We start from the raw sequence: 55,536 nt of genomic DNA, 5'->3' as shown, positions 1-55,536 counted from the left end.
GCGGCAGGGTGACGAACCAGTTCTCGGCCTGCGCGGCGTTGGCCTGCAGGTAGTCCACCGCGCGCTGCGCGGCGACGTCTATGCTGACGTTGCTGGACGGCAGCTCCGGGCGCATCCAGCGGCTGATTTCTTCGCGGTAGTAGCTGGCCGTGCCGGCCATGAAAATCAGCAGCAGCAACCAGCCGACCAGCAGGCCGGTCCAGGTGTGCAGCCAGGCCATCGACTGGCGGAATCCGTTCTTCATGCCCAGGCCCCCAGCATGCGCGCGATGGCAGCCATCAGCAGGGCGGGAGCGAGAATGCCGACCCACGCACGCAGCGCGCTGCGGGTGGCGAACGCCCACAACGCCGCGCAGGCGGCGACCAGAATGGCCAGCAGCATGCCGGTCAGCACGGTCTGCCCGCGTGCGCCGGGCAGCGCCACCGCGCAGAACACGCTGGTGGCCGAAGCCAGCGCATAGCCGCCGAAGATCGCAGCCAACGAGCGTGACAGCACGCCCCAGCGCGGGTTGGAGAAGAAGGTGCGGGGGCTGGCGGTTGCGGGCGAGCGGTCCACGGCGTTCCTGCAGGTAGGGGAGGGGATGGAACGCGTCCGCGGCCCCCTTGCGCCCTGCGCATGTCGCCCAGCGTGTCCCATCGACGAAGCACCGCCCGCGCAGACGGGCAGCCCAGAGGTCGGGGATGTACACGGGCGATGGGCGCGTCTTCCGCGCCTGTTTGGCTAAGCGTACAACCGATCAGTAATGATAGGCATTCGCATTTTATGAATCAAGCATGATGAGCGCGAGGAGGGGCGACGCCTAGAACCTGAACACCACGGTTGCCGCATGCAGCAGCAGGCCGATCAGGCCGCCGACCAGGGTGCCGTTGAAGCGGATGAACTGCAGGTCGCGACCCACACTCAGTTCCAGCTGCTCGACCAGGTGTCGCTCGTCCCAGCCCTTCACGGTCTGCGCGATATGCGTGGTCACGCCCTCGCGCAGGCGGCCGGTCAGGCGCTGCGCACCTTCCAGCAGGTGCTGGTTGAGGGCCTCGCGCAGGGCCGGGTCAGCCTGCAGGCTGGCGCCCAGCGACGCGAGGCTGCGCTGCAGGTGGCCGACCAGCGCCGAATCCTCGCGCTGCAGGTCGGCGCGCAGGCTGGCATGGATGCGTGCCCACAGGCCCTGCACGTAGTCCTGCAGGGCGGGGTGGTCGATCATGTCCTGCTTGAGCTGCTCGATGCGCTCGGCCAGGGCCGGGTCCTCGCGCAGGCGCTGCACGTAATTCTGCAGCCAGCTCTCGTAGTCCTGGCGCAGCGGATGCTGTGGCTCGGCCAGCACCTGCTGCAGTTCTTCCAGCACCGCCCGCGCCAGGCGCTCGGCCAGGCTGTCGCCGATCTCGTCGATCGGCTTGACCCAGTTCACCGTGCTCGACAGGGTGGGCCACTCGCGCTGGATGTAACGCACGATCAGCTGCGAAGCACGCTCCTTCACTTCCGGTTGCTCCAGCCAGCGCCCCAGGCGCTGCAGGCCCTCGTCCAGCACGCGCTGGTGGCGCCCATCGGCGGTCAGCAGGGCCAGCAGCTCACCGGCGGTGGCGGCGGCATTCCACTGCCGCAGCTGCTGCACCACAAAGGTGTGCAGCTGGCGGCGTACGGCGGTTTCGTCGAAGAAATCCAGCGCCTGCAGGGCCCAGCCGCGGGCCATGTCGGCCAGCATCCGCGAGCGCGCCGGATCGGCCAGCCAGCTGCCGAGGCGGCTGGCTGGATCGAACACCTGCAGCTTGGCCAGCAGCACGCCCGGCTCCAGGAACTGGTCACGCACGAACAGGGCGAGACTGTCGCCGATGCGTTCCTTGCTGCGCGGGATGATTGCGGTATGCGGGATCGGCAGGCCCATCGGCCGCCGGAACAGCGCGACGACCGCGAACCAGTCGGCCAGCGCGCCCACGGCCGCTGCTTCGCAGAAGGCCGAGACCCAGGCCCAGATGCCGCGCTCGCCCTGCCAGTGGCTGATTGCGAAACCGGCCAGCATCAACAGCAACAGGCCCAGCGCGAGGGCTTTCAGGCGCCGCAGCTGAGCGCGGCGCGGATCGTGGGCAGGCGTCATGCGGAAAGTCTAACCGCAGCTTGGTGACGCCTGTCTGTAGAGCCGAGCCCATGCTCGGCTGCCTTGCGCGTGGAAAAGAGCAGCCGAGCATGGGCTCGGCTCTACAGAAGCGCGTCGAGAGCGCTTAGAGCGCTTCCAGCTGCTTGCGCAGCGCGGCCAGCTGCGCGCGCAGGGTGTCGTTCTCGCGGGTCAGCGCGACCACGCGACGGCGCAGGGCCGGTGCATCCTCGCCCAGCTGTTCCAGTGCCGACAGAACCTCGGCATCGCGGCTGGCCACCTCGTCCTCGCTGGGTTCTTCGAAATCCATCTCGGCTGGTTCAGGCTTCGGTGCACGCGGCTTGCGCTTGGACTCGCGCACGCGCTTGGCGGCCTGCTTCAGCTCGTCCTTGCCGCCGGCGGCGGCAGCGCGCTGCTCGTCTTCCGGCAGGTCGGCCACGGCCGCAGCGGCGCTGATCGAGATCACGCCGGCCTTCACCGCTTCCACCACCTCGGCCGCGGCCTGGGCGTGGATGCGCTCGATCATGCCGACCTGGCTTGTGCTCAGCTTGGCCTCGCGGGCCAGCTCGGCGCGGCTGATCTTCGGCGCCGGTTCCCACGGCGGGCTGTCCTCGCCCGCGTCTACGACGACGTCGGCGGTGCCGTCGCTCTCGCGCTGCAGCTGGGCCTGCTCGACCTGCTTGCGGGCGGCCAGGATGTCGCGCTTGCGCAGCGCCAGCACACCGCGCTGGAAATCGGACACGCTGCGGCGGCCCAGGTGCTGCTCGATCATCCACAGGTGCACGTCTTCCATGCTCTGGAAACGGGTGTTCTGCACGGTGTTGAAGGGCAGGCCGTGCTTCTGGCAGATGCCGAAACGGTTGTGGCCATCGACCAGCACATCACCCCACAGCACCAGCGCATCGCGGCAGCCTTCGGCCAGGATGCTGCGCTCCAGCGCGTCATGTTCGTCCGCGGTCAGCGGGTCGATGTAGGCCTTGAGTTCTTCTTTGACGACGATATCCATGGGCACGGCAGCGAGCAGGAGCGGAACCGCCCATTGTACCCGCTCGCCACCGCTGGCCCGGGCTCAGGCGGTGGCCCGGATCATCTCGCCCAGGGTGCCGGTGATCTGGTCGATCTGTGCCTTGTCCACGATCAGTGGCGGCGACAGCGCGATGATGTCGCCGGTGCAGCGCACCAGCAACCGGCCGTCGTGGAAGCAGCGCCGGAACACCTCGTAGCCACGGCTGCCGGGAGCATCGCGGCGCGGTGCCAGCTCGACCGCGCCGACCAGCCCGAAGTTGCGGATGTCGATCACGTTGGGCAGGCCCTGCAGCGCATGCAGCCGTTCCTGCCAGTACTCGCCCAGCTCGATGGCACGCTCGAACAGGCGCTCCTCGGCATAGATGTCCAGCGTCGCCAGCGCTGCGGCGCAGGCCAGCGGGTGGCCGGAATGGGTATAGCCATGGAACAGCTCGATGGCCTGCGGCGGGGCCTGCATCAGCGTGGTATGCACGGCGTCGCTGGCCAGCACGCCGCCCAGTGGCACCGCGCCGTTGCTGACCGCCTTGGCAAAGGTCAGCAGGTCAGGGGTGACCCCGAAGCGCTGCGCGGCGAACGGCATGCCGACCCGGCCGAAACCGGTGATGACCTCATCGAACACCAGCAGGATGCCGTGGTGGTCGCACAGCTCGCGCAGGCGCTGCAGGTAGCCGGGCGCAGGCAGGATGACCCCGGCGGAGCCGGCGATGGGCTCGACGAAGACGGCGGCAATCGTCGAGGCGTCGTGCAGCGTGATCAGTCTTCCCAGGTCGTCGGCCAGTTCCGCGCCCTGGCGCGGCAGGCCCTTGCTGAACGCATTGCGCGGCAGGTCCAGGGTGTGGCGCAGGTAGTCCACGCCACCCAGTTGCAGGCCGAACGCCCTGCGGTTGTTGGGCAGCCCGCCAAGTGCCATGCCGCCGAAACCGACGCCGTGATAGGCCTTCTCGCGGCTGATGAAGCGGGTGCGCTGGCCCTCGCCACGCTGGCGGTGGTAGGCCAGCACGATCTTCATCGCGGTATCCACCGCCTCGGAGCCGGAGCTGGTGAAGAACACATGGTTGAGCGGGCCCGGAGCCAGTGCGGCCAGTCGCTGCGCCAGCGCGAAGGCCGGCGGCGAGCCCATCTGGAAGGCCGGCGAGTAGTCGAGCGTGCGTGCCTGCTCGGCGATGGCATCGACAATGCGTGGGCGGGCATGGCCGGCGTTGCAGCACCACAGGCCGGCAGTGCCATCGAGGATCTGGCGGCCGTCGACATCCTCATAGTGCATGCCTTCGGCGCGCACCAGCATGCGGGGTGCCGCCTTGTACTGGCGGTTGGCGGTGAACGGCATCCAGTACGCGTCCAGTGACTCGGGGCGCTGGGTGGCCAGGTCGTGCAGGTCGCTTTCGGGACGCTTCATGCCAGCTCCGTCGGGTCCGATGCGACGAATGTAGCGCAGCCGCGTCACGGCGGAGTCGCGGCGGTCCCGGTATAACCAAGGCTCGTTGAATGTTGGAGCTTTCCATGGCTGATTTCCCCGACCGTAGCCATTGGCAGGCGCTGGCCCTCCAGCTGTCGATGCCGGGCCAGGCCTTCATCGACGGCCGCTATGTCGATGCCGCCAGTGGCGCCCGCTTCGACTGCATCAGCCCGATCGACGGTCGCGTGCTGGGCGCGGTTGCCGACTGCGACGCGCAGGATGTCGAGCGCGCGGTCCTGGCCGCGCGACGCAGCTTCGAGGCGGGCCACTGGTCGCAGGCCACTCCGGCCCATCGCAAGCGCGTGCTGCTGGCGATGGCGGCATTGGTGGAAGCGCACGCCGATGAACTGGCCCTGCTGGAAACCCTGGACATGGGCAAGCCGGTGCGTGACGCTCGCCGTATCGACCTGCCCGGCGTGGTGCGCTGCCTGCGCTGGACCGCTGAAGCGGTGGACAAGCTGTACGGCGAGGTCGCGCCCACCGGCCCGCACGAGCTGGGGCTGGTCACGCGTGAGGCCGCTGGCGTAGTGGCGGCCATCGTGCCATGGAACTTCCCGCTGTTGATGGCGTGCTGGAAGATCGCACCGGCCTTGGCCATGGGCAACTCGGTGGTGCTCAAGCCTTCCGAGCGGTCACCGCTGAGTGCGCTGCGGCTGGCCGCACTGGCCGCCGAGGCGGGCCTGCCGGAGGGCGTACTGAACGTGTTGCCGGGCCACGGCGCGCGCGTTGGTGAACCGTTGGCCCTGCACATGGACGTGGACGTGCTGGCCTTCACCGGTTCCACTGCCACCGGCGCGAAGCTGCTGGAGCATTCCGGGCGATCCAACCTCAAGCGGGTCTGGCTGGAATGCGGTGGCAAGAGCCCGCATGTGGTGTTTGCCGACGCCCCCGATCTGGACGTCGCCGCCAAGGCGGTGGCACAGGGCATCTTCTTCAACCAGGGCGAAGTCTGTACTGCCGGCTCCCGGCTGCTGGTCCAGCGCTCGATCCGCGAGGATTTCGTGCATCAGGTGATCGCCCATGGCCAGCACATGCAGCCGCAGCATCCGCTGGAGGCCGATGCACCGATGGGCGCGCTGGTGGATGCCGCGCATCTGCACAAGGTGATGGACGATATTGCACGCGCAGAAGGCGAGGGCGCGCGGCTGCTGCTGGGTGGGCGACGGGCCGAGGTCGAGGCCGGCGGCAGCTATGTGCAGCCGACAGTGTTCGACCAGGTGCGCCCGGAGCAGGCCTTGGCGCGTGAGGAAGTATTCGGGCCGGTGCTGGCCGTACTCGGCTTCGACGACGAGGCCGAAGCGGTGCACCTGGCCAATGACAGTCGCTACGGCCTGGCCGCGGGCCTGTGGACGCGTGATCTCAGCCGCGCCCATCGGGTCGCGCGGCAGTTGCGCGCGGGTAGTGTCTGGGTGAACGGCTGGGATGGTGGCGACATGACCGCCCCGTTTGGTGGTTACAAGCAGTCCGGCAATGGGCGGGACAAGTCACTGCATGCGTTCGACAAGTACAGCGAGATCAAGGCTACCTGGATCCAGTTGTAACGACGCGATTGCTGGACGGCTGTTCGCTCTTTGTAGAGTCGAGCCATGCTCGACTCTACAAAGGCGTGCCCTCTACCGGCAGCGGGTGCTCACCTGCAGCACGGCCGCACGCAGCATGTCGCGGTCGGCTTCTTCGACGGCGTTCTGGAAATAGTCCATGTCCTGCTTGCCCAGCTCGCACGGGTCGACGATGTACCCCGGTGGCCACAACCCCAGCAGCTGCGCCACGCCATGCACGATCTGCTCGGGGGTCATCTGCCGACGGATCCGGAAGTAATTGCGGCGCGGCCCGACGCGGGATGGACCTCGCGCCGACCGATCAGGCGTGGCGCCACGCCCGCCGCGCTGATACCGTCACCGCCATCGATGCTGCCCGCAGGCAGGTCCAGCATCAGTGGCGCCGGTGCAGGCGGTTCCTCGGACGCGGGCGTGTTGACATCCGTGGGTGCCGACGGGGTCGGGCGTGGCGCTGTCGAGGGGGCCGGACGCGCCGCCGATGTGGTGGGGGGCGCCGGATGTGGTTGAACCGCCGGGGGTTGCTCCGGCGGTATCCAGCGCAATGAAATCCTGGCACCTTCGTCGCTGCGCAGCGTCATCCTGCCACTGCCCAGCAGCCACACTGCCATCAACCCATGCACCAGCAGCACCGCCAGCCATGCCGCCATGCGCGGCAGCTTCGGCGAATCGGACCACGACAGCGCGACTGCAGTCATCGGCAAAGCATCCATGCAGGGACCGGTGGCGCAGACTAGCGGGCGGCCCGAAAAATTCCGTTGGCATCGGTGTCGGCTGAAACCATCGCCCCGTGTGGCCATCGGCGCGTGGCAGAATCGGGCGATCCGCCGTTACCCGTGTTGCCGATGTCGACGATCACCGCTGCCGCGCCACCCGTGAATTCCCCCAGTCGAGTCCTGCTGGCCAGCCTGATCGGCACCACCATCGAGTTCTTCGATTTCTACATCTACGCCACGGCTGCAGTGCTGGTGTTTCCGCACCTGTTCTTCCCGGACAGCAGCGAACAGGCCGCGCTGCTGCAGTCACTGGCAACGTTTGCGGTCGCGTTCATCGCGCGCCCGGTGGGCTCGGCGGTGTTCGGCCACTTCGGTGACCGCATCGGCCGCAAGGCCACACTGGTGGCCGCGCTGCTGACCATGGGCCTGTCCACGGTGCTGATCGGCCTGCTGCCCACCCATGCCCAGATCGGCCTGTGGGCCCCGGCGCTGCTGGCGCTGTGCCGCTTCGGCCAGGGTCTGGGCCTGGGCGGGGAATGGGGCGGGGCGGTGCTGCTGGCCACCGAGAACGCACCGCCGGGCAAGCGCGCCTGGTACGGCATGTTCCCGCAGCTGGGCGCACCGCTCGGCTTTCTGCTGTCGGCCGGCATCTTCCTCGTGCTTGGCCGCTGCCTGAGCCAGGACGACTTCCTGCAATGGGGCTGGCGTATTCCGTTCGTGGCCAGCGCGCTGCTGGTCGGCCTTGGCCTGTGGGTGCGCCTGAACATCCACGAGACACCCGATTTCAAGAAGGCACTGGAGCGCAAGGCGCCGGTGCGGCTGCCGATGTGGACGGTGCTGCGTGACCATCCGGTGCCGATGCTGCTGGGCACCCTGGGCGCGTTCGCCACCTTCGTGCTGTTCTACCTGATGACGGTGTTCAGTCTCGGCCATGGCACTGCAGTGTTGGGCTACAGCCGCGAGCAGTTCCTGCTGATGCAGATGGCTGGCATGCTGTTCTTCGCGCTGGGCATCCCGCTGTCGGCGCGCTATGGCGACCGTTGGGGCACGCGGCGCACGATGATCGTTGCCAGCGTACTGATCGTCGGCTTCGGTGTGCTGTTCGCACCGCTGTTCCAGCCGCACAGCCCGTGGCTGGTCACTGGCTTCCTGTGCCTGGGCCTGTTCCTGATGGGCCTGACCTACGGCCCCTGCGGCACTTTCCTGGCCGAGATCTACCCGGTGGAGGTGCGCTATACCGGCGCGTCGCTGTCATTCAACCTGGCCGGCATCCTCGGCGCGGCGCCAGCGCCGTACCTGGCCACCTGGCTGGCCGAACGCTTCGGCCTGGTCGCGGTGGGCTACTACCTGTGCCTGACCGCGGTGGCGACCCTGTGCGCGCTGGTGGCACTGCACCGGCGCGCGCTGCGGCTCAACCAAAGAAGCGCTTGAGCGTGCGCCCCAGCCAACCGCCGCCCTGGTGTTCGCGGGCGAACTGGTTCAGGTGCGCCTTGACCTGTTCGGCATAGGCCTGGTCATCACCGCGGATGTGGTTGAACAGCCAGCGCGAGAGCATGGTGCGCAGTTCATCGCTGATGTCCTCGCCGGCCTGGAAGCGCATGCGGTATTCCGATACCCGCTTGATGAAGACCTCATGCACGCGCTTGTGCGCGGCACAGAACGGATAGCCCGCTTCCTCCATCAGCTCTTCCTCGAACGCGAAGTGCGACATGGTGTAGTCCACCACCTCATCGATCACTTCACCCACCGCCGCACGCTGCATGCTGGCCTGGGCCACGTGCAGGTGGTTGAGCATCTCGATGATGCGGCGGTGTTGTTGGTCGATCACATCGATGCCGATGTTCAGATCGTCCTGCCAGACCAGTAGTGCCATCCCCGGCTCCCCTTCATGCGTATGTCGGGGCCGACTGTAGAACTGCCGCGCGGGTGCGGCGTTGATCTGGATCAAAGCGGGCCGGTCAGGGCAGGGCAGGCTCGCGTGGGCGCAGCGGGCTGGCCACCGTGGTGCAGCTGACCCGGTTGCGGCCACCGGCCTTGGCCAGGTACAGCTGGCGGTCGGCCTCGGAGATCAACCGGTGCAGTGCATCACGCTGCGGGCGCAGGCAGCACAGGCCGATGCTCACGGTCATGCGCAGGGTGGCGGTGCCGATGTCCACTTCCAGCGCGGCGATGCGGTGGCGCAGTTCCTCGAAGTACAGCAGCGCCTCGTCCTGTTCCATGTCCGGCACCAGCAGGCAGAACTCCTCGCCACCGAAACGTGCGATCAGGTCCTGGCTGCGCGCATGTGCGGCCACCGCGCCGGCCACCGCACGCAGTGCATCGTCGCCGGCTTCATGGCCATGGGTGTCATTGATGTGCTTGAAGTGGTCGATGTCGATCATCGCCACCGCCACGCACTGGCCATGCAGCTGCAGCTGCGGCAGCTGGCGCTGGCTCTGCTCCAGGAAGCAGCGGCGGTTGGGCAGGCCGGTCAGGAAGTCGCGGGTGGCCAGATCCTGCAGGGTGCCGATCAGTTCCAGCTGGTCCACGTTCTGCGAGACACGGCAGAAGAATTCCTCGCGCGAAAAGGGTTTTCGCAGGAAATCGTTGGCGCCGTTCTTCAGGAAGCGCGGGATCAGCGAGGCATCGGTATTGCCGGAGATGCCGATCACCGCCACCTTGTCGCGCGAGCGCAGGGTGCGCAGGCGACGGGTGAACTCCACGCCCTGCATGCCGGGCATTTCCTGGTCGACCACCGCCAGGCGGATCGCCGGGTGCGCCTCGATTGCAGCCAGGCCCTCGTTGCCGTCGGCGGCTTCATGCACCTCATGGCCGTACATGCGCAGCAGGGCCGCAGCATAGCCACGCGCGGACGGCGAATCGTCCACCACCAGCGCAGCGATGCGGCGGTTGCGTTCCAGCCGCTGCACCAGCCACACCAGGTAGTCGATGCTGCCGGGGGTGTTCTTCAGCACGTAGTCGATGATCTGCTGCTGCAGCACGCGCTTGCGCAGGTCCTCGTCGTACACGCCGCTGACCACCACCGTTGGCAGGTCGCGCTTCAGGAAGAACTCGACCACTGCATCACGGTCGCCGTCGGCCAGCACCAGCCCGGTCAGCACCAGGAACCAGCCGCCACCTTCGCCGAGCAGGCGATCGGCCTCGGCGAGGGTGGAAGCGATCACCACCGGCAGTTCCAGGCGCTGTTCGATGGCTTCGCGCAGCATGCCGGTGAACGCACGGGAATTTTCGACCAGCAGGATCCGCTGTGGCAGGGGATCGGCCAGGTCGCCATCGACGGCGGCCTGCGGCAGGACGGGCATGATGCGGTGGCTCACGAAGGAGGGCTCGGCACGGATAGCGGCGGTTTCGGGCGTAACTTTAGCGGCGAACCTTGCGCGCTGGGCCAGATTCCGTGTCAGGCCGCCGCTGGCGCCGCGTGGGGGATCGATTCATGCAGGACCAGTCGTAGCCGATTGCCCCGGCAGTGAACCTTGCCGCCGTAAGCAAGCATTCGACCGGCCAGGCGCTCGACGGCCTGGTCGGTGGTGCGGGCTGACAGCGTGCAACCACGGTCCAGCAGACTCACGACAGCAACGATGCCGCGACGTCCGCCCGCCCGGCCACTTCGGGCACGCACGCAGACCTGCCCCGTCTCCAGTTCCAACAGCAGTGACACCGACTCGATCAAGGAGCGGTAGATGGCCAATTGCAGATCCACAGTCAGCAGGCAGGGGTTACCTGCCAGCCTGGGCGGAATGACGCGATGCGTGTTGTTCCAGATCTCGCATGCGCCGCCTGCTTGCAGCGCGATGTACAACCCGACCTGCTCCAGCCCAGTAGGGTAGACCATGCTGGCCTGCTCGCGGAACAGACGTGAGTGCACGGATGACGCGTGTTGCAGGCTGTTCGCCACGGCATGATGGCCCTGAGCCTTCAGCCAGCTGACCATCTCGCTGAGCGAACTGTCCATGCCCTCACCCAGATGCTTCAGATGGGCGGCGCGTTCACGCAGCTCACGCTCGCTGGTCTGGTGGGAACTGCGTGCCAGGCGCAGGGCGTTCCGTTCAGCCTGCCAACGGGCCTGTGCGCGTTGATGGTGATAGCTGATGCTGGATCCGAGTGCGAGCAATGCGACGCTGATCACAGCCATGTTCTGTTGGGTGGCGAACGTACCGAGGTCGAAAGAAGAGGGCAGGCCGGTGCTGGGCGTAGCGCCGTGAAGTGGGAGATTCAACAGCGGAATCGCGATGGCAGCGCCGCGCCAGCCATGCATGAAGGTCAGGGCGATGGCAGGCAGAGCCGCCAGCAGGACAAGGTGTGTGCGGGTGGTATGGGCGCTGCTGTCTGTCAGTTGCATGCCCAACCCCAGTATCAGCATCGCCAGGATCGCCGCAGCTGTAGGCGCAACAAAGCGGGTGCTCCAGCTGGGATCCGCATGCCGCTGCGCCCAAAGGAAGGCCAGCGGGAGCAGGGTAATGATGGCCGCGAAGTGACCAAAGAGCGTTCGATCGATCGCGTCCAGCAGGTTGCTCGGCGGAGGGTTCGACCAGAGGACATATGAAATGCTCAGATTGAGACCCGGAACGAACAGTGCCGTGCAGATCGACAACGACAGCAGCCAGAGACCGGTGGCTGCCTCGGACGGCATTCTTCTGAGGTGAAGGTGGACCACCAGCATCGCCATCGGCATCAACAGTGTTGACGCCAGGATGACCCACGCCAAGCCATAGGCATCAATCATGGGGATGCGCAGCGTCGCGAAGTAGATGTATTCGCCCAGCAACAGGTAGGACCACAAGCGGGGCGGGACGATCAGCAGTGCCGCTGCCCGGATGCCTGCGGGCAGGAAGAACTGGTCGAGCGAGAACTGACGCGATATGAGGCAGCTGGCCGCATAGGCGGCGGCCAGCACAAGACCGACCGGACGGATCCGGAAGTTCAGTTCAATTGCCTTCTTGAATCGGTCCAAGCCCGAGCCTCCCATGCTCTGGGGCATCACGCCAAGCCCGATGTGGACACTATCTGTAGACGAAAGGACGTGCAATCTCTACGGGGCATAGGGCGCCCACGGGGTGCTGGTAGGTGGTTCCTGATCTTCAGCGGCGGACGCAGTTTTCCACATTGCATTCCGATGCGTGCTGCTATGTATCAAGAGAGCCCGTAGACATATAGTGGTCCTTGCATGCCCGGGTGAGGCATGGGTGCCGTGCGGCGGAGCATTGACGGCGGTGCCCGGCTCAACTGGGTGGGAATTTCATCGTGCTCTTCGTTTTCTTTGCCAAGGAAAAAAAATGCGAATAACTAATGCTGGGGTGGTGTTGGGAGTGGTCATCGCCGCTGGCCTGCCGATGGCGGTTTGGGCGCAATCCGACGATCACGGTATCCGTTTGAGCCGGCAAGGACTGGGGGAAGCATTCCCTGCGACGGTCAATCTGAGCCAGGATCCTGCTTGGCAGGTCTACGGTTTCCAGCGTGATGGTATTTCCTATTTCCAGGTAAATGACCTCGCTGGTCGCGTCCAGGTCATCATAGGCAACGCCGGTGGAGTTTTCTGGGCGCTCCCGGCCGGCAAGGCGCAGATACCTGTGTCGTTGCCAGGCCAGCCGTTGCCAGTACCAGACAATGCAATCCGCTCGTTGGTCTATCGCGGAAATGGTTTCGTGTTGGTGCGCTACAGCGCCGGTACGAGTGCGGTCTGGGCCATCGAAACGCAGTAGTCATTGGTCAGCCATGTGTCCGCTCACCGGCACGCCGGTGAGACTGTGGTTAGGCGTTCGCCCGATGTTGGACCTAGGCGGAAGATGCAACTCGGGCGCCAAATGAACTCCCTTCTTGCCACTCACGCAGTGTTGTGGTGCAAGGCTCCACCAACACCATGACGATGCGGCTTTGGCGACAGTGAACGGACCCACCAAAGGCCAGCGCACGTCCGGCCAACCGCTCCCTGACGAGGCTGACGGTTGTTGGAGACAATGCGCGATGCCGATCCAGCAGCGAGGCTGTCATGACGATTCCTCGCTGTTGTCCCGCGTTGATGCAGCGCGCCCGGACGATGACCTGCCCGGATTCGCTCTTCAGCAACAAAGAAACGGCATCGATGAGAGTCCGGTATGCCGTCAGCTGCAGGTCCAGGCTGAGACGGCAGGGATCACCGGCCAAGCGCGGTTCGGCTACGCGGTGCGTATTGACCCATGCCGAGCGCACGCCTCCGGCCTGCAGTGCAACATACAGACCCAACTGCTCAAGCGCAGTGGGATACACCAGGCTTGCCTGTTCGCGGAACAGCCGGGAGTGCACATTGGCCGTGTGGGTCAGGCTGTTGGCAATTGCGGAATGACCGTGGCTGTTGAGCCAGTTGATGACTTCCGAAAGCGACAGGTCGATGCCGTCACCCAACTTGCGCAGGTGAATCGCGCGTTCGCGAAGATCTGACTCGCTCGCCAAGTGCGAGCTGCGCGCAAGGTTGATGGCGTTCTTCTCGCCAACCTCACGCAACTGATAGCGCCGACGATAGTGGCTTATACGGGAGCCAAGCAGCAGTAGTGCTACCCCTGCGATGGCCATGATTTGCTGTGTGGTGAACGTTGCGGCATCAAAGGCTGCTGCATAGGGCTTTGGCGTTGTCAGGCCGATAATCAGATTCAGCATCGGTACGCCGACGGCCGCACCGCGCCAGCCATGCAGGCACGTTAGTGCGATCACCGGCAGCCCCATCAGTAACTGCAGGGACGTCCGGAGTGTACCGGCTTCGGTGGGAATCAACGATGCGGTAACGCCGAGCAATGTCATCAACAACAGGGCCACGGCGGTGGGGCCTGTGAAAATGGTCTTCCAGTGTGGTTCGGTGTTTCTCATTGCCCAAAGCAATGCGAGGGGAGTCACCGTAAGGATGGCAATGAAATCACCTACGCTGAAACGTGCTGCACGGGAAAGGAACGCAAGCGCCGAATCTGCGGGTGGCGTTGGCCAAAGCAGTTGGGAAAGGCTCACATTCAGGAGAGTGACCACGACGGAGGAAAGGAATGCGATGGCCAGAAGACGGGAGGTGACCGAGTTCGCAAAAAAGCTGCGGGCCCAGCGGGTGATGAGCATTACTGCAGGCATCAGCACGCCTGACGCGAGTACGACCCAGGCCGCGCCGTACTTTTCAACCATCGGCAATCGCATCTGCGCAAAGTAGGCGTACTCACCCAGCAGCAGATAAGGCCAGAACCGCGGCGGGCATAGCAGCACTGCAGCCACGCGAACGCCGGCAGGTAGGTAGAACTGGTCAAGCGACAGCTGGCGGGTGGCCCAACAGGCAATGGCATACAGCACAGCCAAGGCAAGTCCTGCCGGATGGATGCGCAACTTCAGCTGCAGGCCTTCATTCCACCAATTCAATCGCACTACCCCTTCACAGTACGTTCCCTGTCAGCATCCATTCGCCGCGGGACCCGGTTCGTACCGACGGTATCGACACGCGTTCGATTATGCAATCTCCGCAGCGCAGCGCCGGGCAAGTGAGAAAATCATCACATGAATTTCCGTGGCGACGGGTTTCACAGTTTCCGAGGGAGCCAATTCAGGGTGATCCCTGATCAACTCACCACAACGCATCCCGCAGCTTGTACCACGACATCGCCGCCACCAGCAGCGGCGTGCGCAGCAGCCGGCCGCCAGGGAAGGGGGCATGCCGCAGGCGCTGGAACACGTCCAGGCGCTCACTCTGGCCTGCAATGGCGGCGGCGATCACCTCGCCGGCCAGCCCGGCGGCGGCCACCCCATGGCCGGAGAACCCCTGCGCGAAGTACAGGTTGCCGTCCAGCCGGCCCCAATGCGGGGCGCGGTTGCGGGTAATGTCCACATAACCGCCCCAGACCTGCTCCAGTGGCACGTCGGCCAGCTGCGGGAACACCTGGTGCATGCGCCGCTGCATCACCCCGCGCAGGCCGGGTGGGGGCAGTGCTGAATAGCTGGCACGGCCACCAAACAGCAGGCGATGGTCGTGGCTGAGACGGAAGTAATCCAGTGCCCAGGCGGTGTCGGCCACGGCCATGTTGTTGCCGATCAGGGCACGGGCGCGCTCGGCACCCAGCGGAGCGCTGGCGCCGATATAGGTGCCGACCGGCATGATCCGCCGTTCCAGCTCGGGCAGCAGGCCCTGCAACCAGGCGTTGCCGGCCACCACCAGATGCGCAGCGCGCACGCTTCCCTGCGCAGTATGCAGGGTGGGCTGCGGTCCGCGCTGCACGCGGGTCACTGCGGAGTTCTCATGGATCACCGCGCCGGCCGCACGCGCCGCATCGGCCAGTCCGCGGGCATAGGCCAGGGGCTGCAGATGCGCGCTGAGCGGATCGAACATCGCGGCGCGGTAGCGCGGGCTGTCCAGCTGTGCGCGCAAGGCATCACGGTCCCACCACTGCATGGGGTAGTCGTAGTGGCGTTGCAGGTGTTCGCAGTTGGCCCGCAGGTCGTGCTCATGGCGTTCGCGGATGGCGACGCTGGCGTGGCCTTCCACCCAATGACAGTCGATGCCGTGGCGATCGATGCGTGCGCGCATCGCCTGCACCGCGTCGCGTGACCAGTCGAACAGGTGGCGCGCATCATCACGACCGAGCTGACGCTCCAGTTCGTCCACCTCGCAGCCATAGCCGACCAGCGCCTGGCCACCATTGCGGCCGGACGCGCCCCAACCGATCCGCTGCGCCTCCAGCACCACCACGCGCTGGCCACGTGAGGCCAGTTCCAGGGCCGCGGTCAGGCCGGTGTAGCCCGCACCAAGCACTGCGACATCGGCCTGAACCTCGCCCTGCAGCGGGGGCAGCGCGGGTGGTTCGGGCAGGCTGGCGGCATACCAGCTGGGCGGGAACGCGGCACTCACCGCAGGCCTCGCGGGCGCAGTGCGGGAGAGGAGAGCGGGGGAGGACGATCAGCATTCACCCAAGTAGTTTCGCCGATGCGTGAGGGCTGTGGTGTGACGGCACCGACTTGCCGCCTTCGCCGGGCGACGGGTAACGTGTCGGCACGTCAAGGAGTTTTTCCATGCGCCGCCTGCCCTGGGTGGGCCTGCCCACCGACAGTACCGTGCTCGGCCATCACCGCTTCGCGGTGGCCGGCGAGAAGTACGTGCGCGCGCTGGCCGAGTCCGCCGAAGTGACCCCGGTGGTACTGCCGAGCCTGCAGCCTCCTTTGCCGGCCGGCGACTGGCTGCAGGGGCTTGATGGCCTGCTGTTGACCGGCGCGGTCAGCAACATCGAACCGCAGCACTACGAGGGCGGCCGCAGCTGGCCGGGCAATCCGCATGACCCGGCGCGTGATGCCAATGCCTTCGCACTGCTGCGCGAGGCGCTGGCGCTGGACCTGCCAGTACTGGCGATCTGCCGCGGCTTCCAGGAACTGAACGTCGCGCTGGGTGGCAGCCTGCATCCGCAGGTGCATGCGGTGCCGGGCCTTGCTGACCATCGCGAAGACCCGCAGGCGCCGGTGGAGGTGCAGTACGGGCCGGCCCACGCGGTTACCCTGGTTGCCGATGGCTGGCTGGCGCAGTGGCACGGCAGTGACCGGGCGCAGGTCAATTCGGTGCACGGGCAGGGCATTGCCCGCCTCGCGCAGGGCCTGCAGGTCGAGGCCGTGGCTGATGATGGACTGGTCGAGGCGGCGCGCAGCCTGCGCCATGGTTTCGTGCTCGGCGTACAGTGGCACCCGGAGTGGCGTGTCATGCAGGCGCCGTTCTATCACGCTATTTTCCGTGCGTTCGGCCAAGCTTGCCGGCAGCACCAACAGAACCGACTGGATTCCCGATGAGTTCCCGAACGCGCCCGCGCAAGACGGCCACGCCCCCCGCACCGCAGGAAAGCAGCCTGCTGCGCTGGCTGAAGGAGCGGCGCATCACCGAGGTCGAGTGCCTGGTGCCGGACATCACCGGCAACGCGCGCGGCAAGATCATTCCCGCCGACAAGTTCTCGCACGACTACGGTACGCGGCTGCCCGAAGGCATCTTCGCCACCACCGTCACCGGCGAGTTCCCTGATGACTACTACGAGCTGACCTCGCCGTCGGACTCGGACATGATGCTGCGCCCCGATCCGGACACGGTGCGCATGGTGCCGTGGGCGGCCGATGCCACCGCGCAGGTCATCCACGATTGCTACACGAAGAACGGTGAGCCCCACGAACTGGCACCGCGCAATGTGCTGCGCCGGGTGCTGGCAGCCTACGCCGAGCTGGGCCTGCGCCCGGTGGTGGCGCCGGAGCTGGAGTTCTTCCTGGTGCAGAAGAACACCGACCCGGACTTCCCACTGCTGCCACCGGCCGGCCGCTCCGGGCGCCCGGAAACCGCGCGGCAGTCGTACTCGATCGACGCGGTCAACGAATTCGACCCGATCCTCGACCTGATGTACGACTACGCCGACGCGATGAAGCTGGACGTGGACACGCTGATCCACGAATCCGGCGCAGCGCAGCTGGAGGTGAACTTCACCCACGCCGATGCGATGGACCTGGCCGACCAGGTGTTCCTGTTCAAGCGCACCATGCGCGAGGCAGCGATGCGCCACGGGGTGTATGCCACCTTCCTGGCCAAGCCGATGGAGAACGAGCCGGGCAGCGCCATGCACATCCACCAGAGCCTGGTGCGGGTGAGCGATGGCAGCAATGTGTTCGCCGGCGAGACCCATGCCGAAGGCGAGTTCAGCCCGGTGTTCGGCCACTACCTGGGCGGCCTGCAGAAGTACGTGCCGCAGGCAATGGCGTTCTTCGCGCCGAATGTGAATTCCTATCGGCGACTGGTGTTCGGCGAGGTCTCGCCGAGCAACGTGCACTGGGGCTATGACAACCGCACCTGCGGGCTGCGCGTGCCGCTGGATACGCCTGAGAACATGCGCGTGGAAAGCCGCTTCGCCGGCTCCGACGCCAACCCCTACCTGGCGATGGCCGCGACCCTGGCCTGCGGCCTGCTGGGCATCCGTGAGCGGCTGGCACCGGACGCACCGGTCACCGGCAGTGCCAAGGAATTGGGCTACAACCTGCCGCGCTCGCTGGGCGAAGCGCTGGACGGGCTGGAGCAGTGCAGCGAGCTGCAGGCGCTGCTGGGCGAGCGCTTCTGCCGCGCCTACATCTCGGTCAAGCGCAAGGAATACGAGACCTTCTTCCGCGTCATCAGCTCGTGGGAGCGCGAGTTCCTGCTGCTGAACGTCTGAGCATCTGGAATAGAAAAATCCGCCGCCGGGGGGTAGGCTGGCACCCGTTGCCGGCCCCGCCGGCCCCCCTTTCCGCATTCTGGAGCACCCGATGAAGCTGCGTATCCTCACGCTCGGCCTGGCCTCCGCCATGCTTGCCGCCTGCAGCGGTGGCAACGGCGGCGCGCAGGACAGCCAGGTCCTGAACGTCTACAACTACAGCGATTACATCGCCGAGGACACCATCCCGACCTTCGAGAAGGAGAGCGGCATCAAGGTGACCTACGATGTGTTCGACAGTGATGAGATGGTCGAGACCAAGCTGCTGGCCGGCAACAGTGGCTACGACGTGGTGGTGCCGACGCTGAACTTCTTCGGCCGCCAGATCCAGGCCGGCGTGTTCCTGCCGCTGGACAAGAGCAAGATCCCGAACCTGGCCAACCTCGATCCGGCGGTGATGAAGCGCATCGCCACCCAGGACCCGGGCAACCAGTACGGCGTGCCGTACATGATCGGTACGACCGGCATCGGCTACAACGTGGACATGCTGAAGCAGCGCTTCGGCGGCAGCACCGACATCGCCAACAGCTGGGATCTGGTGTTCAAGCCGGAGAACATCAGCAAGATGAAGGACTGCGGCGTGACCATCCTGGACACGCCGGCGGACATGATTCCGATCGCGCTGCATTACCTGGGCCTGGACCCGCACAGCGGTGACCCGGCCGAGCTGCAGAAGGCGGCCGACCTGCTGAAGTCGATCCGCCCGTACGTGCAGAATTTCCACTCCTCGCAGTACGTGGGGTCGCTGGCCAACGGTGGTACCTGCCTGGTGGTCGGCTGGTCGGGTGACATCATCCAGGCCCGCGACCGCGCCGAGGAAGCCAGCAACGGCGTGCACGTGGCCTATTCGATCCCGAAGGAAGGCGCCCCGCAGTGGTTCGACATGCTGGCGATCCCGAAGGATGCCAAGCACCCGGACGCCGCGTACGCGTTCATCAACTATCTGCTGCAGCCGAAGGTTGCCGCGGCCAACACCAACTTCATCCACTACGCCAACCCGGTGCCGACTGCGACCCCGCTGGTGGATGAGGCGATCCGTACCGACCCGACCATCTACCCGCCGGCCGATGTGGCCGAGAAAATGTTCACGTACTCGATCAACACGCCGGAGACCGACAAGCTCTACACCCGGCTGTGGACCGAGGTGAAGACCGGCCGTTAAGCCGGTCTGGCGCCGCCGGGTCATGCCCGGCGGCTCCCTTGCCCTGCGCCGGAACCGGTACTCCCGCTTCGGCCCAGGTGCCGCAGGATGGCCGGCAGCAGGTCGCGTGCGTCGCGGCCGCCGTTGCACAGGAACGATGAACTCATCCGCTGCAGGTTGTGCATGCCGATGAAGAACAGCCCCGGCTGCGGGGAAACGCCGAAGTCGCCAAGCGGATAGCCGTGTGCATCCAGCGCGCCCTGCACGTCGAGCCAGGGCCATTCGGCGACGAAGCCGGTGGCCAGCACCACCGAACGAATGCCTGCGGCCTGCAGATCCAGCGCGCATGGCGACGGTTCCGGCTCCCAGTGCAGATAGACCTCTTCGGGAATGTAACGGGCATCGTCGGTGCGCGGTTCGGGCCGCGTGGCGTAGTACGCGCTGGCCAGCGAATCGAGATAGGCATACTCGGCCCGAGTGGCCTCGATCGCGGTGCGCAGCTGCGGGCGGACATCGGCAAAGCGGGCGGTGTTTCCACTGAATTCCTGCAACCGGCCCAGCAACCTGATACCTGCGCGGTGCATCGCCAGCAGGCTGATCGAGCTGCCCCGGCCGCCGCTTCCCTTGCCCGAGATCAGCGGAAACTCCGCGGTGCGGGCCCTGCGCAGCGCATCCGGTTCTCCGGCCAGTACGGCGGCCGCTTCACTCACATGCTGGTGGATGCGCCCGGCCATGTCCCACCAGGTCATCGAGTCCTTGCCGCGCAGCCGGCGGGTGTGCGAGTGACGCTGGGCCAGTGACCAGTACACGCTGCGACCGCTGTCGCGCAGGTCCTGGGCGATCTGCGCGCCGGACTGGCCGCCGCCGATAACCAACACCGCGCCCTCGGGTAGCAGGCCGGGACTGCGGTAGTCGCTGGAGTGCAGCACGGTGAGGCCTGGTGCGGGCGCGAATGGGACCCGGGGCATCCGCGCGCGGCGGTATTCACCGGTGGCGACCACCACTGCGCGGGCACGGATCGGCCCCTGGCTGCTGTCGATGGCATAGCCACTGGACTCGGGCCCGACCCGGTGGACCACGCACCCCTCGCTGATCGGCAGGGAACGCTCGTGGGCATACCCGCGGAGGTGCCGGATCACCTCCGGGGCGCCCATGAAGCCTTCCGGGTCATCGCCGGCATAGGCATGACCGTGCAGGGCCATCGTCGCGTTGGCGGTGTTGGTCTGGAACGACTCCCAGCGCCGTTGCCAGCTGGCGCCCACGGTTTCGGCCTCCAGCACGCGATGCTCGACGCCGGCCTCCTGCAGGAGCGCGCTGAGCGACAACCCGGCCTGGCCGGCGCCGATGATGACCAGTGGCAGCCTTGCGGGCAGGGAGCCCGGCAGGCGGGGCGGGAAGGGGGAGGGGGAGGGGCTGTCCGGGGGAATCACCAGTGTGGGTCCATGCAAGGCCTTGATCCGAGGCATTGCGCGGGGAATGTCCTTGGCTTTCAATGGATCCCGTTCTGAAAAATGTTGCAGATCGGGCTGCCGCCCGTGGTGTCTGGTCGGGACGGCCGCCCGGGCGTCGAAGAGAGCCCGGGCCTTCCGGCGGACAGGCCAGCATGGCGGGGGAAAACCGACACCCCTCGAGGCCCCGAGGCCGCTTACCGGCCGGTTCCACCTGCTGCCGTCATATCCCCTGCGGCCCCCGGCCGGTAGAATGGCGGCCGCTGTCCACCGCCCGCTCCCGGAGCCCCCATGCCCGTTGAAGCCCAGCCGGTAGCCGCCGTCGTCGACACGACCGGTGCGCCCGGCTATCTCTCCATTCGTGATTTGCGCAAGGAATTCGACGGTTTCGTCGCCGTCGACGACGTCAATCTGGACGTGCGCAAGGGCGAGATCTTCGCCCTGCTCGGTGGCTCCGGCAGTGGCAAATCGACCCTGCTGCGCTGCCTCGGCGGCTTCGAGACGCCCACCAAAGGCAGCATCACCCTCGATGGCCAGCGCCTGGACGCGCTGCCGCCGTACCAGCGGCCGGTCAACATGATGTTCCAGTCCTACGCCCTGTTCCCGCACATGACGGTCGAGCAGAACATCGCCTTCGGCCTGAAACAGGATGGCTTGGGCAAGGACGCGATCAGCAAGCGCGTCGGCGAGATGCTCGATCTGGTGCAGATGGGCCACCTGGGCAAGCGCAAGCCGCACCAGCTCTCCGGCGGCCAGCAGCAGCGCGTGGCGCTGGCGCGGTCACTGGCCAAGGGGCCGAAGCTGCTGCTGCTGGACGAGCCGATGGGCGCGCTGGACAAGAAGCTGCGCTCGCAGATGCAGCTGGAACTGGTCAGCATCATCGAATCGTCGGGGGTGACCTGCGTGATGGTCACCCACGACCAGGAAGAAGCGATGACCATGGCCACCCGCATCGCGGTGATGGATGCCGGCTGGATCCAGCAGGTCGGCAAGCCGGACGAGGTCTACGAGCAGCCGGCCAACCGCTTTGTCGCCGAGTTCATCGGTTCGGTCAACCTGTTCGACGGGGTGATCGACGAGGACCTGCCCGAGTACGTCACCGTGCGCTCGCCGCTGTTCCCGGCGCCGATCTACATCGCCCATGGCATCACCGGCTATGAAGGGCAGCCGGTCGCGTTCGCGCTGCGCCCGGAGAAGGTGATGATCGGCAAGGACGAGCCGGAAGGGCACACCAACAAGGCCCAGGGTGTGATCGAGGACATCGCCTACTTCGGCAGCCATTCGGTCTACCACGTGCGCCTGCCCAGCGGCGCCAAGGTACTGGCCAACTTCGCCAACTCGCAGCGCTGGGCCAGCGATGGCCTGACCTGGGGCGACAGTGTGTGGGTGCACTGGCGCGACAACGACGGCGTGGTGCTGACCTCATGAGCACGGCCGGCCTGAAGCGCTGGCTGCCGGGGCTGCGTGCCACGGTGATCGGCATTCCGTACCTGTGGCTGCTGCTGTTCTTCGCAGTGCCGTTCCTGATCGTGCTGATGATCAGCTTCTCGCTCAGCCGGGTCGGCTCGCCGCCGTACACCTGGCTGCTGCAGTACGTGGATGGCGGCTTCTCGCTGAAGCTGAACCTGGAAAACTACCTGGCGCTGTTCCGCGATTCGATCTATGCGCAGGCCTTCCTGAGCTCGATCAAGATCGCGGCGATCTCCACCTTCCTGACCCTGCTGATCGGCTACCCGATGGCCTACGCCATCGCCCGCCTGTCACCGGCTGCACGCAACGTGGCGATGATGCTGGTGGTGCTGCCGTCGTGGACCTCGTTCCTGATCCGCGTGTACGCGTGGAAGGCGATCCTGGACCGCAACGGCCTGCTCGACCAGTTCCTGCAGTTCACCGGCCTGCAGTCGCTGATGACCAGCCTCGGCCTGCCCAAGCTGCAGCTGATCGATACGCTGACTGCCGCCTACATCGGCATCGTCTACTGCTACCTGCCGTTCATGGTGCTGCCGTTGTACGCCAACCTGGTCAAGCATGACCACCGGCTGCTGGAAGCGGCCTACGACCTGGGTGCCAAGCCGTGGCAGGCGTTCCTGCGCATCACCCTGCCGTTGTCGAAGGCGGGCATCATCGCTGGCTGCATGCTGGTGATGATTCCGGCGATCGGTGAATTCGTGATCCCGGAAATGCTGGGCGGCTCGGAGACGCTGATGGTCGGCCGCCAGCTGTGGAACGAGTTCTTCAACAACCGTAACTGGCCGGGCGCCTCGGCGATGGCGGTGGCAATGATCCTGTTGCTGCTGGTCCCGATCCTGCTGTTCAACCGTTCCCAGCAGCGCCTGCTGGAAGGGAAGCAGGCATGAGCCCGCGTACCGCCAAGGGCCTGGGGCTGGGCGTGCTGCTGCTCGGCTTCGCTTTCCTGTACCTGCCGATCCTGCTGTTGATGTTCTATTCGTTCAACAGCTCGCGGCTGGCGATGGTCTGGGCCGGGTTCTCCACCCGCGCCTACAGTGACCTGTTCGCCGACCGCGCGCTGATGGATGCGATGTGGACCAGCCTTGTGGTCGCGTTCTGGACCGCCTGCACGGCTACCGTGCTGGGCACGCTGGCGGCGATGGTCATGACCCGCTTCAAGCGCTTCCGCGGCAAGCCGCTGTTCGGTGCACTGGTGACCGCACCGCTGGTGATGCCGGATGTGATCCTGGGCTTCTCGCTGATGGCGCTGTTGGCCTCGATGGGCGCGATTCCCGGTTTTCCCGCACGCGGCCTGACCACGATCTGGATCGCGCACGTCACCTTCACCCTGTGCTTCGTCACCGTGGTGGTGTCCTCGCGCCTGCAGGAAATGGACCTGTCGCTGGAAGAAGCGGCGATGGATCTGGGTGCCAGCCGGCTGACCGTGTTCGGCCGCATCACCCTGCCGATCATCGCGCCGGCGCTGGTGGCAGGCTGGCTGCTGGCCTTCACCCTGTCGCTGGATGACGTGGTGGTGGCCAGTTTCGTGGCCACGCCGGGCTCGACCACGCTGCCGATGAAGGTGTTCGCTTCGGTGCGCATGGGCATCAGCCCGAAGATCAACGCGTTGGCCACGCTGCTGGTGTCGGCGGTGTCGATCGCTGCTGTGATCGGCTGGTACATCAATGCGCGTGCGGAGAAGCGGCGCCAGCGCGATCTGCAGCTGGCGCGGCAGGACAACGGCTGATCCGGCAACACCCGGCTCACGGCCGGCTGCGCACAATGGGGGTCTTCCAGATGGAGATCCCCCATGACTGTCGAGATCATCAACCCGGCCACCGGCCAGGTGACCTACCGCCATGAACTGATGGGTGCAGCCGACATCGAGCAGCGCCTGCAGGCCGCTGCCGATGCCTTCCCCGGCTGGGCTGATCACTCGCTCCAGGACCGCGGCGCCATCCTGCGCCAGATCGCCGCGCAGCTGCGCGCCCGTCGCGATGACCTGCAGCAGGCGATGACCCACGAGATGGGCAAGCTCAAGGCCGAGGCGCTGGCCGAGGTCGACAAGTGCGCTGCCGCCTGCGAGTACTACGCCGACCACGCGGCAGACTATCTCAAGCCGCAGTTGATCGACACCGAAGCCCAGCGCAGCTACGTGCGCTACGAGCCGATCGGCTGCGTGTTCGCGGTGATGCCGTGGAATTTCCCGATCTGGCAGGTGTTCCGTTTCCTGGCCCCGGCGTTCATGGCTGGCAACGTCGCCCTGCTCAAGCACGCCAGCAACGTGCCGCAGTGCGCCGACCTGATCCTGGCGGTGTGCCGTGACGGCGGCCTGCCCGATGGCGTGTTCGATGTACTGCACATCGACAACGACCAGGCCGCCGAGGTGCTGCGCGACGCGCGGGTGAAGGCGGTGACGCTGACCGGCAGCGAGCGGGCAGGGCGCTCGATCGCTTCCAATGCCGGCAGCCAGCTGAAGAAGTCGGTGATGGAGCTCGGCGGCAGCGATGCCTTCGTGGTGCTCGATGATGCCGACCTCGACAAGACCGTGGCCGCGGCAGTGAAGTCACGCTTCGACAACAGCGGCCAGACCTGCATCGCGGCCAAGCGCTTCATCGTGGTCGATGCGGTGGCCGATGAATTCACCCGTCGCTTCGTGGAAGCGGCGGGCGAGCGCCAGTATGGCGACCCTGACGAGCGCGGCACCACGCTGGCGCCGATGGCGCGCGCCGACCTGCGCGACGAACTACACAAGCAGGTGCAGGCCAGCGTCGCCAAGGGCGCGCGCGTGCTGATCGGTGGCGAGCCGATTGCCGGCACGCATGCCGGCTATCCGGCCACCGTGCTCGACCAGGTGGGTCCTGGCATGCCGGCCTACGATGAGGAACTGTTCGGGCCGGTGGCGGCGGTGATCCGGGTCAAGGATGAAGCCGAGGCGCTGCGCGTTGCCAACGACACCCGTTTCGGCCTGGGCGGCAGCGTGTGGACGCGCGACCCGGTGCGCGGTGAACGTTTCGCTCAGCGAATGGAATGCGGTGCGGCGTTCGTCAACGCTATCGTCAAGAGCGATGCGCGGTTGCCGTTCGGTGGCAGCAAGCAGTCCGGTTTCGGTCGCGAACTGGCCGACCATGGCATCCATGAGTTCATGAACATCAAGACCGTCTACGTGGCTTGATGGATCATCCAATGCGCCACGACCAACGGTCGTGGCCTACCGGTCTGGTGGGTATCGACCGTTGGTCGATACGATCTACAGCCACTTGGCGCGCTTGAACAGCCGGTACAGCCCCACGCACACGCCGCCCACGCCAACGATCATCAGCGGGTAGGACCACGGTTCGCTCAGCTCGGGCATGTGGCTGAAGTTCATGCCGTACCAGCTGGTGATCAGCGTCGGCGCCGCCAGCAGCGCCGCCCATGCACCCAGCCGCTTGACCGTCTCGCCCTGCGCCAGCGTCACCAGCGACAGGTTCACGCTCAGTGCGGTGCCCAGCATCTCGCGAAGGGTGTCGATCACATCGCTGATGCGTACCGCGTGGTCGTGCACGTCGCGGATGTACAGCTTCACCTCGTCGGGGATCAGTTCGCCCTGATAGCGACGCAGCTGTGCCAGCACGTCCTGCAGCGGCGCCACCGCCATGCGCATCTTGTTCAGTTCGCGCTTGAGCTCGTACAGCCGCACCACGGTGCTGCGCTTGTAGGTGTCGGCGAAGATGTCCTTTTCGAGCAGGTCCAGGGTGTCGCGGAAGCGGTGCACGATGGGCAGGTAGTTGTCGACCACGAAGTCGGTCACCGCATACAGGCAGTACGACGGGCCCATTTTCAGCAGCTGGGGCTCGCGCTCGACCCGCGCGCGTACCGGGGCGTAGGACAGCGAAGCGCCATGGCGCACCGTCACCAGGAAACGCGGGCCGAGGAAGGCGTGGGTTTCGCCGTACTGAATGCGCTCGTCGACCATCTGCGCGGTCGTCACCACCACGAACATCGAATTGCCGTAGGTCTCGACCTTGGGCCGCTGGTGCGCATTGCGCGCATCCTCGATGGCCAGGTCGTGCAGGCAGAACTCTTCCTGCAATTTCAACAGCACATCGTCATTGGGGTCGTACAGGCCGACCCAGACGAAGCCATTGCCACCGGCAATGACATCGCTGATGGCGTCCAGGGTGATGTCGTGGCGTTTGCCCTCGTCATCGTAGTGGACGCAGTTGATGACGCAGGCGGGGTTGGCCGAGGCGGGCGCGGCAGCGGAGGCGGGCAATGACATGCCCGCCATCGTGCGTCAGGGCTGTGTTTTGGACAAGTGAGGAGTACGCCCCAGCACCCATGCCAGCGCGACGTGGACGGGCAGCAGCAGCACGATCCACTGCACGTTGTACTGCGCCTGCAGGCTCAGCCAGTGCAGCACCAGCGCGGCCACCGCCTGTACCGCCAGCAGCCACAGTACGATCCTGAACATGCGGCCCGGCACGCGCCGGCGCAGCAGGCTGATCGCCCCGGGCAGCAGCAGCACCGCCAGCGGCGAAAGCAACAGCAGGTTGCGATTGGCCCACGCGGCGTAGTGGATGCTGAAGCCCCACAGGAACACCAGCACGCCGCCGAACAGGGCACACAGCAGCCAGAACGGCAGCGCCAGCCCGGCCAGCAGGCGCGGACGGCGGCGCAGCGCCAGCACGCCGCCGGCCACGATCAGCCCGAGCAGCAGCCACGGCCACCAGCGGCGCGCGAATTCCTTCGGCTCCGGATCGATACGGTGCGGCAGCAGTTCCTGTTCGGACTGCACCAGCGGACGGCCATCGCTGTTACGTGCCTGGCGCAGCGCATCGGCCAGGCGCATCGGTACGAAGGCTTCCTGCCAGCGCGACAGCGGCTGGTCGGCGAACGGCCCCAGGCCTACATCGAAGCCCAGCCACATCCAGGGTGCCGGCGAGGCCAGGCGCACCGATTCACTGCGGTAGGTGTTGCCGCGCGAGCGCCCCGACAGCTGCGACTGCAGGCCGCCGCCGAGTGCCTTGTCCACCGTGTCGCGCACCATCGTGGCGCAGTTGGCGGTGTAGTAGTCGTAGTGGTAACGCGCGTTTTCCGGCTTGGCCCGTTCGGCCAGATCGGCAGCGAGCGCACGTGCCTGGTCGGGGCGCAGGTCCAGCCACTGCACGCTGGCGCCACGGCCGGTCTCGTCGTAGTAGGACAGATCCTGCTGCAGCGGTAGCGCCACCAGGTAATACATCATGTCGCCGCGTGCGAAGCGGCTGATGAAATCGTCCTCGGACGGATCGAAGTAGCCGAAGTTGTACGAGGTCGCCTCACCGCTGACCGGATCAAGCACCACGATGGCGTCATGGCCGAAGCGTTCGAAGAACACCGTGCCCGGCTGCATGGTGACCACGCCGATGCGCGGGGCGGGGGCTTCAGTACTGGCGGGCGCCGTAGCGGCAGGCGGGGCCGCCGCCGGCTTCGCGAACGCGGCCAGCGGCAGGGCCATGGCCAGCACGCACAGTGCCAGCCACACCATGAGGATCAGGCCGCGGCGCTTCAAGCGTCGTCCTGCGCGTCCGGCGGCAGCACGGTCACGTGGAAGGCCTGTACCCGGCGCGCGTCGGCGCGGGCCACGCGGAACATGAAACGGTCCAGCGCCAGCTCGTCACCGACTTCCGGCAGATGGCCCACGGCCTCGGTGACCAGGCCACCGATGGTGTCGTAGTCCTCGTCGGAGAACGTCGCGCCGAATCGCTCGTTGAAGTCGCCGATCGGGGTCAGCGCGTCGACCACGTACTGGCCGTCGGACTGGATCGCGATCTGCGCCGAGGGATCCTCGGCCTCGTCATGCTCGTCGTCGATCTCGCCGACGATCTGTTCCAGCACGTCCTCGATGGTGACCAGGCCGGCGACACCGCCATACTCGTCCACCACGATGGCCATGTGGTTGCGCGACAGGCGGAACTCCTTCAGCAGCACATTGAGCTTCTTCGCCTCCGGGATCAGCACCGCCGGGCGCAGCAGCTCGCGCACGTTGGCCGGGCCGTTGTCGGAAACCACGCCGCGCAGCAGGTCCTTGGCCAGCAGGATGCCAAGGATGTCGTCCTTGTTCTCGCCGTGCACCGGGAAGCGTGAATGACCGGATTCGACCACCTGCTTCATCAGTTCCAGGAAGGGCGCCTCAACCGGCAGCGAGACCATCTGCGAGCGCGAAATCATCACGTCGCCCACGGTCAGCTCGGCGACCGAAATGGCGCCTTCCATCATCTTCAGGGTATCGGCGGCGATCAGACCCTCTTCCTGCGCGGTGTGCAGGACAGCGACCAGCTCGTCGCGGGTATGGGGTTCGCCGGAGAAGGCGGAGGTCAGGCGTTCAAGCCAGCCGCGCTTCTTTTCACTGTGCTCCGCAGGGGAGCTACTACTGTCGTCTTCTGACATCTCTGGAAAAAAGGCACCCGGCAGGCCGGGCGTTGGCCCAAGTCTAGCAGGATGTGACGGCCTGTCAGTGACTGCCGGTGGCCGGGGCAGGGGCGGCCGGGGCCGGCTCCTCCTCGGGCAGGTCCAGGCTGTAGGTGCAGCCGGCCAGGGTCTTGCCCGGGTGGGAGGCCACGGTGGAGACGCTGAGGATGATCGACTCGATCTGGGCCTCGCCGGTTTTCGGGTCGGTCACGTCGCGGCTGACCAGCTCGCGGCCGGCCATGAACTTGCCGTCCTGGTCGTAGCCGGTCTCCAGCGCCAGGCGCTTGGCCAGCGGGCGTGGGTCGGCCTGGTCGAGCACCGCCATGATGCTGGCGCCGGCCACGGCCACCCGCTCGGTGCTCATGCCGAACACGCTGATCGGTTGGGCCATGCGGAACTCACTCATGAACTGGTTGCCCTGTGGCAGCGGCTGCAGGCCCTGGGCCACGGCCTTCAGCGGGTCGGCCAGCAACGGCGCCAGCGCGGCCTGATCGGCCACGCCCTGGCGGCATTCGATCAGCGCCGGCAGGTCCAGGCTGGAAGCGAAGGCGGATGGGACCGCAAGGGCACACAGCAAAGGCAGGCAGCAGCGCAGTGACACGGGCGGTTTCCGCAAGCGAAGGGCCGCCATCATAGCTCCGGTGAGCGCCTGAACAGCCCGGTGAGAAGGCGCAGGAATCCGGTCATCGCCCGCCGCGCGACCATCAGTGAGAGGGTCAGCACGACCGCAAGCATGGCGATCTGCATCGATTGCCCCGCGATGCGCGCCACTGCCGGCCACAGGCCCGGGCTGGTCAGCCAGGGCATCAGTTCCGATGTGGCTGTCCTGGCCACTTTCATGTAGATCACGGCCAGCACGAACAGCACCAGCAACGAGGTGCGGCTGGCATGGAAGAACGGGAGTGCGTTGACCGGCCTGCCAAGCCGCTGCTGCAGCAGCGTTCGCCACAGCACCGGCAGGGTCAGGGCACCGACCAGTATCAGCACCATCGACGTTTCCCACAGACCGGGCAGGTGGGCGGGTTCCGCTCTACCCGTGAGGTGGGGGCCGATCATGCCCGTCGCCAGCCCAGCCAGCAGGCACAAAGGCGAGAGCAGGGCGAGGCTGCGCAGCAGCCAGTGCCTGCCGGCGGGTTCACGAGCGCTGAGGCGGCGCACGGTGTGCGCGCCCAGCATCAGCAGGCCGGCGAACAGGCCCGCGCTCATCGCAAACGTCGTGAAGCTGTTTCCCGGAGTCATCCTTGATCCCCTTGTAGTCGTGGCGACGGGCGGTGGCCCGCTCAGCGCTCGCCCGCGTATGGGTCGTCGATGCCCAGCTCGGCCAGGATCTCCCGTTCCAGCTGCTCCATCGCCTCGGCTTCCTTGTCGTCCTCGTGGTCCCAGCCGAGCAGGTGCAGCACGCCGTGCACGGTCAGGTGCGCGTAGTGGGCATTGAGCGCCTTGCCCTGTTCGTCGGCCTCGCGTGCCACGACCGGTGCACAGATCACCAGGTCACCCAGCAGCGGGAACTTGACGCCCTTGGGCAGGCCTTCGGGTACTTCGGCCGGGAAGCTGAGCACGTTGGTGGCGTAGTCCTTGCCGCGGTAGTGGCGGTTCAACGACTGTCCTTCCTTGGCATCGACCACGCGGATGGCCAGATCGGCCTCGCGGATGCGGCCCTTCAACGCGGCGGCCACCCACTTGCGGAAGCTCACTGCCGCCGGCAGGCCTGCACGCGGCAGGGCATAACTGACGGCGACGTCCAGTCGCACGGGACCACGGGTCATGGAGTTGCTCCAGGTTGGATCTGATGCAGGTCGCGGCGGTCGTAGGCGCTGACGATGCGTGCGACCAGCGGGTGGCGGACCACGTCACGGGATTCGAAGAAGGTGAAGCTCACGTCCTCGACCTCACGCAGCACGTCGATGGCGTCGCGCAGGCCGGACTTCACATGCTTGGGCAGGTCGGTCTGGGTCAGGTCACCGGTGACCACCGCAGTGGAGCCGTAACCCAGGCGGGTCAGGAACATCTTCATCTGCTCGATGGTGGTGTTCTGTGCTTCGTCCAGGATCACGAACGCATCGTTGAGCGTGCGGCCGCGCATGTAGGCCAGCGGTGCGATCTCGATGACGTTCTTCTCCAGCAGCTTGACCACCTTCTCCACGCCCATCATCTCGTACAGGGCGTCGTACAGCGGTCGCAGGTAGGGATCGACCTTCTGGCTCAGGTCGCCGGGCAGGAAGCCCAGCTTCTCGCCGGCCTCCACCGCCGGGCGCACCAGGATCAGGCGCTGCACCCGCGATTCGTTCAGTGCTTCGACCGCACTGGCCACGGCCAGGAAGGTCTTGCCGGTACCGGCCGGGCCGATGCCGAAGTTGATGTCGTGGGTGGCGATCTGGTGCAGGTAGCGGCCCTGGTTTGCGCCGCGGCCGCGCACCGTGCCGCGCTTGACCTTGATCGCCACGTCCTGCGCTTCATAGGAGCGCTCGGCGATCTGCTCGACATTGGCCTGCGCCAGGCGCAGGTGGATGGCGTGGTTGTCGAAGGTGGTTTCGCCGGCTTCGGCGTACAGCGCTTCAACCAGCTTCTGCGCCTCGACGATGGCTTCTTTGGGCCCGCTGATGCGGAACACGAAGCCACGATTTGCGATCTCCACGCCGAGCTTCAGCTCGATCTGGCGCAGGTGCCCGTCGAAGGGGCCGCACAGGTTGGCCAGTCGCTCGTTGTCTTCCGGCGACAGGGTGAAGTCTCGATGATCGATGCTTTTCATTGCTTGGGGTGGGGCCGACGCCTTCCACCGCAGTGTATTCAGGGAGGACAAGGGTAGCGCGCGTGCGGGGCACACGGCCAGCAGACGGTCGATACAGCGTTTTCCACACCCGGTGTGGACGGGGCACGCGGAAACCTGTGGATAGACCTCTGCGATGCTTGTGCCACAAGGCCCATGAGGTCCTGGTGAAAAAAGCGTCATGGCCGTTCGTCGCTGCGGCAGCACTGCCACGGGTGGCCTGTACGGGGTCATTCATCGTGATGGCAGTGCAGGTTTCGTTGCCGGGCGAGCAACAAAGCCACGTCCCTGCGGATTTCCACAGCGGTTGTGGAATGATGCCGAATCAACCTGTGGATAGGTGGTGCGGAGCCTTGCAGCAAAAGGCTTGCCCACGTGTGGTGAAAAAACCGTCAGGGCTGATCGGAATCATTGAGGGTGCACGGGGCACATGGCACCGTGTCGCCGTCGCAGGAGGGGATGGCATGGGCATCGGCAACGGGATGCGTGGAATCGGACTGGCGGGCATCGGCCTGCTGGCGGGGTGTGGGCAGTCAACGCCGACTGCACTGGGCACGCTGGAATGGGACCGGATCACGGTGCCGGCGCCGGCGGCCGAAGTCATCGCCACGGTGGAGGTGCGCGAGGGACAGCAGGTCAAGGCCGGGGCCGTGCTGATGCAGCTGGACCCGGCGCGGGGAGACGCGCAGTTCGCCGCGGCTCAGGCTGATGCGGCGCGTGCGCAGGCCCAGCTGGAAGAACTGCAGATCGGTCCACGCCAGGAGCAGATCGCGCAGGCCCAGGCGCAACTGGCCGCGTTGCGCGCACAGGCTGCCGAAGCAACTGCCTATTACCGACGTGTCCAGCCGTTGGCACAGCAGCGCCTGATTGCCGCCGCTGAACTGGATCGTGCACGCGCCGCTGCCGGCAATGCCGAGGCCAGCGCGCGTGCTGCCGAGCAGGCCTGGCTGGAGCGGGTGCACGGCAGCCGTGTGCAGGATATCGCCCAGGGCCAGGCGGCCGCGGATGCCGCACAGGCACAGCAGGTGGTGCAGGGCGTCAACCTGCAGAAGCTGCAGCTGCGCGCACCGCGCGACGGCGTGGTCGATGCCTTGCCTTACCGGCAGGGGGACCAGGCGCCGGTCGGCGCGCCGCTGGCGGTGATGCTGGTCGGCGAGCGCCCCTATGCACGCGTCTACCTGCCGCAACCGCTGCGCCTGCAGGTCAAGGTCGGACAGGCCGCGCAGATACAGCTGGAGGGAGGCAGCACGGTGCTGACGGGGCACGTGCGTGCGATCCGCAGTGAGCCGTCGTTCACGCCGTACTACGCACTGACCGGTGATGACGTCGAGCGCCTGAGCTATCTGGCCGAGATCGAAGTGGACGGGAACAGCGACATGCAGAAGCTGCCAGCGGGCCTTCCGGTACAGGTGCGCTTCTGAACACCGGTGCGGACATCGCGGTGCACGCGCAGGGCCTGACCCGCCGCTTCGGCGATCTGCTGGCCGTGGACAATGTCGACCTGACCGTGCCGCGTGGCCAGGTCTATGGCTTCCTGGGGCCGAACGGGTCGGGCAAGTCGACCACCATCCGCATGCTGTGCGGCCTGCTGGAACCGAGTGCCGGGCAGATCGAGGTGCTGGGCCTGGCGGTTCCCGAGCAGGCCGAAGCACTGCGCCGGCGCATCGGCTACATGACCCAGCGCTTCTCGTTGTATGAAGATCTTTCGGTACGCGAGAACCTGGAATTCCTCGCCGCCATCCAGGATCTGCCACGCGCGCAGGCCCGGCGGCGGGTCGACGAACTGCTGCAGCAGTATCGTCTTCTGGACAGGCAGCCGCAGCTGGCCGGCACCCTCAGTGGTGGCCAGAAGCAGCGCTTGGCGCTGGCCGGCGCCGTCGTGCACGCTCCGGAGCTGCTGTTCCTGGACGAGCCGACCAGCGCAGTCGATCCGGAATCGCGCCGCGATTTCTGGGAGGCCCTGTTCGAACTGGCCGATGCGGGCACCACCGTGCTGGTCTCGACCCACTACATGGACGAGGCCGAGCGCTGCCACCGCCTGGCGATCCTTGATCGTGGCGCGCTGATGGCCGACGGCACCCCGGCCGAACTGTGCGCACGGCTGGAAGGGCGCACGCTGCAGGTCACCGCGTCGCAGCCGCGCCTGGCCAGCCGCGCACTGGCCGATCTGCCCGGCGTGCTCAGCGTGGCGCAGATCGGCACCCATCTGCGCGTGCTGTGCAATGAGGGAGCGGCGGACATCGCAGTGCTGGGCCGTGCGCTGGCCAGTGCTGACCCGCAGGCCAGCATCGAGAAGGTGGCACCGAACCTGGAAGACGTGTTCGTGGCCGCCACCCGTGGTCGTGGCCGGGAGCCGGCGGAATGAACCTGCGCCGGCTGTGGGCGATCATGCTCAAGGAACTGCGGCAGCTACGGCGCGACCGCATCACGCTGGCGATGATCGTCGGCATTCCGGTGATGCAGCTGCTGCTGTTCGGCTATGCGATCAATCTCAACCTGCGTCACCTCGACGCCGGTGTCGCCGATCAGGCCAACAGTGCCGCCTCGCGCGCGCTGGTGCAGGACATGGTCGCCACCGGCGTGATCACGCCGCGCAGCGAGGCGTACACGCCCGACCAACTGATGCAGGCGCTGCGCCGTGGCGAGATCAGTGTCGGCATTGTGGTGCCGGCCGACTTCGAGCGTCGCCGCTTCGACGGTCGCGAAGCAGTGCAGGTGCTGGTCGATGGCAGCGACACCGTGGTGCAGAGCGCAGCGATCCAGCTGGCGCAGGTGCCGCTGGACACGCGTCCGACCAGCAACACGCGTCCCCTGCGCGAAGGCAGCATCGCCAGTGGTCCTATCAGCGTGACCAGCTTCTACAACCCGCAGCGGCGCTCGGCGGTGAACATCGTGCCGGGCCTGATCGGGGTGATCCTGACCATGACCCTGGTGATGTTCACGGCCGTGGCGGTGGTGCGCGAACGCGAGCGCGGCAACATGGAGCTGCTGATCGCCACGCCGGTGTCGCGCAGCGAACTGATGGTGGGCAAGGTGCTCCCTTATGCAGCGATTGGCCTGCTGCAGACCACGCTGGTGCTGGTGCTGGGCACCTGGCTGTTCCAGGTGCCGATCCGCGGCAGCCTGCTGGACATCTACCTGGCCGCAGTACTGCTGGTGCTGGCCAACCTCGCACTGGGCCTGCTGATTTCCACGCGCGCGCGCTCGCAGTTCCAGGCGATGCAGATGACGTTGTTCCTGTTCCTGCCGTCGATCCTGCTGTCGGGCTTCATGTTCCCGTTTGCGGGCATGCCGCGGCCGGTGCAATGGCTGGCGGAAGTGCTGCCGCTGACCCACTTCCTGCGGCTGGTGCGCGGCATCATGCTGCGCGGCGCCTCGCTGTGGGAGCTGTGGCACGACGCGCTGGCGCTGCTGGCCTTCATCGTGGTGATGATGACGCTGGCGATCCTGCGCTTCCGCAAGCGATTGGATTGAGGCCTGTCATTCGGTAGTGCCGGCCGCTGGCCGGCATCATTTCCGGTGGGTGCCGACCGTTGGTCGGCACACCCAGACCTTACTCCGCCACCACCCGCGCGCGCAGCGAATTGGTCAGCGCTTCGGTGATCACCACATCCACGAACTGGCCGATCAGCCGTGCCGGCGCCGGGAAGTTCACCGAGCGCATGTTCTCGGTCTTGCCGGTCAGCTCGTTCGGATTCTTGCGCGACGGACCTTCCACCAGCACGGTCTGCACCGTGCCCACCATCTTCTGGGAGATGCTGGCCGCGTGCGCATTGATGCGCTCCTGCAGGCGCGACAGGCGCGCGTGCTTCTCCGCATCGCTGATCGTGTCCTCCAGGTCGGCCGCTGGCGTGCCCGGGCGGCGCGAATAGATGAAGGAGAAGCTGTGGTCGAAGCCGATGTCTTCGATCAGCTTCATGGTCTTCTCGAAATCGGCGTCGGTCTCGCCGGGGAAGCCGACGATGAAGTCCGAGCTGATCGAGATGTCCGGGCGCACCGCGCGCAGCTTGCGGATCTTCGACTTGAATTCCAGTGCGGTGTAGCCGCGCTTCATCGCCGACAGCACGCGGTCGCTGCCGGCCTGCACCGGCAGGTGCAGGAAGTTGGCCAGCTGTGGCACGTCGCGGAACGCATCGATCAGCGAATCGCTGAACTCCAGCGGATGCGAGGTGGTGAAGCGGATGCGGCCGACGCCGTCGATCTCGGCGATGGTACGGATCAGCAGGCCAAGGTCGGCGAATTCGCCGTCCCCATAAGGCCCTCGGTAGGCATTGACGTTCTGGCCGAGCAGGTTGATCTCGCGCACACCCTGTGCGGCCAGCTGCGCCACTTCCACCACCACGTCCTCGAACGGGCGGCTGACCTCCGTGCCGCGGGTGTAGGGGACCACGCAGAACGAGCAGTACTTCGAGCAGCCTTCCATGATCGACACGAACGCCGAGGCGCCATCGGCACGCGGCTCCGGCAGGCGGTCGAACTTCTCGATCTCGGGGAAGCTGATGTCCACCTGCGGGCGCTTCTGTTCGCGCCGCGCGCGGATCAGTTCCGGCAGGCGGTGCAGGGTCTGCGGTCCGAACACCAGGTCGACGAACGGCGCGCGCTTGATGATCGCTTCGCCTTCCTGCGAGGCAACGCAGCCGCCGACGCCGATGATGACCTCGCGGCCCTTGTTCTTCAGGCCCTTCCACACGCCCAGCTGGCTGAATACCTTCTCCTGCGCCTTCTCGCGGATGGAGCAGGTGTTGACCAGGATGACGTCAGCGTCGTCCGGGGTATCGGTCAGTTCCAGGCCATCGCTGGCGGCAAGCACGTCGGCCATCTTGGCCGAGTCGTACTCGTTCATCTGGCAACCGTGGGTCTTGATGTACAGCTTGCCCTTGACCTGGTCGGGCTTGCGCGGACCAGCGGGCAGGGCAACGAGCGGGGTACCGCCCGGCGTGGCGGGCGGAAAGACGTCTGGCGTCCCGGTCATGGCGCTTAATCCATTCGGGTGGCGGGAAAGCGGGCAATTCTACCCGCATCCCGCGCCAGCCGCCGCGTTCATGCGGCCAAGCCCAAGCCCGGCGTGGTCATCACTGTAGAGCCGAGCCCACGCTCGGCTGCCTTGTGCAAGGCGGAGGAGCAGCCGAGCGTGGGCTCGGCTCTACAAGGGGGCGCTGATTACGCCGCCACCAGCTCCGCATCGATCCGCCGCGACCGGTCGAAGGCGGTCATCGCGCTCATCCGGGCGATGTAGTCGGCCGTTGCCGGCGCCGGCTGTACGAGGCCAAAGGCGGTGGTCCAGGCCAGCGCATTGCCCCACAGCACATCGGCGGCGCTCATCGTCTCGCCGAGCAGGTACGGGCCCTGCGCCAGCTGGGCCTCGACCACCTGCAGCACGGTCTCGGCGTCGTTGTACGGCGACATCAGGCGCGGCGGCGGCTCGCGATGCATCGCCTTGTCGATCATCGCCGGCTCGAAACAGGCGCCATAGAAGGCCATCCAGCGCAGGTAGGGCCCGCGCAGGGCGTCGCCGATCGGCGGGGCCAGCCCGGCTTCCGGATACAGGTCGGCCAGGTACAGATAAATGGCCACCTGTTCGGTTACCAGTGCGCCGTTGTGGACGATGGCCGGCACCTTGCCCATCGGGTTGATGGCCAGGTAGGCCGGGGCCAGGTTGGCGCCGGCCTTCAGGTCCAGCACCTGCATGCGGTAGTCGGCACCCAGCGCTTCGAGCAGGGCCACGGCGCCGCTCGAGCGGGAACGGGCGGCGTGGTACAGGGTGATCCGGCGTGAATTCATGGCATTGCTCCTTGCGGTGGGTGGTGAACTGGAGGCCATCCTGGGGCACTATTGCGGACGACTTCTGTCCTCGATCCTTCATGCGCCATACCGCCCACCGACTGCTGCGCCTGATCGCCCTGTTGCAGGCCCGCCGCCAGTGGTCCGGGGCCGAGCTCGCCGAGCGCATGGGGGTGGACCGACGCAGCATCCGCCGCGATATCGAGCGCCTGCGCGAGCTGGGCTACCCGGTGCAGGCCTCGGCCGGGGTAGGGGGCGGCTATCAGCTGGGGGCCGGGGCACCGGTACTGCCGATGCTGCTGGACGAGGAGGAGGCAACCACCCTGGCCATCGCCCTGCGCGCGGCCTCGGCCACCGTCGCCGGCATCGACGACACCGCGCGTGGCCTGCTGTCCAAGCTCGACCCGCTGGTGCCGACCCGTCGCCGCCAGCAGGCCGGCGAGGTGCATGCAGCGACGGCCACCCTGTCCGATCTTCCGTCCACCGACGCACGCCTGCTCGGACGGCTGGCCCAGTACTGCCGGCAGGCGTCACGGCTGGCCTTCGAATACCGCAGCGCGCAGGAGGCTGTTACCCAGCGCGAAGTCGAGGCACAGCACCTGGTCAATTACGGCCGGCGCTGGTACCTGTTGGCCTGGGATCTGGGCCGGCAGGACTGGCGCACCCTGCGTGTGGACCGGATGGGCGCGGTGCGCGAATGCACCGAGCCCGGCCTGCATCGGCGCACGCCGGCACCCCCGGACGTGATGGTGCGGCAGGCGGTCAGCCAGGCCCCGTTCGCGTTGCAGGCCATCGTCCGCCTGGCCGGCAGCCGCGCCGAGCTGGAAGGCCGCATTCCTCCCTGGTGCGGGGTGCTGGAGGCGGATGGTGCCGAGCACTGCCTGCTGCGCATGGGGGCCGAGAGCCGGGGCATGATGCTGGCGCAGATCCTCAGCCTGGACCGCGTGCCGGTGGCGCTGTGGACCACGCCGCCGGGCCTGCGCGACGAACTGGCCCGGCGCCTGGCCGGGCTGGGCCAGGTGCTGGCCGTGCCGCCGGTCACAGGCTGAGCCACATCGCTTGGCAAGCCCCGGCGAAGCTGGGACACTCGCCGCCATGAAGGGGATACTGGGGACAACGGCGATCATCATCGCTGCGCTGACCGCTGCGCCGGCCAGCGCTGGCACCCTGTACAAGTGCCAGGGCCCTGACGGCGTCACCAGTTATGTAAGCAAGCGGGTGGCAGGTGCGCGCTGCAGCACCATCAGCTACAGCCGCGACACCCGTCCTGCGCCGCGCCCGGTGGTGGCCGCATCCAGGCCGGCGCCGACCACGGTGGCCAGCATCGAACGCAACCCGGTTGCCGTTGCCGCCAGGGCCGCAGCGCCGGCAACGGTTGCGCCGGCACCTGCATCCGCGCCCGCAGCTGCTCCGGCACAGCCGGCCGCCTCGCGTGCCGGGCGCATGGTCAGCGGTCAGGTCTATTCCTTCATGAAGGACGGCGTGCGCCACTACACCAGTGCGCGCCCGACCCAGGTCGCCAACCTCGGCCCGGTGCGGACCATCCGCTACAGCTTCATGGAGCGCTGCTACGCGTGCGGGGTCAATCCACGCGTGGACTTCGGCAGCGTGCGCCTGAACACCTCGGCCTTCCAGACCGAGATCACCTCGGCCGCGCGCGAGTTCGGCGTGGAAGAGGCGGTGGTGCGGGCCATCATCCATGCCGAGTCGGCCTACAACCCGACCGCGCTCAGCCGTGCCGGTGCGCAGGGCCTTATGCAGCTGATGCCGCCAACCGCCGCGCGCTTCGGGGTCAGTGACTCCTACGATGCCGGGCAGAACATCCGCGGCGGCGTGCAGTATCTTGCGTGGTTGCTGAAGCGCTTCAATGGCGACCTGACCCTTGCCGCAGCCGGCTACAACGCTGGCGAAGGCGCGGTCGACCGCCATGGCGGCGTACCGCCCTACAGCGAAACCCAGTACTACGTGCGCCGGGTCGGGCAGCTGGCCGAGCGTTACCGCACCGCATTGAGCAAGCAGTAGCGCCAGGCCATGCCTGGCGAGCGAAGCGGCAAGCAGCCGGTAGTGCTGGTCGCTGGCCGGCAACCCAAAAATCAATGTTGTTGCAATGCGTTGTGTGGCGCGCGACGGTTCCGCTACACTCAACCGTGATTCAATGCGGCTCTGGCCCCCACCGGATCCGCTGGCAGCCTTAAAGCTACCTAATCAATATCGGAGTGCCGGATGGCCAACGATGGGGTACACGATCCAGTCAACACCGGACGTCGGCGTTTTCTTTCTGCCACCACAGCCGTGGTGGGCGCCGTCGGCGTCGGATTCACCGCAGTTCCTTTCATCAAATCCTGGAACCCCAGTGCCCGCGCCAAGCTTGCCGGCGCACCGGTGGTGGCCGACATCAGCGCCCTGCAGGAAGGCCAACGCCTGATCGTGGAATGGCGTGGCCAGCCGATCTGGATCGTCAAACGGTCCAAGGCGATCCTCGATGCGCTGCACGGGCTGGACGGCCGTCTCAAGGACCCCGAGTCCGGCGAGAAGGAGCAGCAGCCGGAGTACGTGCTGAAGCAGAACCCCGAGCTGCGCTCGATCAAGCCGGATATTTCCGTGCTGGTCGGCCTGTGCACGCACCTGGGCTGCTCGCCGGAAATGGTGGCCGAGATCCGGCCTGAGCCCTACGACCCGCAGTGGAAGGGCGGCTACTTCTGCCCCTGCCACAAGTCGCGCTTCGACATGTCCGGTCGTGTCTTCAAGGACGTGCCGGCGCCGATCAACCTGAAGGTGCCCGCGCACCACTACCAGGACGACAACACCATCATCATCGGTGTCGATCCGCAGGGGGCTGCCTGATGGCCAATATCCTCAGCCGTACCGCCAGCGGCGTGGCCGACTGGGTCAATGCCCGCGCACCGGGCCTGATGCCGGTGTACCGCAAGCACGTCAGCGAGTACTACGCGCCGAAGAACTTCAACATCTGGTACTACTTCGGTTCGCTGGCTCTGCTGGTGCTGGTCAACCAGATCGTCACCGGCATCTTCCTGACGATGCACTACAAGACCAACGCCGCCGAGGCGTTCGGCTCCATTGAATACATCATGCGTGATGTGGAGTGGGGCTGGCTGATCCGCTACATGCACTCCACCGGGGCCTCGCTGTTCTTCATCGTGGTCTACCTGCACATGTTCCGCGGCCTGCTGTACGGCAGTTACCAGAAGCCGCGCGAGCTGGTGTGGATCCTGGGCATGCTGATCTACCTGGTGCTGATGGCCGAAGCCTTCATGGGCTACGTGCTGCCGTGGGGCCAGATGTCGTTCTGGGGCGCCAAGGTGATCATCTCGCTGTTCGGCGCGATACCGGTGATCGGCAACGGCCTGACCGAGTGGATCATGGGCGACTACCTGCCCAGTGACGCCACGCTCAACCGCTTCTTCGCACTGCACGTCATCGCCCTGCCGCTGGTGCTGTTGCTGCTGGTGGTGCTGCACCTGGGCGCGCTGCACGAAGTGGGGTCGAACAACCCCGATGGCGTGGAGATCAAGAAGGGGCCGAAGGGCAACCGCTGGTCGCCGAACGCTCCGGCCGACGGTATTCCGTTCCACCCGTACTACACGCTCAAGGATGGTGTCGGCGCCGGCTTCCTGCTGATCATCGCCGCCTTCATCATCTTCTTCGCGCCTGGTTTCGGCGGCCTGTTCCTGGAGCACGACAACTTCACCGAGGCCAACCGCCTGGTCACCCCGGAGCACATCAAGCCGGTCTGGTACTACACGCCCTACTACGCGATGTTGCGCGTGGTGCCGAACAAGCTGGGCGGCGTGCTGGTGATGTTCTCGGCCATTGCGATCCTGTTCCTGGTGCCGTGGCTGGACAAGGCCAGGGTGAAGTCGGTGCGCTACCGCGGCTGGATCTCGAAGGTGATGCTGGGCGTGCTGGCGGTGTGCTTCGTCTGGCTGGGCGTGATTGGTTCCGGCCCGGGCACCGACGTGCACGAGACCTACATCGGGCGGGTGCTGACCTTCCTGTACTTCGCGTTCTTCATCACCATGCCGCTATGGACACGGTTGGACAAGACCAAGCCGGTACCGGAGAGGGTGACCACCCATGACTGATCGCTGGATGGTCCGGCTGGCCCTGACGGCCACCCTGATGCTGGGCAGTTTCCTGGCCTCCGCCGCCGAAGGCGGCACCAAGCTGCTGCAGGCTGGCAACGACCTGGGTGACCGCGCTTCGCTGCAGCGCGGCGCGCAGCTGTACATGAACTACTGCTCCGGCTGCCACGCGCTGAAGTACCTGCGCTATTCGCGGATGGCGCAGGACCTGGGCCTGACCGAAGAGGAGGTGATGAACAACCTCAACTTCACCGGCTCGGCGATCGGCGATCCGATCCCGGTGGCGATGCCCAAGGAGAATGCCGAGAAGTGGTTCGGCAAGATGCCGCCGGACCTCAGCCTGATCTCGCGCGTGCGGGGCAGTGACTGGGTCTACACCTATCTCAAGTCGTTCTACCTGGACAGCAGCCGGCCGCTGGGCTGGAACAACGCGCTGTTCGCCAACGCGTCCATGCCCAACCCGCTGTGGGAAATGCAGGGCCTGCAGCATGCCGTGCATGGCAAGCCCGAAGCGCCGGGCATGGACCCGCCGGTGACCGGCCTGAAGATTGAAACGCCGGGTTCGGTCGATGCCGGGCAGTACGACCAGGCCGTGCGGGACATCACCAACTTCCTCGAATATGCCGGCGAACCGGCCGCGCTCAAGCGCCAGCAGCTGGGCGTGTGGGTGATCCTGTTCCTGGCCCTGCTGACCTTCCTGCTGTATCTGTTGAAGAAGGAATACTGGAAGGACGTTCACTGAATCTGCCGCCGGCCATCGCACGGGCCTATTGGCTTTTGTGATGGTCGGTTGCACACTCGGGGAGGAGTCGATCGCTGGCACGGTGCCGGCGGCGCCGATGCGGCAGGCGGTCTCCTGTCGTGGGAGAGCCTTTGATGGCGGCGAGCGTACGCATGCGCAATACACTGACGCTGTTTTCCTCGAACGACGATGTACTGTGCCACCGTGTACGCCTGGTCCTGGCGGCCAAGGGTGTGACCTTCGACTTCGTTCCGGTCGATCCACAGAACCCGCCTGAAGACCTGATCGACCTCAATCCGTACCACTCGGTGCCGACGCTGGTCGAACGCGAACTGGTGCTTTACGCCGCGTCGGTGGTCAGCGAGTACCTGGACGAGCGCTACCCGCATCCGCCGCTGATGCCGGTCGACCCGCTGTCGCGTGCGCGCATCCGCCTGGCCATGCTGCGCATCGAGCACGACTGGGTGCCGCAGGTGCAGGCCATCCAGCTGGGCAACAAGACCCAGGCGGAGGCCGGCCGCAAGCGCCTGAAGGAGTTGCTGACCGCCTCGCTGCCGCTGTTCAAGGCCAGCAAGTTCTTCCTCAACCCGGAAATGAGCCTGGCCGACTGCGCGATGGCGCCGATCATCTGGCGCCTGCAGTCGCTGGACGTACCGCTGCCGAAGGACGGCAAGGCGATCGAAGACTACGGCAACCGCATCTTCCGCCATCCCGGTTTCGTCCGCAGCCTGACCGACCAGGAAAAGAAGCTGCGCGATCTGCCGGTCTGATCCGGGCATGCGTTACCCGTCTGCACGCCGACCGGCGTGCAGGCGATCCGCCCCGGCAGGGCGCCGGGCGCGTACACTTCACGCATGACCGAAGACTTCTTCCACATGACCAGCCACCGCCCGTACCTGCTGCGGGCGCTGGTGGAATGGATCAACGACAACCAGCTGACCCCGCACATCCTGGTCGACGCCGGCGTTCCCGGCGTGCAGGTCCCGCCTTCGGCGGTCAAGGATGGCCGGGTCGTGCTCAACATCGCCGAACGTGCCGTCGTGCGGCTGATGATCGACAACGAGATGGTGAGCTTCTCGGCGCGCTTCTCCGGCACCAGCTACCCGGTGCAGGTACCGATCAGCGCCGTGCTGGCCGTCTACGCCCGCGAGACCGGGCAGGGCATGGCATTGCCGGATGACATTCCGGGCAACGAAACCGCGCCGACCAGCGACGAGCTGCTGCACGAGGAAGGCACGCCGCCGGACGATACGCCGCCGGCCAGTCCGCCGCCGAAGGGGCGCCCGAACCTGCGCGTGGTCAAGTAATGTTTCCGACGCCGCCCCGATGGGCGGCGTTTTCCTTTGCAGGATTTATCGGCGGGTGCCGGAATTGTGTGGGTGCCGACCGTTGGTCGGCACACCTTCAGGTCCTAAACATCCTCGGCATCGTCCACATCTGCGCGGATCTGGCTGATCCGCGCCGCGCCCGGACCAGTGAATGAGATCAGCTGATCGCCGCGCAGCACCATGCGGCCTACATGGCGATCGATGCCATCGTAGGAATACTCGAACTTGAAGGTGCGCTCGAAGCCGAGTCGGCCATCCTCGCCGCGCGACAGGCGCAGGCCGGTGGCGTGCACCGCCTGGTCCAACCATTGCACATCGGCGGCGCGGCAGGCATTGCGCCCCAGTTCGACCGCGCGCTCGGCGGCCGAACGTGCGGCATTCCAGAAGAAATAGATGATTCCGCCGGCAATCAGCAACAGCAGCAGGGTGGGCATGGCGTCAGCCGTCAGAGGTCGATCCCGCAAAGATGGCGGCGAACGCGCGCTGGATCAAGCGCCTCGCATCACCGCTTCGGTTGTGGACCAGCAGAGACTGGTTGAGGCGGTATGACGACCGGCTGCGGTGGCGCGGGCTGCATTGGCGTCGCAGTTGGCGACGGCATCACCAGCGGTGATGTGGCGGTCAACTGCAGCAGCGCTGCCCAGTCCTGGCGGTTGAAGCTGCATTCGTCCTCGCGGCCGGGCGTGCAGCTGGGGTCGATGCCGGTACTGTTGCGTTCGCGTGCCGGAGGCAACTTGATCAGCCCGGTGCGGTCCAGCTGCAGCAACCGCATCGCCACGGTGTTCATGACGTTGCCACCGACCAGGTACAGGGTCTGGTCGCCCCCCAGGTTGGCAGCCACCACCACTTCGCAATGCGATTTCCAGTGGCCCACCGAACCGTTGCCCAGCGCCTGCACCAGCCCGCTGTGGCTGAGCGTGGTGCTGCGGTCGCGCAGGAAGCACAGCAGGTCGCCGGGTGCGGGCTTGGCGGTGGCCGGGTCGACCAGCCGGTAGGGCACGCCCGAGGGGCCGCCCTGGTACGCGGCACGGATGTAGTCGATGTGGCGTGGCGACGTGTTGAAGCCGGGAACGCCGGACTGCACCATCACCCAGGAAATGAACGCGGCCGACCACGGGTTGTCGACCAGGAAGGCGCGGCAATCGCTGTCGGTGTAGCGCGTTCCCAGCGGTGCCAGACAGCTGCTGGCGCCCGCGATGCTTCCCATCGCGTTGAGCGTGCCGCTGTTGCGCCAGTAGCCTGCCACGCGCTGCCAGGCGATCAGGCCGTTGTCGGCCAGGTGATCGCTTTCGGCCTCGGTGACACTGAGGCTGGCGGCGCGGCCATCGCGGTCGATGAAGGGCCGGTACCAGAGCCGGTGCTCGTTGCAGGCAGTGTTGCGGATGGCCACCGCCAGCGGACTCAGGCCGAAGCGCGGTGGCACATCACAGGCTTCGGCGGCCGTTGCGGACAAGGGGGCTGCCGCGAGCAGCAGACAGGCAGGCAAGAGCATCCGGCGCATGCGCGGCTCCTGTGGGGGATGCCGGCAGCGTCGCAGAGGCGGGCGTGGCCGAGCCGTGAAGGCGTCCCGGATCGTGTAGAGTCGAGCCCATGCCCGGCTTATCGCGCGAAGCGCGTGCAGGGCGCGCCGCAGATCGAGAAGCAGCCGAGCGTGGGCTCGGCGCTACAAGGTCCCGTAGGCCTCAACCCGGCGGCGGGCCCAGCTTCAACGACAGGTCAATCGCCTGCACGTGCTTGGTCAGGCCACCAATGGAGATGCAGTCCACGCCGTCCTCCGCGATCGAACGCAGGCCACCCAGGCCCACGCTGCCGGACACTTCCAGCGGAATGCGGCCCGCCGTGATGCGCACGGCCTCGCGGCGCAGGTCCGGGCTGAAGTCATCCAGCAGGATGCGTTCGCAACCGGCTTCCAGCGCCTGGCGCAGTTGCGCCAGATCCTCCACCTCGACCACCAGCGGCAGCGCGGGCCATTGCCGGCGCGCGGCAGCCACGGCTGCGGGCAGCGAACCGGCAGCACGGATGTGGTTTTCCTTCAGCATCACTGTGTCGTACAGACCGAAGCGGTGGTTCTCGCCGCCGCCACAGCGCACTGCGTACTTCTGCGCCAGGCGCAGGCCGGGCAGGGTCTTGCGGGTATCGAGAATGCGCGTGCCGGTGCCGGCCACCGCCGCCACGTAACGCGCGGTGGTCGTGGCGGTGCCGGACAGCGTCTGCAGGAAGTTCAGCGAGGTGCGCTCGGCGCTCACCAGACTGCGGCTGCGCCCATGCAGCAGGGCCAGCACGGTGCCGGCAGTGACCGCGTCACCTTCGGAGACACGCCATTCAATGCGCACCTCCGGGTCGAGCGCGCGGTGGGTGGCGTCGAACCAGGGGCGACCGGCGATCACCCCGTCCTGCTTGCACAGCAGGTACGCGCTGTCAGCCTGGTCGGGCAACAGCGCAGCGGTGACGTCGCCGCTGCCCAGGTCCTCGGCCAGCGCACGCGCGACATCGGCGGCGACAACGGCCGCATCCGGCGTCGGCAGCGCGCTCATGCGGCCGGGAAGTCGGCGATCTGGGCGGTGGGGATGGCTTCCTCGGCCAGCAGCACCGGGATGCCGTCGTCAACGCGGAAGACCTGCTTGCGGTCGCGGGTGACCAGCGCTTCGCGCAGCGGCTGCGCCAGCGGGTTGCCATCGGCCTTGTTCACCGCGCCGGCGGAAATGGCCTTGTTGAGGGCTTCCAGGCCCTTGCCATCCAGCAGGGACAGGGGCTGGCGGGTGTCCGGCGACACCAGCAGGTCGAGCAGCTTGCGATCCATGGTTCTTCGTCTTGCGTGGAAGATGGCTAGAATACGTCTTTAAGGCAGGTGACGGCCAATGACCCCCAACCCGATCGCGCCGCTTGTCGGCATCGTCATGGGTTCCCGTTCCGACTGGGAAACCATGCAGCACGCCGCCCAGAAGCTTGAAGCCCTGGGTGTTCCGTTCGAAGTGAAGGTGGTGTCCGCGCATCGGACGCCGGATGTGTTGTTCAGCTACGCCGAGCAGGCGGGCCCGCGTGGCCTGCGCGCGATCATCGCCGGAGCCGGCGGGGCCGCGCACCTGCCGGGCATGATCGCCGCCAAGACCGCCGTGCCGGTGCTGGGCGTGCCGGTGCAGTCCAAGGCCCTCAACGGCATGGATTCGCTGCTGTCGATCGTGCAGATGCCGGCCGGCATTCCGGTCGCCACCTTCGCCATCGGCAATGCCGGCGCCTCCAACGCCGCGCTGTTCGCCGCAGCGATGCTGGCCAGCGACCAGCCGGCGATCGGCCAGGCGCTCGACGCCTTCCGTGCACGCCAGACCGAAGACGTGATGGCCCACGACGATCCGCGCCAATGAGCCTGACCGTCGGCATCCTGGGCGGCGGTCAGCTCGCCCGCATGATGGTCCTGGCCGGTGCGCCGCTGGGATTGCGCTTCGAACTGTACGACCCGGCAGCCGACGCCTGCAGCGGCCCGCTGGCGCCGCTCACCGTCGGTGCCTTCGATGACCGCCAGGCGTTGGCGGATTTCGCCGCCAAGGTGGACGTGGTCACCTTCGATTTCGAGAACGTGCCTGCCGACAGCGCGCAGTTCCTGGCCGACCGCGTGCCGGTCTACCCGCCGCCGGCTGCGCTGGCGGTGGCCCAGGACCGGTTGAGCGAGAAGACCCTGTTCCAGCAGTTGGGCATTCCGCTGCCCGCCTTTGCCGATATCCGCAGCCGTGACGAGTTGGCCGCGAAGGCCGCCGAGTTCGGCCTGCCGTGCATCCTCAAGACCCGCCGCCTCGGTTACGACGGCAAGGGCCAGTTCCGCCTGCGCAGCGAAGCCGACATCGACGCTGCATGGGACGCGCTTGGCGCACAGGTCGAGCGCACCGGGCTGATCCTGGAAGGCTTCGTTGCCTTCCAGCGCGAGGTCAGTGTGGTCGCTGTGCGTGGCCGCGATGGCAGCTTCGAGGCCTGGCCGGTCACCGGCAACTGGCATGTCGACGGCGTGCTGTCGGCCAGCGTGGCCCCGGCCGTGCTGTCCGATGCCGAGCAGCAGGCCGCGATCGGCTATGCCCGCCGCGTCGCCGAGCACCTGCAGTATGTGGGCGTATTCGCGCTGGAGCTGTTCTGCCGTGACGGCGAACTGCTGGCCAACGAGATGGCACCGCGCGTGCACAACTCCGGCCACTGGACCATCGAAGGCAGCGAGACCTCGCAGTTCGAGAACCATCTGCGTGCGGTGCTGGGCCTGCCGCTGGGCAGCACCCGCATGCTCGGCCACGTCTGCATGCTGAACTGGCTGGGCGCGATGCCGGACCCCGCGCCGGTGCTGGCTCAGGCCAGTGGCCATTGGCATGACTACGGCAAGGAGCCGCGCGAAGGTCGCAAGGTCGGCCACGCCACGTTGCGCGACGATGATGCCGCTGCATTGGCCGATGCGCTGGACCAGGTCGGCCTGGAGCTGGACCGCCAGGCCCAGGTGGCGCCGGCGGTACACGCGCTGCGCAATCGCTGAGCCCGGTAGTGCCGGCCGTTGGCCGGCAGTGCAACGCTGTGACGCGCCGGTGCAGGCATCGGCGCAACATTCCCGGTGGTAGCGTGGAGCTCCTTTCACAGGAGTCATCCCCATGCTCGACTGGAATGCCTACCGCAAGGAGCTTAAGGGTCGTATCGGCGAGATCGGCAAGCTCTCGCCGGACACGGTCAAGGGCTATGCCACGCTGGCCAACGCCGGTGCCCAGACCAACCACCTCGATGCCAAGACCCGCGAGCTGATCGCGCTGGCGGTGGCCGTGACCACCCGCTGCGACGGCTGCATCACCGTGCACGTGGATGCCGCGCTGAAGCACGGCGCCGGCCGCGAGGAGATCGCCGAGGCGCTCGGTGTGGCGGTGTCGCTGAACGCCGGTGCGGCGCTGGTGTACTCGGCGCGGGTGATGGACGCCGTGGCCGCGCACGAGAGCGCGTGATGCCTGATCTGTAGAGCCGAGCCCATGCTCGGCTGGCCGGACAGCAGCCGGGCATGGGCTCGGCTCTACAGGGGTCAGCGCAGCTGGCTTTCGGCAAATTCCCAGTTGACCATCTGCCAGAACGCGTCCAGATACCGCGCGCGATCGTTCTGGTAGTCGGTGTAGTAAGCGTGCTCCCAGACGTCGCAGCACAGCAGCGGGGTGCTTTCACCGGTCAATGGCGTGCCTGCATTGCGGGTGGCCTGCAGGCCCAGTTGCCCGCCCGGATGCTGCACCAGCCAGACCCAGCCGGAGCCGAACAGGCCCAGCGCGGTGCGGTTGAATTCCTCGCGCAGGCGCTGCACGTCGCCGTACTGGCGCTTGACCAGTTCGCCCAGTCGCCCCTGCGGCTCACCGCCGCCGCGCGGGCGCAGGCACTGCCAGTAGAAGGCATGGTTCCAGGCTTGGGCGGCGGCATCGAACAGCGTGCCCTGGGCGTGGCGGACGATCTCCTCCAGCGACGCTTCCTCCCACTCGGTGCCGAGAATGCCGGCGTTGACGGCATCCACATAGGCGCGATGGTGGCGGCCGTGATGCAGTTCCACGGTCTGTGCGGACAGGTGCGGCTGCAGGGAGCCGGGAAGATAGGGCAGGGCGGGCAATTCGACAGGCATGGACAGGTTCGTGGCCAGGGGGCGGCGGCAGCCGGTTCCATCCGCTTACAATGGCGGCTACCGTGGGCAGTCTAGCCGACCATCACGGTCGGTTTGTCCGGCGAAGCAAGGAGTGTGGTTGTGGCGGTAATGCAGCAAATCCAGGCCGAGGTCGATCGTTACCCGCTCGTGCTGTTCATGAAGGGCACCCCGCAATACCCGATGTGCGGCTTCTCCAGCCGCGCCGTACAGGCGTTGATGGCGGCCGGCGCAGTCACCCTGCGCACCGTCAACGTGCTGGAAGAGCCCGAGATCCGCGCCAACCTGCCGCGCTTTTCCAACCTGCCGACTTTCCCGCAGCTGTTCATCAACGGTGAGTTGATTGGCGGCTGTGACATCGTGCTGGAGCTGTTCGAAGCCGGCGAGCTCAAGCGCATCGTCGAAGAGGCGACCCAGGGATGAGTGCCTGGCCATCGACGTCACCGACCGACGGGGCGCTCGATGGCCGCCCGTTGCAGGATCGCGTGGTGCTGGTCGCCGGTGCCGGTGGCGGATTGGGTAGTGCGGCGGCAGTGGCTGCTGCGGCCGCCGGGGCCACCGTGGTTCTGCTGGGCCGCAAGCCTCGCCGCCTGGACCGTGTCTACGCCCAAGTGCAGGCGGTCGGCCCGGAGCCGCTGCTGTATCCGCTGGACCTGGAAGGCGCGGGCCCCGACGACTATGCCGAGCTGGCCCAGGCCCTGCAGCGCGAGCTGGGGCGCCTGGATGGCCTGCTGGTCTGTGCCGCTCACTTCCCGGGCCTGACCCCGTTTGAGCTGGCAGACCCAGCGAGTTTCGCCCGCGCGGTGCACGTCACCCTGACTGCGCCCGCCTGGCTGGCCCAGGCCTGCCTGCCGCTGCTGCGGCAGCGCGAAGATGCGGCGCTGGTGTTTGCGGTCGATGCCCCCGAGCGGGTCGGTCAGGCCTACTGGGGCGGTTACGGGGTGGCCCAGCACGGCCTGCGTGGCCTGATCGCCAGCCTGCACGACGAGCTCGGCCGCAGCCCGGTAAGGGTGAGTGGCCTGTACCCCGGTCCGCTGCGCACGGCCCTGCGGGCCCGGGCCTATTCCGTAGACCAGGACCCGGCCGCGCAAGGCCCGGAGGCCGCCGCCGCCGCAGCCGTGACCCTGTTGTCCGGTGCTGGCGCTACCTGGCGCGGCCAGATTCTCGATGCCAGCGAGGCGCCCCCGGCGAGTAAATCCCGGGGAAAGGCGGAGTGAAGAACCCGTCACGATTGCGTTGCGATCCGGTGCCGTTTGTCGCACAACCGTCACATTGATGGCGTAGCGTGTTAATCTAGTGTTAACCGTTGTGGCTTCCTTCAGCCAAGCGGTAGGGAACCCCAGATAAATGTCCGACCAGCCACCCGCAGGGCTGTTTGGATGCGCTTTTTTTTCCGCCATCGCCAACTCGCATCGAGGCTACCGAAAAATGACCCACCCACTCCGGATGTCCAAGCTCACCCTTGGTCTCGTGGCTGCGCTCGCCGCCGCTCCCGCCTTCGCCCAGAGCACCTCTGCCGGTGTCGGCGGCCAGGTGATGTCCGCCGCAGGCCAGCCTGTTGCTGGTGCTGAAGTCACCATCACCCACACCGAGTCGGGCACCGTTTCGCGTGCCACCACCGATGCGTCGGGTCGCTACACCGCGCGCGGCCTGCGCGTGGGTGGCCCGTACACCATCACCATCACCAAGTCCGGTGAAGGCACCAAGACCGAAGAAGGTGTCTTCCTGAATCTGAACCAGGTCAACACGGTCAACGCCAACCTGGGCGGTGATCTGGCGGCGACGAACCTGGATGCCGTGAACGTTGTTGCCACTGCCGGCTCGAGCGTCTTCAGCTCGGAAAACAAGGGCGTGGGTACCTCGGTTGACGGCCGCAAGCTGGAGCTGGCGCCCAAGGGCAACCGTTCGTTGGATGACGTCGCTCGCCTGGATCCGCGCATCAGCGTGACTGACCAGGCTACCGGCGCAATCTCGGTCGCGGGTATCAACAACCGCTATAACAAGATCTCGGTCGACGGCCTGTCTCAGGGTGACCCGTTCGGCCTCAACGCCAACGGCATGCCGTACACCGGCTCGCCGATCTCGGTGGACACGATTGCTGCCTACGATATCAAGGTCAGCGACTATGACGTGTCTCAGGACGTGGTCGGCGCCGCGATCAATGCGGTCACCAAGTCTGGTACCAATGAGTTCCACGGTTCGGCGTACTACGTGTACAAGAAGGCCGATAGCATGGTGGGCAAGCGCAACGGCGAGGACTACGATGCTTTCGGCAAGGACACCACCAAGGGCTTCACTCTGGGCGGTCCGATCCTGAAGGATCGCCTGTTCTTCTTTGGGTCGTATGAAGAACAGGAAATCACCGACTTCGGTGGTGCGGCGTCTTCCGACGGTCTGAGCACTGGTGCGGTGACGCGCGCGGAGATCGACCGGGTCATCGATATTTCCAAGAACAAGTACGGAATCGATCCGGGTACCTATGGTGCAGCCGGTGGCGTGAATCTGACCAACAAGCGCTATCTGGGCAAAATCGACTGGAACATCAACGACTCACATCGCGCCAGCCTGACCTACCAGCAGACTGAGGAGTCGCTGCCGCAGCCGTACGACAGCAACGCAAACTCGGTGATCCTTACCAGCCGTTGGTTCACCAAGACCAGCGAGACCAAGAACACTGCACTGCAGCTGTTCAGCGATTGGACCGACAACTTCACGACCGAGGCCAAGTTCAGCTACCAGAAGTTCGAGCAGGTCTCGGGCGCTTCGCAGAACCTGCCGACCATCAATGTGGGTGTGGCCAGCACCCAGTCTGGCTCGAGCAACGGTGTGCGCCTGGGTGAAGACCGCAATCGACACGAGAATGCGATCAACACCAAGAAGAAGACCGCCTCGATCTTCGGTACCTACTACGCCGGTGATCACACCATCAAGGGTGGTTTCGACTATGAAGATACCGACGCGCTGAATCTGTATGGTCGCGATCTGCACGGTGTGTATACCTTTGACAGCATCGCTGACTTCGAAGCAGGCAAGTACTACCGCTACGATGTGCGCCGTCCAATCGGCGGGTACTCAGAAGCCGACACTGCGGCTGCGATTGGTTTCACCATGATCAGTCCGTACCTGCAGGATACTTGGCAGGTAAATAACAACCTGTCGATCACCTATGGTGTGCGCGCCAATATCCCGAAGGCCGACAAGGCGCCGCCGCGCAAGCCGGGTTTCGAGGAAACCTTCGGCTTCCGCAATGACTACAAGCTCGGCAGCAGCAATAAGGTGATCATGCCGCGCTTCTCGTTCAACTACACCTTCGATACCGAGCGCTACTCGCAGCTGCGCGGTGGCGTGGGCTTGTTCCAGTCGGTCCCGCCGTTCGTCTGGCTTGCCAATCCGTACCAGAACAACGGCATGACCTCGGCCTCGTTCTGCGCCTACGGCAACACCGTGGTTCGCGGCTGTGTCCCGAACAATGGCCAGTACGCGTTCAGTCCGGATGCATTCAATCAGCCGTTCCCGAGCGGTGCCGCCGCGCCGACCAACGCGCAGATGGATTCCATTGATCCGGACTTCAAGCTGCCGACCGTCTGGAAGGCTAGCCTGGGCTACGATCATGAGCTGCCGTGGATGGGCCTGGTGGGCACCGTCGAAGTGCAGTACCTGAAGAACAAGGATGCGGTGTTCTACAACGCCCTGAACATTGGTACGCCGAATGGCCAGCTGTTCGATGGTCGTGATAGCTACTGGGTCACTCCGGGCGGCGTGAAGAACAATGGTAGCAAGCCGGGTTACACCACCAACTCGACCTACCTGACCAACTCCGACAAGGGTAGCTCCACTGCAGTCACCTTCTCGTTGGACAAGCCGATGGCGAATGGTTGGTACGGCAACCTGTCCTACACCTACACCAAGGCAACGGAGGTGGGTTCGGACACCAGTTCACAGGCCTGGTCGAGCTACCAGTTCGTTTCGCGCCTGAACCCGAACGAGGAGTATGCCGGCACCGCCACTCGCGAGATCCGCAATCAGATCAAGCTGTCGTTGGGTTGGGAGCACGCGTTCTTCGGTGACTACAAGACCAGCATTACCGGCTTCTACACCGGTCGCAACGGCCTGCCTTACACGTGGCTGGTTGATGGTGACATGAACGGTGACGGCATCTTCCAGGACCCGGCGTACATTCCGTTGCTGAATGACGCGAAGGTTTCGTACGTGAAGGGCAATCGTGCTGCGACCGCCGACGAGATCGCCGAGTTCCAGCGCCGCATCGACGAAAATCCGTACCTGGCAGCTCGTCGCGGTTCGGTCGCCGAGCGTAACGGTGCCCGCAACCCGTGGGTCAACCAGCTGGACGTGGCCATCCAGCAGGAACTGCCGGGCTTCTTCAAAGAGCACAAGTCGATCCTGCGTCTGGATATCTACAACTTCCTGAATATGTTGGACAAGAGCTGGGGCCGGACCCGCAATGCGTCTGACTTCGACACCCGCTACCTGACCACTGGCAAGGTCAAGGCCGATGGTTCGTACGAGTACGACCTGGGCCGCAACTCGCCGCAGGAACTGCGTGAGTATGACTTCAGCTCGGGCTATCCTTCCCGCGTCGTTTCGCGTTGGTCTGCAATGCTTACCCTGCGTTACGAGTTCTGATCCATCAGAGCTTGAAGCAGTAAGTGGAAACGGCCGGGGAAACCCGGCCGTTTTCCGTTCAGGCGAAAGTCCTTGCAGGTCACCTGGCATCGGCGTAGCATCCAGAAATGTGCGCGGTGCCAACACCGCCGATGCGGTCCCGGAAAGGCGAACGCGGGAAGCACACATCCAACGGTCGGGCTTCCCGGCCGTTTTGCTTTTTAAGGGGGCGGCAGTACAGTCGGAAACCTTGAAGGAAGCGAAAAATTGGACATGACCACGAACGAAAAATCAGCCCGTGCACTGCCGGTGCAGGACGCGCGGATCTACCCGCGCGGTGGGCTGGATGTGCTGTCGCGGGCCGAAGTGGCCCGCCTGCGCGATGCGTCTGCCGGCGGCATGCACGAGCTGCTGCGCCGCTGCGCGCTGGCCGTGCTGACCAGCGGCAGTGCCTCTGACGATCCGCGCGCGGCGCGCGACCTGTATCCCGATTTCGACATCCAGGTGGCGCAGCAGGATCGCGGCGTGCGCATCGACCTGGTCAACGCACCGGCGATGGCGTTCGTCGATGGCGAGATCATCCGCGGCGTCGCCGAACTGTTGTTCGCCGTGGTGCGTGACCTGGCTTACATGGCCATCGAGATGGGCCCGGCCTACGCGGCCGAGCTGGAGTCGTCCGAGGGCATCACCAATGCGGTGTTCGGCCTGCTGCGCAACGCGCGCATCCTGAACCCGGGTGACCCGAATCTGGTCGTCTGCTGGGGCGGCCACTCGATCTCGCGCGACGAGTACCTGTACACCAAGCAGGTGGGCTATGAGCTGGGCCTGCGCGGCCTGGACATCTGCACCGGCTGCGGTCCGGGCGCGATGAAGGGCCCGATGAAGGGCGCCACCATTGCCCATGCCAAGCAGCGCCGTACCGTGACGCGTTACATCGGCCTGACCGAGCCGGGCATCATCGCGGCCGAGTCGCCGAATCCGATCGTCAACCACTTGGTGATCATGCCGGACATCGAGAAGCGCCTGGAGGCCTTCGTCCGCATCGGCCACGGCATCATCGTGTTCGCCGGTGGTGTCGGCACCGCCGAGGAAATCCTGTACCTGCTCGGCATCCTGCTGCGCGAGGAAAACAAGGACCTGCCGTTCCCGCTGATCCTGACCGGCCCGACGGTGGCGGCGCCGTACTTCGAGCAGATCGACCGGTTCATCCGCCTGACCCTGGGTGATGCGGCCGCCGAGCGCTACGAGATCGTCATCGGCGACCCGGTGGCGGTGGCAAAGAAAATGGCCAACGGCATCAAGCGCGTGCGCGAGCACCGCCTGGCGCAGAAGGACTCGTTCTTCTTCAACTGGTCGATCGAGATTCCGTGGGAGTACCAGCAGCCGTTCGTGCCGACTCACGAGGCGATGGCCGCGCTGGACCTGCACCACGGGCGTGCCCCGCACGCGCTGGCGGCCGACCTGCGTCGGGCGTTCTCGGGCATCGTTGCCGGCAACGTGAAGGAAGACGGCATGCGCCGCATCGAGCAGTTCGGGCCGTTCCAGATCCATGGCGACCCGGACATGATGCAGGCCCTGGACGCGCTGCTGCGTGCCTTCGTCGAACAGCGCCGGATGAAGATCTCCGGCGAATACCAGCCCTGCTATCAGGTGCTGGCCTGAGTCTGCGCCGGCGCGATGGGGATCGCGCCGGTACAGGCAGGGGAGGGCGGGTCGTCAAGGCCTTGACGCCCGTCGCCCCGGAATGACCGTTCATCCTGCCGCCGCTTGCCGGTGGCAGGGCGATGGCCCATCGTGGCCATCAACACGCTGGGGAGCGTCCAATGTCTTTGCGCCGGCAAAACGGCTTTACGCTGGTTGAGTTGATGGTCACGGTTGCCGTCCTGGCGATCCTGAGCACCATCGCGTATCCGAGCTTCCAAAGTACGATCCGTTCCAATCGAATGGCCACGACCAGCAACGAGTTGATGGCCTCGCTGGCGTTGGCGCGCTCGGAAGCGGTCAAAAATGCGCACGGCGCCGGCATATGTGCTTCCAGTACCGGTACCAGTT

General features: G+C 66.3%; 53 protein-coding genes and 1 pseudogene (2 of these 54 running past the window's edge). 28 read left to right on the top strand and 26 right to left on the bottom strand.

Annotated features, from left to right (window positions below; translation table 11 throughout):
* From N5D45_RS09960 to N5D45_RS09940, 5 genes are all read right to left on the bottom strand, one after another.
* On the bottom strand, positions 1-244 hold the 5' end (the start) of the coding sequence (locus tag N5D45_RS09960; RefSeq protein ID WP_197657247.1) for a PepSY-associated TM helix domain-containing protein. The gene continues 1,385 nt to the left of window position 1, outside the view; only the first 244 of its 1,629 coding nucleotides appear in the window; the start codon lies at positions 242-244; the stop codon falls past the left edge of the window.
* Positions 241-555: a DUF3649 domain-containing protein gene (locus N5D45_RS09955; protein WP_053442764.1), complete on the bottom strand. Its 315-nt coding sequence runs from the start codon at positions 553-555 to the stop codon at positions 241-243. Before N5D45_RS09955 ends, N5D45_RS09960 begins: the two co-directional genes overlap by 4 nt.
* A gap of 244 nt (positions 556-799) precedes the next feature.
* Entirely contained in the window at positions 800-2,086 is a 1,287-nt protein-coding gene (locus N5D45_RS09950) for a DUF445 family protein (protein ID WP_197657248.1), read from the bottom strand.
* Between the two features lie 124 nt (positions 2,087-2,210).
* Positions 2,211-3,089, bottom strand: a complete 879-nt coding sequence (locus N5D45_RS09945) for a hypothetical protein (protein WP_010486183.1) — start codon at positions 3,087-3,089, stop codon at positions 2,211-2,213.
* Positions 3,090-3,152: 63 nt separating this feature from the next.
* On the bottom strand, positions 3,153-4,505 hold the full coding sequence (locus N5D45_RS09940; RefSeq protein WP_057502296.1) for an aspartate aminotransferase family protein: 1,353 nt from the start codon (positions 4,503-4,505) through the stop codon (positions 3,153-3,155).
* A gap of 104 nt (positions 4,506-4,609) precedes the next feature.
* On the opposite strand from N5D45_RS09940, the gene N5D45_RS09935 reads away from it, so the two are divergent.
* Positions 4,610-6,106, top strand: a complete 1,497-nt coding sequence (locus N5D45_RS09935; protein WP_279938834.1) for an aldehyde dehydrogenase — start codon at positions 4,610-4,612, stop codon at positions 6,104-6,106.
* 72 nt (positions 6,107-6,178) lie between these two features.
* Here the strand turns inward: N5D45_RS09935 and N5D45_RS09930 are convergent.
* A pseudogene (locus N5D45_RS09930) lies at positions 6,179-6,819 on the bottom strand (hypothetical protein).
* Between the two features lie 147 nt (positions 6,820-6,966).
* On the opposite strand from N5D45_RS09930, the gene N5D45_RS09925 reads away from it, so the two are divergent.
* Entirely contained in the window at positions 6,967-8,268 is a 1,302-nt protein-coding gene (locus tag N5D45_RS09925; protein WP_010486179.1) for an MFS transporter, read from the top strand.
* Here the strand turns inward: N5D45_RS09925 and N5D45_RS09920 are convergent.
* The 3 genes from N5D45_RS09920 to N5D45_RS09910 form a co-directional block, all read right to left on the bottom strand.
* Entirely contained in the window at positions 8,249-8,710 is a 462-nt protein-coding gene (locus tag N5D45_RS09920) for a bacteriohemerythrin (protein ID WP_004151683.1), read from the bottom strand. The two genes, N5D45_RS09925 and N5D45_RS09920, sit on opposite strands and share 20 nt — an antisense overlap.
* An 85-nt stretch (positions 8,711-8,795) precedes the next feature.
* A complete protein-coding gene (locus N5D45_RS09915) occupies positions 8,796-10,139 on the bottom strand; it encodes a diguanylate cyclase (RefSeq protein WP_228355356.1) in 1,344 nt (447 codons plus the stop codon).
* Between the two features lie 95 nt (positions 10,140-10,234).
* A complete protein-coding gene (locus N5D45_RS09910; RefSeq protein ID WP_088028291.1) occupies positions 10,235-11,788 on the bottom strand; it encodes an MASE1 domain-containing protein in 1,554 nt (517 codons plus the stop codon).
* Positions 11,789-12,110: 322 nt separating this feature from the next.
* On the opposite strand from N5D45_RS09910, the gene N5D45_RS09905 reads away from it, so the two are divergent.
* The gene (locus N5D45_RS09905) at positions 12,111-12,536 is read left to right on the top strand and encodes a hypothetical protein (protein WP_049482902.1); all 426 of its coding nucleotides are present in this window, start codon (positions 12,111-12,113) and stop codon (positions 12,534-12,536) included.
* A gap of 73 nt (positions 12,537-12,609) precedes the next feature.
* On the opposite strand, the gene N5D45_RS09900 is transcribed toward N5D45_RS09905, so the two are convergent.
* Both N5D45_RS09900 and N5D45_RS09895 read right to left on the bottom strand, forming a co-directional pair.
* On the bottom strand, positions 12,610-14,208 hold the full coding sequence (locus N5D45_RS09900) for an MASE1 domain-containing protein (protein ID WP_099560137.1): 1,599 nt from the start codon (positions 14,206-14,208) through the stop codon (positions 12,610-12,612).
* A 196-nt stretch (positions 14,209-14,404) separates the two neighbouring features.
* Positions 14,405-15,682, bottom strand: coding sequence for an FAD-binding oxidoreductase (locus tag N5D45_RS09895; RefSeq protein WP_345782125.1), 1,278 nt, complete (start codon positions 15,680-15,682; stop codon positions 14,405-14,407).
* A 161-nt stretch (positions 15,683-15,843) separates the two neighbouring features.
* On the opposite strand from N5D45_RS09895, the gene N5D45_RS09890 reads away from it, so the two are divergent.
* From N5D45_RS09890 to N5D45_RS09880, 3 genes are all read left to right on the top strand, one after another.
* A complete protein-coding gene (locus N5D45_RS09890) occupies positions 15,844-16,605 on the top strand; it encodes a gamma-glutamyl-gamma-aminobutyrate hydrolase family protein (RefSeq protein WP_279938833.1) in 762 nt (253 codons plus the stop codon).
* A complete protein-coding gene (locus tag N5D45_RS09885; RefSeq protein ID WP_019337139.1) occupies positions 16,602-17,999 on the top strand; it encodes a glutamine synthetase family protein in 1,398 nt (465 codons plus the stop codon). The genes N5D45_RS09890 and N5D45_RS09885 overlap by 4 nt, the downstream gene beginning before the upstream one ends.
* Positions 18,000-18,090: 91 nt before the next feature.
* Positions 18,091-19,200 carry a polyamine ABC transporter substrate-binding protein gene (locus tag N5D45_RS09880; RefSeq protein WP_043400421.1) on the top strand — a complete coding sequence of 370 codons (1,110 nt, stop codon included), beginning with the start codon at positions 18,091-18,093 and terminating at the stop codon, positions 19,198-19,200.
* A gap of 20 nt (positions 19,201-19,220) precedes the next feature.
* On the opposite strand, the gene N5D45_RS09875 is transcribed toward N5D45_RS09880, so the two are convergent.
* Positions 19,221-20,645 (bottom strand): NAD(P)-binding domain-containing protein, encoded by a 1,425-nt coding sequence (locus tag N5D45_RS09875; RefSeq protein WP_228355192.1) that lies wholly within the window; start codon positions 20,643-20,645, stop codon positions 19,221-19,223.
* A gap of 273 nt (positions 20,646-20,918) precedes the next feature.
* Here N5D45_RS09875 and potA point away from each other — a divergent pair, with 273 nt between their 5' ends.
* From potA to N5D45_RS09855, 4 genes are all read left to right on the top strand, one after another.
* The gene (potA, locus tag N5D45_RS09870) at positions 20,919-22,055 is read left to right on the top strand and encodes a polyamine ABC transporter ATP-binding protein (RefSeq protein WP_010486163.1); all 1,137 of its coding nucleotides are present in this window, start codon (positions 20,919-20,921) and stop codon (positions 22,053-22,055) included.
* Entirely contained in the window at positions 22,052-22,984 is a 933-nt protein-coding gene (locus N5D45_RS09865; protein WP_279938832.1) for an ABC transporter permease subunit, read from the top strand. Before potA ends, N5D45_RS09865 begins: the two co-directional genes overlap by 4 nt.
* A complete protein-coding gene (locus tag N5D45_RS09860) occupies positions 22,981-23,823 on the top strand; it encodes an ABC transporter permease subunit (RefSeq protein WP_004151945.1) in 843 nt (280 codons plus the stop codon). The genes N5D45_RS09865 and N5D45_RS09860 overlap by 4 nt, the downstream gene beginning before the upstream one ends.
* A gap of 63 nt (positions 23,824-23,886) precedes the next feature.
* Complete coding sequence (locus N5D45_RS09855; protein WP_100448174.1) at positions 23,887-25,251, top strand: NAD-dependent succinate-semialdehyde dehydrogenase; 1,365 nt, start codon at positions 23,887-23,889, stop codon at positions 25,249-25,251.
* Between the two features lie 75 nt (positions 25,252-25,326).
* On the opposite strand, the gene N5D45_RS09850 is transcribed toward N5D45_RS09855, so the two are convergent.
* From N5D45_RS09850 to N5D45_RS09820, 7 genes are all read right to left on the bottom strand, one after another.
* Positions 25,327-26,349 (bottom strand): magnesium and cobalt transport protein CorA, encoded by a 1,023-nt coding sequence (locus tag N5D45_RS09850; RefSeq protein WP_019337144.1) that lies wholly within the window; start codon positions 26,347-26,349, stop codon positions 25,327-25,329.
* Between the two features lie 6 nt (positions 26,350-26,355).
* The gene (locus N5D45_RS09845; RefSeq protein WP_227199812.1) at positions 26,356-27,609 is read right to left on the bottom strand and encodes a DUF4105 domain-containing protein; all 1,254 of its coding nucleotides are present in this window, start codon (positions 27,607-27,609) and stop codon (positions 26,356-26,358) included.
* Entirely contained in the window at positions 27,606-28,487 is an 882-nt protein-coding gene (locus N5D45_RS09840; protein ID WP_228355193.1) for a transporter associated domain-containing protein, read from the bottom strand. Before N5D45_RS09840 ends, N5D45_RS09845 begins: the two co-directional genes overlap by 4 nt.
* 64 nt (positions 28,488-28,551) lie before the next feature.
* The gene (locus N5D45_RS09835) at positions 28,552-29,139 is read right to left on the bottom strand and encodes a hypothetical protein (RefSeq protein WP_279938831.1); all 588 of its coding nucleotides are present in this window, start codon (positions 29,137-29,139) and stop codon (positions 28,552-28,554) included.
* The gene (locus tag N5D45_RS09830) at positions 29,139-29,747 is read right to left on the bottom strand and encodes a hypothetical protein (RefSeq protein WP_228355194.1); all 609 of its coding nucleotides are present in this window, start codon (positions 29,745-29,747) and stop codon (positions 29,139-29,141) included. The genes N5D45_RS09835 and N5D45_RS09830 overlap by 1 nt, the downstream gene beginning before the upstream one ends.
* A gap of 41 nt (positions 29,748-29,788) precedes the next feature.
* Positions 29,789-30,274, bottom strand: a complete 486-nt coding sequence (gene ybeY / locus N5D45_RS09825; RefSeq protein WP_005408831.1) for an rRNA maturation RNase YbeY — start codon at positions 30,272-30,274, stop codon at positions 29,789-29,791.
* Complete coding sequence (locus N5D45_RS09820; RefSeq protein ID WP_228355195.1) at positions 30,271-31,257, bottom strand: PhoH family protein; 987 nt, start codon at positions 31,255-31,257, stop codon at positions 30,271-30,273. The genes ybeY and N5D45_RS09820 overlap by 4 nt, the downstream gene beginning before the upstream one ends.
* 482 nt (positions 31,258-31,739) lie before the next feature.
* On the opposite strand from N5D45_RS09820, the gene N5D45_RS09815 reads away from it, so the two are divergent.
* Genes N5D45_RS09815 through N5D45_RS09805 form a run of 3 tightly spaced genes read left to right on the top strand, consistent with a single transcriptional unit; the run spans position 31,740 to position 34,749 of the window.
* Complete coding sequence (locus N5D45_RS09815; protein WP_071305461.1) at positions 31,740-32,696, top strand: HlyD family efflux transporter periplasmic adaptor subunit; 957 nt, start codon at positions 31,740-31,742, stop codon at positions 32,694-32,696.
* Positions 32,697-32,716: 20 nt separating this feature from the next.
* The gene (locus tag N5D45_RS09810; protein WP_228355196.1) at positions 32,717-33,640 is read left to right on the top strand and encodes an ABC transporter ATP-binding protein; all 924 of its coding nucleotides are present in this window, start codon (positions 32,717-32,719) and stop codon (positions 33,638-33,640) included.
* The gene (locus N5D45_RS09805; protein ID WP_049412557.1) at positions 33,637-34,749 is read left to right on the top strand and encodes an ABC transporter permease; all 1,113 of its coding nucleotides are present in this window, start codon (positions 33,637-33,639) and stop codon (positions 34,747-34,749) included. The genes N5D45_RS09810 and N5D45_RS09805 overlap by 4 nt, the downstream gene beginning before the upstream one ends.
* A gap of 79 nt (positions 34,750-34,828) precedes the next feature.
* Here the strand turns inward: N5D45_RS09805 and miaB are convergent, their stop codons facing one another.
* Entirely contained in the window at positions 34,829-36,247 is a 1,419-nt protein-coding gene (gene miaB / locus N5D45_RS09800; protein ID WP_164192542.1) for a tRNA (N6-isopentenyl adenosine(37)-C2)-methylthiotransferase MiaB, read from the bottom strand.
* Between the two features lie 188 nt (positions 36,248-36,435).
* Positions 36,436-37,056: a glutathione S-transferase gene (locus tag N5D45_RS09795; RefSeq protein WP_010486127.1), complete on the bottom strand. Its 621-nt coding sequence runs from the start codon at positions 37,054-37,056 to the stop codon at positions 36,436-36,438.
* An 80-nt stretch (positions 37,057-37,136) separates the two neighbouring features.
* On the opposite strand from N5D45_RS09795, the gene N5D45_RS09790 reads away from it, so the two are divergent.
* The 7 genes from N5D45_RS09790 (at position 37,137) to N5D45_RS09760 (ending at position 43,208) form a co-directional block, all read left to right on the top strand.
* Positions 37,137-38,105, top strand: a complete 969-nt coding sequence (locus N5D45_RS09790) for a WYL domain-containing protein (RefSeq protein ID WP_164192545.1) — start codon at positions 37,137-37,139, stop codon at positions 38,103-38,105.
* Positions 38,106-38,151: 46 nt separating this feature from the next.
* Positions 38,152-39,078, top strand: coding sequence for a lytic transglycosylase domain-containing protein (locus tag N5D45_RS09785; protein WP_228355197.1), 927 nt, complete (start codon positions 38,152-38,154; stop codon positions 39,076-39,078).
* A gap of 201 nt (positions 39,079-39,279) precedes the next feature.
* Entirely contained in the window at positions 39,280-39,900 is a 621-nt protein-coding gene (gene petA / locus N5D45_RS09780; RefSeq protein ID WP_228355198.1) for a ubiquinol-cytochrome c reductase iron-sulfur subunit, read from the top strand.
* Positions 39,900-41,159 (top strand): cytochrome bc complex cytochrome b subunit, encoded by a 1,260-nt coding sequence (locus N5D45_RS09775; protein ID WP_006429450.1) that lies wholly within the window; start codon positions 39,900-39,902, stop codon positions 41,157-41,159. Before petA ends, N5D45_RS09775 begins: the two co-directional genes overlap by 1 nt.
* A complete protein-coding gene (locus N5D45_RS09770) occupies positions 41,152-41,901 on the top strand; it encodes a cytochrome c1 (protein ID WP_057503585.1) in 750 nt (249 codons plus the stop codon). The genes N5D45_RS09775 and N5D45_RS09770 overlap by 8 nt, the downstream gene beginning before the upstream one ends.
* A gap of 134 nt (positions 41,902-42,035) precedes the next feature.
* Positions 42,036-42,671, top strand: a complete 636-nt coding sequence (locus N5D45_RS09765; RefSeq protein WP_005408842.1) for a glutathione S-transferase N-terminal domain-containing protein — start codon at positions 42,036-42,038, stop codon at positions 42,669-42,671.
* Between the two features lie 84 nt (positions 42,672-42,755).
* Positions 42,756-43,208: a ClpXP protease specificity-enhancing factor gene (locus N5D45_RS09760; protein WP_005412806.1), complete on the top strand. Its 453-nt coding sequence runs from the start codon at positions 42,756-42,758 to the stop codon at positions 43,206-43,208.
* Positions 43,209-43,312: 104 nt separating this feature from the next.
* On the opposite strand, the gene N5D45_RS09755 is transcribed toward N5D45_RS09760, so the two are convergent.
* The 4 genes from N5D45_RS09755 to N5D45_RS09740 all read right to left on the bottom strand — a co-directional run bounded on the left by N5D45_RS09755 (position 43,313) and on the right by N5D45_RS09740 (position 46,029).
* Positions 43,313-43,663, bottom strand: a complete 351-nt coding sequence (locus N5D45_RS09755; RefSeq protein WP_005408844.1) for a DUF3301 domain-containing protein — start codon at positions 43,661-43,663, stop codon at positions 43,313-43,315.
* A 68-nt stretch (positions 43,664-43,731) separates the two neighbouring features.
* Positions 43,732-44,730, bottom strand: coding sequence for a DUF2272 domain-containing protein (locus N5D45_RS09750; protein ID WP_228355199.1), 999 nt, complete (start codon positions 44,728-44,730; stop codon positions 43,732-43,734).
* A 181-nt stretch (positions 44,731-44,911) separates the two neighbouring features.
* Positions 44,912-45,763 carry a carboxylating nicotinate-nucleotide diphosphorylase gene (gene nadC, locus N5D45_RS09745; RefSeq protein WP_197601909.1) on the bottom strand — a complete coding sequence of 284 codons (852 nt, stop codon included), beginning with the start codon at positions 45,761-45,763 and terminating at the stop codon, positions 44,912-44,914.
* Positions 45,760-46,029 carry a Trm112 family protein gene (locus N5D45_RS09740; protein ID WP_005408847.1) on the bottom strand — a complete coding sequence of 90 codons (270 nt, stop codon included), beginning with the start codon at positions 46,027-46,029 and terminating at the stop codon, positions 45,760-45,762. The genes nadC and N5D45_RS09740 overlap by 4 nt, the downstream gene beginning before the upstream one ends.
* Positions 46,030-46,087: 58 nt before the next feature.
* On the opposite strand from N5D45_RS09740, the gene purE reads away from it, so the two are divergent.
* From purE to N5D45_RS09725, 3 genes are all read left to right on the top strand, one after another.
* Positions 46,088-46,591, top strand: a complete 504-nt coding sequence (gene purE, locus N5D45_RS09735) for a 5-(carboxyamino)imidazole ribonucleotide mutase (RefSeq protein ID WP_005412808.1) — start codon at positions 46,088-46,090, stop codon at positions 46,589-46,591.
* On the top strand, positions 46,588-47,736 hold the full coding sequence (locus tag N5D45_RS09730; RefSeq protein ID WP_228355200.1) for a 5-(carboxyamino)imidazole ribonucleotide synthase: 1,149 nt from the start codon (positions 46,588-46,590) through the stop codon (positions 47,734-47,736). The genes purE and N5D45_RS09730 overlap by 4 nt, the downstream gene beginning before the upstream one ends.
* A 112-nt stretch (positions 47,737-47,848) precedes the next feature.
* The gene (locus tag N5D45_RS09725) at positions 47,849-48,190 is read left to right on the top strand and encodes a carboxymuconolactone decarboxylase family protein (protein ID WP_057503590.1); all 342 of its coding nucleotides are present in this window, start codon (positions 47,849-47,851) and stop codon (positions 48,188-48,190) included.
* Between the two features lie 74 nt (positions 48,191-48,264).
* Here the strand turns inward: N5D45_RS09725 and N5D45_RS09720 are convergent, their stop codons facing one another.
* Complete coding sequence (locus tag N5D45_RS09720) at positions 48,265-48,843, bottom strand: superoxide dismutase (protein ID WP_099559618.1); 579 nt, start codon at positions 48,841-48,843, stop codon at positions 48,265-48,267.
* A 120-nt stretch (positions 48,844-48,963) separates the two neighbouring features.
* Between N5D45_RS09720 and grxD the strand changes: the two genes are divergently transcribed.
* From grxD to N5D45_RS09695, 5 genes are all read left to right on the top strand, one after another.
* A complete protein-coding gene (gene grxD, locus N5D45_RS09715; RefSeq protein WP_005408852.1) occupies positions 48,964-49,284 on the top strand; it encodes a Grx4 family monothiol glutaredoxin in 321 nt (106 codons plus the stop codon).
* Positions 49,281-50,078 carry an SDR family NAD(P)-dependent oxidoreductase gene (locus tag N5D45_RS09710; protein WP_228355201.1) on the top strand — a complete coding sequence of 266 codons (798 nt, stop codon included), beginning with the start codon at positions 49,281-49,283 and terminating at the stop codon, positions 50,076-50,078. The genes grxD and N5D45_RS09710 overlap by 4 nt, the downstream gene beginning before the upstream one ends.
* A 211-nt stretch (positions 50,079-50,289) precedes the next feature.
* Positions 50,290-53,505, top strand: a complete 3,216-nt coding sequence (locus N5D45_RS09705; protein WP_057503591.1) for a TonB-dependent receptor — start codon at positions 50,290-50,292, stop codon at positions 53,503-53,505.
* Positions 53,506-53,757: 252 nt separating this feature from the next.
* Positions 53,758-55,146, top strand: a complete 1,389-nt coding sequence (gene ppnN, locus N5D45_RS09700) for a nucleotide 5'-monophosphate nucleosidase PpnN (RefSeq protein ID WP_010486098.1) — start codon at positions 53,758-53,760, stop codon at positions 55,144-55,146.
* A 161-nt stretch (positions 55,147-55,307) separates the two neighbouring features.
* Positions 55,308-55,536, top strand: the beginning of a protein-coding gene (locus N5D45_RS09695) for a Tfp pilus assembly protein FimT/FimU (protein WP_057503593.1). Its footprint extends 290 nt past the window's final position; the window shows 229 of its 519 coding nt (coding positions 1-229); it begins with the start codon at positions 55,308-55,310; its stop codon lies beyond the right edge, outside the window.

The organism is Stenotrophomonas sp. GD03819 (assembly GCF_029841665.1).
Classification (GTDB): domain Bacteria; phylum Pseudomonadota; class Gammaproteobacteria; order Xanthomonadales; family Xanthomonadaceae; genus Stenotrophomonas; species Stenotrophomonas geniculata.
The sequence above is the reverse complement of the archived record's forward strand: the minus strand, read 5'-3'. Positions and strand labels throughout refer to the sequence as shown.

What these genes read in the sequence shown, in the direction of transcription:
- N5D45_RS09925 (WP_010486179.1), top strand. Translation starts at nt 6,967, where the DNA reads ATGTCGACGATCACCGCTGCCGCGCCACCCGTGAATTCCCCCAGTCGA.
- N5D45_RS09760 (WP_005412806.1), top strand. Translation starts at nt 42,756, where the DNA reads ATGACCGAAGACTTCTTCCACATGACCAGCCACCGCCCGTACCTGCTG.
- N5D45_RS09790 (WP_164192545.1), top strand. Translation starts at nt 37,137, where the DNA reads ATGCGCCATACCGCCCACCGACTGCTGCGCCTGATCGCCCTGTTGCAG.
- N5D45_RS09860 (WP_004151945.1), top strand. Translation starts at nt 22,981, where the DNA reads ATGAGCCCGCGTACCGCCAAGGGCCTGGGGCTGGGCGTGCTGCTGCTC.
- N5D45_RS09880 (WP_043400421.1), top strand. Translation starts at nt 18,091, where the DNA reads ATGAAGCTGCGTATCCTCACGCTCGGCCTGGCCTCCGCCATGCTTGCC.
- potA (WP_010486163.1), top strand. Translation starts at nt 20,919, where the DNA reads ATGCCCGTTGAAGCCCAGCCGGTAGCCGCCGTCGTCGACACGACCGGT.
- N5D45_RS09885 (WP_019337139.1), top strand. Translation starts at nt 16,602, where the DNA reads ATGAGTTCCCGAACGCGCCCGCGCAAGACGGCCACGCCCCCCGCACCG.
- N5D45_RS09710 (WP_228355201.1), top strand. Translation starts at nt 49,281, where the DNA reads ATGAGTGCCTGGCCATCGACGTCACCGACCGACGGGGCGCTCGATGGC.
- N5D45_RS09775 (WP_006429450.1), top strand. Translation starts at nt 39,900, where the DNA reads ATGGCCAATATCCTCAGCCGTACCGCCAGCGGCGTGGCCGACTGGGTC.
- N5D45_RS09850 (WP_019337144.1), bottom strand. Translation starts at nt 26,349, where the DNA reads ATGGCGGGCATGTCATTGCCCGCCTCCGCTGCCGCGCCCGCCTCGGCC.
- N5D45_RS09865 (WP_279938832.1), top strand. Translation starts at nt 22,052, where the DNA reads ATGAGCACGGCCGGCCTGAAGCGCTGGCTGCCGGGGCTGCGTGCCACG.
- N5D45_RS09725 (WP_057503590.1), top strand. Translation starts at nt 47,849, where the DNA reads ATGCTCGACTGGAATGCCTACCGCAAGGAGCTTAAGGGTCGTATCGGC.
- N5D45_RS09755 (WP_005408844.1), bottom strand. Translation starts at nt 43,663, where the DNA reads ATGCCCACCCTGCTGCTGTTGCTGATTGCCGGCGGAATCATCTATTTC.
- N5D45_RS09705 (WP_057503591.1), top strand. Translation starts at nt 50,290, where the DNA reads ATGACCCACCCACTCCGGATGTCCAAGCTCACCCTTGGTCTCGTGGCT.
- N5D45_RS09935 (WP_279938834.1), top strand. Translation starts at nt 4,610, where the DNA reads ATGGCTGATTTCCCCGACCGTAGCCATTGGCAGGCGCTGGCCCTCCAG.
- N5D45_RS09915 (WP_228355356.1), bottom strand. Translation starts at nt 10,139, where the DNA reads ATGCCCGTCCTGCCGCAGGCCGCCGTCGATGGCGACCTGGCCGATCCC.
- ppnN (WP_010486098.1), top strand. Translation starts at nt 53,758, where the DNA reads ATGACCACGAACGAAAAATCAGCCCGTGCACTGCCGGTGCAGGACGCG.
- miaB (WP_164192542.1), bottom strand. Translation starts at nt 36,247, where the DNA reads ATGACCGGGACGCCAGACGTCTTTCCGCCCGCCACGCCGGGCGGTACC.
- N5D45_RS09815 (WP_071305461.1), top strand. Translation starts at nt 31,740, where the DNA reads ATGGGCATCGGCAACGGGATGCGTGGAATCGGACTGGCGGGCATCGGC.
- N5D45_RS09945 (WP_010486183.1), bottom strand. Translation starts at nt 3,089, where the DNA reads ATGGATATCGTCGTCAAAGAAGAACTCAAGGCCTACATCGACCCGCTG.
- ybeY (WP_005408831.1), bottom strand. Translation starts at nt 30,274, where the DNA reads ATGACCCGTGGTCCCGTGCGACTGGACGTCGCCGTCAGTTATGCCCTG.
- N5D45_RS09920 (WP_004151683.1), bottom strand. Translation starts at nt 8,710, where the DNA reads ATGGCACTACTGGTCTGGCAGGACGATCTGAACATCGGCATCGATGTG.
- N5D45_RS09840 (WP_228355193.1), bottom strand. Translation starts at nt 28,487, where the DNA reads ATGTCAGAAGACGACAGTAGTAGCTCCCCTGCGGAGCACAGTGAAAAG.
- N5D45_RS09750 (WP_228355199.1), bottom strand. Translation starts at nt 44,730, where the DNA reads ATGCGCCGGATGCTCTTGCCTGCCTGTCTGCTGCTCGCGGCAGCCCCC.
- N5D45_RS09720 (WP_099559618.1), bottom strand. Translation starts at nt 48,843, where the DNA reads ATGCCTGTCGAATTGCCCGCCCTGCCCTATCTTCCCGGCTCCCTGCAG.
- N5D45_RS09830 (WP_228355194.1), bottom strand. Translation starts at nt 29,747, where the DNA reads ATGACTCCGGGAAACAGCTTCACGACGTTTGCGATGAGCGCGGGCCTG.
- N5D45_RS09855 (WP_100448174.1), top strand. Translation starts at nt 23,887, where the DNA reads ATGACTGTCGAGATCATCAACCCGGCCACCGGCCAGGTGACCTACCGC.
- nadC (WP_197601909.1), bottom strand. Translation starts at nt 45,763, where the DNA reads ATGAGCGCGCTGCCGACGCCGGATGCGGCCGTTGTCGCCGCCGATGTC.
- N5D45_RS09770 (WP_057503585.1), top strand. Translation starts at nt 41,152, where the DNA reads ATGACTGATCGCTGGATGGTCCGGCTGGCCCTGACGGCCACCCTGATG.
- petA (WP_228355198.1), top strand. Translation starts at nt 39,280, where the DNA reads ATGGCCAACGATGGGGTACACGATCCAGTCAACACCGGACGTCGGCGT.
- N5D45_RS09890 (WP_279938833.1), top strand. Translation starts at nt 15,844, where the DNA reads ATGCGCCGCCTGCCCTGGGTGGGCCTGCCCACCGACAGTACCGTGCTC.
- N5D45_RS09795 (WP_010486127.1), bottom strand. Translation starts at nt 37,056, where the DNA reads ATGAATTCACGCCGGATCACCCTGTACCACGCCGCCCGTTCCCGCTCG.
- N5D45_RS09950 (WP_197657248.1), bottom strand. Translation starts at nt 2,086, where the DNA reads ATGACGCCTGCCCACGATCCGCGCCGCGCTCAGCTGCGGCGCCTGAAA.
- N5D45_RS09805 (WP_049412557.1), top strand. Translation starts at nt 33,637, where the DNA reads ATGAACCTGCGCCGGCTGTGGGCGATCATGCTCAAGGAACTGCGGCAG.
- N5D45_RS09740 (WP_005408847.1), bottom strand. Translation starts at nt 46,029, where the DNA reads ATGGATCGCAAGCTGCTCGACCTGCTGGTGTCGCCGGACACCCGCCAG.
- N5D45_RS09875 (WP_228355192.1), bottom strand. Translation starts at nt 20,645, where the DNA reads ATGCCTCGGATCAAGGCCTTGCATGGACCCACACTGGTGATTCCCCCG.
- N5D45_RS09940 (WP_057502296.1), bottom strand. Translation starts at nt 4,505, where the DNA reads ATGAAGCGTCCCGAAAGCGACCTGCACGACCTGGCCACCCAGCGCCCC.
- N5D45_RS09765 (WP_005408842.1), top strand. Translation starts at nt 42,036, where the DNA reads ATGGCGGCGAGCGTACGCATGCGCAATACACTGACGCTGTTTTCCTCG.
- N5D45_RS09785 (WP_228355197.1), top strand. Translation starts at nt 38,152, where the DNA reads ATGAAGGGGATACTGGGGACAACGGCGATCATCATCGCTGCGCTGACC.
- N5D45_RS09835 (WP_279938831.1), bottom strand. Translation starts at nt 29,139, where the DNA reads ATGGCGGCCCTTCGCTTGCGGAAACCGCCCGTGTCACTGCGCTGCTGC.
- N5D45_RS09730 (WP_228355200.1), top strand. Translation starts at nt 46,588, where the DNA reads ATGAGCCTGACCGTCGGCATCCTGGGCGGCGGTCAGCTCGCCCGCATG.
- purE (WP_005412808.1), top strand. Translation starts at nt 46,088, where the DNA reads ATGACCCCCAACCCGATCGCGCCGCTTGTCGGCATCGTCATGGGTTCC.
- N5D45_RS09820 (WP_228355195.1), bottom strand. Translation starts at nt 31,257, where the DNA reads ATGAAAAGCATCGATCATCGAGACTTCACCCTGTCGCCGGAAGACAAC.
- N5D45_RS09905 (WP_049482902.1), top strand. Translation starts at nt 12,111, where the DNA reads ATGCGAATAACTAATGCTGGGGTGGTGTTGGGAGTGGTCATCGCCGCT.